This is a genomic window from Pseudomonas sp. EA_5y_Pfl2_R50 (genome assembly GCF_963970475.1).
GTDB lineage: Bacteria > Pseudomonadota > Gammaproteobacteria > Pseudomonadales > Pseudomonadaceae > Aquipseudomonas.
In genome coordinates, this window is record NZ_CAXAPT010000004.1 from 57,672 (window position 1) to 115,342 (window position 57,671).

Genomic DNA, 57,671 nt, shown 5'->3' on the forward strand with positions numbered 1-57,671 from the left:
TGTCAATGATCCGTTGGCCCACCAGATCATTGACAACCGAGTGGTTCATCCAGCCATGCCAGTAAAGGGGTTCTCTATAACTGCTTTGCGGCATGAGATTGACCAGTTGTCCGTCCTCCAGAAACGGCGCAGCGATGTCCGCAGGCATCAGTGTGTAGCCGAGGCCGGCCAGTACAGCATCCTGAACCATGGGTAATGACGGCAGATAGTGACAAGGAAAACGCTCGATCGAGACACCGAGCAGCTCACGAAGGAATGCGGTATGGCGCGTGTCGTTGCGCCCCCGGGTGATTGCTGGCGCGTCGAGCAAGGAATGCGCGCCCATGCCTCGGGCCAGGTAGCGGCGCTTATAGGCAGGTGTACTGACGCAGTGGTATTCCATTGCCCCCAATGGATGGACTTCAAAGCCATCAAGCGCATTGGCAACGACCGATACACATCCTTGCACGTCACCGCGTTTGAGGATATTCAAACTAGAGCATCGATCATCTGAGATGATTTCTACGCAAACCTGCTCAGCGCGCATCAGTTCTATCAGTAACGGCGAGAACCATGTATTGAGTGAATCGGGATGTACGCCAATAGCAACTTTTGAACTCATACTGCTTTTGCGAGAAAGCAACTTAAGAACATCATGTTCAAGTGAGCGCAAGGCCGAGACGTGCTGTAGTAAAGCCTGGCCTGCCGGCGTCGGGTGAATGGGCCGTTCTCGAATAATTAAAATGGTTGAAAGAGAGTTTTCCAGCGACTTGATCCGTTGCGAAATAGCGCCACCGGTAATGTTAAGGGCCGATGCTGCACGCTCAAAACTCTTGTATTCTATGACGCAGGCAAATGCTTCCAGCTGTTGGCGATCCAGCATGTCAACCTCCCTGTGAACCAGCGTTAAAAATATTAACAACGCGTGGTCATGAACATCCGTGTACTCATGGCAGTATTGCCATCACATACGTTTCACACTGGCAGTGATCCGAAAGGCCGGACCGATTGACGCAGGAAGACTAATGCAGGGAACGCTGCCCCGGTTGAATCAAGATCGCAAGCTGCCAAATATAATTGACTGTCGTGTTTGTATTCTTTTTTCGATACAAATCCCGCCACTTGCCCTTACAGTCTCATAGTTCTAATGGCTATATTGTTATTCGACATAAAAATAGCCCCTTTGCCCCCTTCAAACAAGCCCCCAAATCTAACGAAATGCAGCGTCCCCTGTCGAAGCAAATGCTTGAGTGGGGCAAAAATCACCTGTCAGTTCGAACAGCGCCTGCGCTGCTTGTCGTTGACAAACTCCCCTCGGGCTTCTTTTGTTTTAGCGAGTAAGCGGATATGACATCCATGATGACGGGGGAGGCCTCATGCCACGACTCAGAGTTCTCAGAGATCGTGAAGCTCCTTTTATTGAGGCAAGCTAATACTCGTAGGCCAGATAACCGCCTGCGCAACGATCACCCGTTCTCCGTTGAACGTGACGGCTGGAGCGCCATGTAGCACATAACCCATTTTCAAGGCATCGCTGACCCGATGGCAGAATGAAGCATCGTCGGGTCCCGTCAGGACTCTATAAACTGGAAGCCCTTCAGGCGGTAGATTCATAAGTCAGTCTCCTCAGCTCAACAGTTCATCGAGGGCTGAACGGAACAACGTTTGCGGATATTGTCATCGAAACGCAGATGAATATCGCTGACATCAGCCGGCAAGGGGAGCGGTGTATCACCACTGACTACCACCAGGATTTGGCTCTGAGTCACTATGCCAACCTTCGCCGGTCGCGACCAGTCGCACGGTCAATGCGTCAGAGGTTTTGCCGTCCTGCACCACTTCGGCAGTCTACTCGCCGTTGTTCAAGGCGAATACCGGCAATGCGTAGTGGTTGATGCCGTTGTTCAATGTCACCGGCACACGTTGTTCGGCGCCGGAGTGGTGGATCACCCGTTTAGCCTTGACCGGTTTCTCGGCCTCACTGAAGGCGAACACATGGAGGTCCGGTTTATCGTCGTTATGGCGCTTGAACTCAAGCTCTCCAGCGCCCAGTAGCGCTTAAATCCTTGGATTTACTGGATTTCAGGCACAAAAAAAGACGTCCGTGGACGTCTTTAGATGATGAAGTGGTGGAGCCGGGGGGATTTGAACCCCCGTCCGCCAGTACTCCGCTGTCGGTACTACATGCGTAGCCGTGTCTATTAAGTTAACCCTCAGCGACCCGACGGGCAGGGTGCTTTGGGCGAGTTGTGTAAGTTTTAGCCGCTTCGTCCACAACGTACTGCACGGCGATTCTGTTCTATATGACAATCATTTTGGGTTTACAGACATCCCCTGATGATTGCTGGACCCGAAGGTACCAGGAGCATTGTCAGCTGCAATTAAGCAGCGAGAGCAACACCGTATTGGTCGTCATTGGCAACTATAAGTAGTTGCAACAGTGGATTTACGACTTCTGTTACCAAGTCGGCATGCACCTAAAGTTTCGCAACCGGCGTCGAATCCTAAACGGCCCCGAACTCATTGCTCAGTACATCTGTTTGAGCAACAAGCCTGTGCAGTGTACGCCAATCGACCGGCAAGGCCAACCCGAAGGTTGGCTGCAGCTTCGATCAGTTGTTGGTGCCGGTGGACTTGCGCAGTTCGACGATGGTCTGCGAGGTTTCCGCGACGCAATCATCGATCTTGCCTTCGGCCTTGAGCGCTTGAGCCTTGCTGACACTGGTCTCGGCGCGCTGGCTCAGTTCCGGGTTCGCTGACAGCTGGCCCTTGGCATTGTTGATGGTCTGGATATTCGCATCGCACAGGTCGGCAGGCTTGTCGGCGGCGAACGAAGTGGAAGCCATCATCGATGCAGTAACGAACAGACCTAACAGTACAGAACGTTTCATGTGTATCTCCTTGAACCGAATGGGTCGAGACTTCGCTGGCCGTCAGGACGGGCAACCGAATGGATTAAAAACCCCGATCAGTCGGGGTTAATCTGTGGACTACGGTCGCGCGCAAGGGTTCTATTTTTCTTCAGCCGGCCTTTGCCCGGGTCACTCGATCCACCAGATAAACCAGCCCGTGATAGTCGATTCCGCCATGTTGCGTCAGGCCGATCTCACAGGTGCGGCTGGTGGAAATGCCCTCGCTGCAATGCTGCACCGCGTCCTTGAGCGTGCGCAGCGAGTGGCTGTTCAGCTCCGGCGTGGTGAAACCTTTGTCGCCGGCGAAGCCGCAGCAATGAATACCTTCCGGAATCACCACGGTCTTGCTGCACCTGCGCGCCAGATCAATCAACGCCTGGCTTTCGCCCAGGTGCTGAGTGCTGCAGGTCACATGCACGGCTATCGGAGCGTCCTGTGGCGTGAAGTCGAGTCGATCAAGAAGATGCATACGAATGAAGCGCACCGGGTCGTACAGATCGAGGCGAACATCGCTGACATCCTGCACCAGTCGCAATGTGCAGGGGCTGGTGTCGCAGTAGATCGGATCAAGCCCTCCGCGACTGGCGTGCAGCAACGCGCTGATCAACTCCTGGCGCTTGTGTTCGGCGTGTTCGGCATAGCCTTTGGAGGCGAAGGGCTGACCGCAGCAGAGGTTGTCCAGATTGTCCGGAAAGACCACTTGGTAACCGGCCTTTTCGAGCAACCCTCGGGTTTTTTCGTACAGCGACATCTGCTCTTTATCACCCGCCGCCGGAGCCATGACCCGCGATACGCACGCCGCCAGATACACCACGCGCGGACGCTCATCGGACACGCTCGGGCTGAAGCGAATGGCCTTCTCCGGCTGCGGCATGGCATTCGTCCACAACGGTACCTGGCCTTTGGACAGACGCGTAATGGTTGCCGAAAGCTTCGCCAGGCGCGGTGCGCCGAGCATCATCCGCGCGCCGTTGGCCACATGCAGGGTGAAGCGTGCGCCTTGCAGGGTCTTGGCGAAATTTCCTTCGATCCAGTCGGCGGTTTTCTGATGCGTCGCGTCTCGGCCCCGCAGCTTTTTCACCAGTTCACCGGTATTGATGCCTACCGGGCAACGTTGTGCGCACAGACCGGTGGCGGCGCAGGTGTCGATGCCTTGGTAGGCATAGGCTTTTTCCAGCTCGGAGGTGTCGATGCCAGCGCGTTTTTTCGCTTGAATATCGCGCCAGATCACGATGCGCTGGCGTGGGCTCAAAGTCAGTCCTTTCGACGGGCAGACCGGTTCACAGAAGCCGCACTCGATGCACTTATCCACAATCTCATCCGCCGCCGGCAGCGGTTTCAGATGCTTGAGGTGAATCTGCGGGTCGTCGCTGAGCACCACGTCCGGGTTGAGAATGCCGTTCGGATCGAGCAGGCGTTTGAGCTGCCACATCAGTTGATAGGCATCGCTGCCCCATTCCAGCTCCACGAACGGCGCCATGTTACGCCCGGTGCCGTGTTCGGCTTTCAGCGAGCCACCGAACTCTACCGCCACCAGTTGCGCGACGTCGTCCATGAACGCTTGATAGCGGGCGACTTCCTCCGGGTTGTTGAAGCCTTGGGTGAAGACAAAGTGCAGATTGCCTTCCAGCGCGTGTCCGAAAAGGATCGCTTCTTCGTAGGCATGTTTGTCGAACAACTCAATCAGGCGATTCACGCCGATGGCCAGTTGTTCGACCGGGAAGGTCACGTCTTCGATGATCACCGTGGTGCCGGTTTTACGCACAGCCCCTACCGCCGGGAAGGTGTCCTTGCGGATTGCCCAGAGTCGAGCGTTTTCAAGCGGGTCTTCGGTGAAGTCGACCTGTTGCTCCACTGGAAAGCCGTTGAGCGACGCCATGATTTGCGCCAGTTGTTCCTGCAGCAACGTGGAGGACGCGGCGCGGGATTCGATGAGCAGCGCGCAAGCATTGTTCGACAGTTGTTGTACGAAAGCGGGCATCCCCGGTTTGTCCTGTACCGAGCGCAGACTGCGGCGATCCAGCAATTCCACCGCTGACACCGGTTGGCTTTTCAGAACGGTGACCGCGTTGCAGCAGGTTTCCACATCCGGGAATACGATCAGCGCCGAAGCCTTGTTCGGGTGATCGATCACCGTGTCGTAAGTCACCGCGCTGATAAAGCCGAGCGTGCCTTCGGAGCCCACCAGCAAGTGGCTCAAGATATCCACAGGCTCATCGAAATCCACCAAGGCGTTGAGTGACAGCCCAGTGGTATTTTTCAGACGATATTTGTGGCGGATTCTTGCAGCCAGTTCGGCATTGGCGCGGGTCTCACGGCCTAAGGTTGCCAGGCGTTCAAGCAAGTCGCCGTGACTGCGGTGAAACGCAGCGACGCTGGCAGCGTCTTCCGTATCGAGGCGCGTGCCATCGGCCAGCACCAGACGAATTCCGGCCAGAGTGTGATAGGTGTTTTGCGCGGTGCCGCAGCACATACCGCTGGCATTGTTGGCGACGATGCCGCCAATCTTGCAAGCGTTGATCGACGCCGGGTCAGGGCCGATTTTGCGCCCGAACGGTGCCAGCCATGCGTTGGCTTGCGCGCCGATCACGCCCGGTTGCAGGCGAATCTGCGTGCCTTGGCCGCGAATTTCGCGCGCGTTCCAGTTATCCCCAAGCACCAGCAAAACCGAATCGCTGATGGCCTGGCCGGACAGGCTGGTGCCGGCCGCGCGGAATGTCACCGGGACGTGATCGCGCTGGGCCAGTTTCAGCAGCGCGACCACTTCGTCTTCAGATTCGACGCGGATCACCAGTTTCGGAATCAGCCGATAAAAACTGGCATCGGTGCCAAACGCCAGGGTCGACAAGGGATCGTCGAAGCGGCGCTCGGCTGGAATCAGTTGTTGCGCATCACGCAGGAAACTCACCGGAAGCGTCATTGGTCCTCCAGGATCAGAACCACCAGGTCTTTGGGGCCGTGGGCGCCGTAAGCCAGCACTTGTTCGATGTCTGCGGTTTTCGAGGGGCCGGACACCAACAACGCGTTAGTCGGCATGCCCTGCGCCCATTCGAACTCTTCCTGCACTTGATAGAAGTTGTCGCGGATTTCGCTGGCCTTGAGCAGGGCGAAATGCACCGGCGGCACCAGGCTCATCAGCCGTGGTTCCTCACGGGTAGGCCAGAGGATCAGGCTGCCGGTGGCGGCAATCGCGCCGAGGGTGCCGGTGAGGCTGGCCGGAGTGTCGTTGAATAGCTCGGCTTTCCATTCTTCCATCGGACGGTCGTAGGACTTCAGCGTCGGCAGGTCAGGATTGTTCGCCCAGTGTTGTGTGATTTTCTGCCCGTGGGCTGTCGTCGGCGCGATCAACAGGCTCGGCAGCTGACGGTCGCGCAACAATTGTGCGAGTAGTACCGGCCATTCTTCGCCCGAGGTCAGGTGGATTTCGGTGTGCACCGCTTCCATCAGTTTGCGCAGTTGCGGGATGCGCTGTTCGGCGCTGTAGGTGTAAGGCTGCGTCACCAGATCGACATCGAAGTTGTCGGCAATCGGTGTGGTGCCGGTCAGACTTTTCCGCAGTTTGCCGAGGATATTTTGCTTGGCACTCATCAGCGGTCTCCCTTTTTGGCCAGATGCTCGCGGGCCATGTCGTGCAGTGAGCGGGCGGCGGGTTTCGGCGCACTGTGGTTTTGTGTCCACGGGCCAACGTTGCCTGGCGTCAGGGCACGCAGGCGCGTGGCGAAGAAAGCGAACAATCGATACAAGGTTGGAGAGCTGTTGAGCTTCGCCCAAGCGTTCCAGATGAAGCGCTCCTTGCGCGAATACTTGCTGCCCTGACCGCGCATCACTTGATGCGGGCTGTCCGGGGCTTTGACGTTTTCTTCGCGCAGACGGCGCAGAATCGCCGGGATAGGGATTTTTACCGGGCATACTTCACCGCAGGCGCCGCACAGCGATGACGCGCTCGGGTGATCCGGGACTTTCGCCAGGCCGACCATGTGTGGGGTGATGATTTTGCCGATGGGGCCCGGGTAAACCTCGCCATAAGTGTGGCCGCCGACGCGGGTGTAGACCGGGCAGTGGTTCATGCAGGCGCCGCAGCGGATGCAATTGAGGGTCTGGCGCAATTCGCTGTCGGCAAACGCCTGACTGCGACCGTTGTCGAGCAGCACCAGATGCACTTCCTGCGGGCCGTCGAGTTCATGTTCCTTGCGCGGGCCGGAGATCATGTTGACGTAAGTGGTGATCGGGATGCCCAGCGCCGAGCGCGTCAGCAGTGACAGCAGCGGCACCACGTCGCGCAGGTTCTCCACGACTTTTTCGATACCGGTGACGGCGATGTGCACCGGCGGCACGGTGGTGGTCATGCGGCCGTTGCCTTCGTTTTCCACCAGCAGCAGGGTGCCGGTTTCGGCCACGGCGAAGTTGACACCGGAGACGCCGATGTCCGCTTCGAAGAATTTCTGCCGCAGGACTCTGCGACCGATCTGAATGAGTTGGTCAACGTCCTTGGTGTATTCCACGCCAAGTTTGTCGTGGAACAAGGACGCGACCTGACCGGCATTCTTGTGGATCGCCGGCATAATGATGTGTGAAGGCTTCTCGTGGTCGAGCTGGACGATGTATTCCCCCATGTCGGACTCCAGACATTCAATGTCTTGAGCCTCGAGGAAATGGTTCATCTCCATCTCTTCGCTGACCATCGATTTGCCCTTGATCACTTGCCGCGCCTCGTGAGCGCGGATGATCGACAGGACGATGCCATTGGCCTCGTCCACCGTTTCCGCCCAGTGCACTGTCACACCGTTGCGGGTCAGGTTCTGTTCCAGTTGCTCGAGCAGGTCGGGCAACTTGGAGAGCGCACGGGCCTTGATCGAATTGCCCAGTGCGCGCAAATGTTCTCTTTCATGGGCATCGCTGAAAGCCGCTGCCCGCTTGACCATCAGTGAATCCATCGCCGTGCGGAAGTTGTTCCGCAACTGCTGATCACCCAAGGCGTAGTGCGCGCGGGTGCGGAAATCTTCTTCTACGGCAACCGTAGGAATAATCGCGGAGGTGCTCATTGCGCACCTCCGGTTCGTTGCCACAGAAAACTGGCGAGATGTTGCCCGCGCAGCGCTTCTTTTTGTTTCTCCAATGCGCCGTTGATGTTCATCAAACAGCCACAGTCGGCACTCAATACCTGATGCGCGCCGGAGTCCTTTAACGCTTTGGTCTTGTCAGCCACCATCGCGCCGGAAATGTCTGGCATACGGACGCTGAATGTCCCACCGAAGCCACAGCATTCGCTCTCATGGTCATGATTGACCCGTTCCACGTTGCTCAACTGCGCCAGCAACTCGCGACCGTGCAGGTGGGTGTTCATTTCGCGACGTGCCGAACACGACGTGTGCAGCGCGACTTTGACCGGTTCGCCGCTGTCCTCGAGCTGCACCTTGCAGACGAACAGCAGAAACTCGGCCAGTTCATAAGTGCGGGCCGCGAGCGCCTGAACCTGTTGCAACGTTTCCGGCTCGTCCTTGAACAAATCGGCGTAATGCTCGCGCAACATGCCGGCACAGGAGCCCGACGGCACCACCACCGGATAATCCCCGGCAAACAGCGCCAGTTGCGAGCGCGCTACCGTCCGTGCCTGCTCGGTGTAACCCGAGGTGTAGGCCGGTTGGCCGCAGCAGCTCTGACCTTGCGGATACTCGACCCGGATGCCTTCGCGTTCCAGCAAGTGAATCGCGTCCATCCCGGCTTCGGGGTAGAACAGGTCGACCACACACGTGCCGAACAGGTAGACCCGCGACGGTTTCTCGCTGGGGTATTGCCGAGGTTCGGGCAGTGGCGGTGCCACGCGGGTCGCGTTCGGCACGGCGTTGTAAAAAAGCTCGCTCATCAGGCGTGTCTCCGGGTGGGCCCGGTTATCCGTCTGTGGCGGCTGCTGAATATAAAGAGCGTTGCTTTCAGCAGCCTTACAGACCGGGTTGTGAGTTGCTGACGCCGGTATCACCCACCGGCGTCGGTTTTTTCCGTGTTGCGTGCAGGTTTAGTGCACCAGCATGCCGGTGAGCCAGTAGGCCTGAGCCAAGGTGATCAGACCGACGATCGTTGCAAAGAATAGGCTGTGCTTGAGGGTGAAGCGGAACAGATCCGATTCCTTGCCAACCAGCCCGGTCGCGGCGCAGGCCACGGCAATCGATTGTGGCGAGATCATCTTGCCGGTCACGCCGCCGCTGGTGTTCGCCGCTACCAGCAAGGTGTCGTTGACACCGATCTGGTGCGCAGTGGTCGCCTGCAGCGAACTGAACAGGGCGTTGGACGAGGTATCGGAACCGGTCAGGAACACGCCGAGCCAGCCAAGGAACGGCGAGAAGAACGGGAACGCCGCACCCGTACCGGCCAATACCAGAGCCATGGTCGAAGACATGCCGGAGTAGTTGGTGACGAAGGCGAAGGCCAGCACCATGCCAATCGACAGGATCGGCCAGCGCAGTTCGTAGAAGGTCTCTTTCAAAGTGGTCAGACCAGTTTTGAGGTTGATCTTCAGCACCAGCATCGAGATCAGTGCGGAGAAGAAAATCGCCGTACCGGTCGCGGAAATCGGATCAAGCTTGAACACGGCAGGGATAGCCGTTGGGGTTGCCACAATCGGTGCGGTCTTGATCACCAGTTGATCCAGGTGCGGAATCGCGAAGTTGAACACCCAGCTGTACATCGAGCCGCCGGCGGCGAACATCGCTTTGAAAGGTTTCAGCGTCCAGATGGTCACCAGCACCGTGAGAATGAGGAACGGCGACCAGGCTTTGAAAATTTCCCCGAGGCTGTAAGGCGAAGCCACGGTTGTGCGCTTTTGGCCGAAACCGCCGACGCTGGCTGTCACCACCGACGCAGAAACGGCACCGGCAATGTGTTGGCCGGCGGCGCGTTTTGGCTGCCAGACTTTCAGGAACAGGGTCAGGGAAATCAGGCTGGCCAAGGCCGAGGTGATGTCCGGCAGTTCCGGGCCGATGAAGTTCGAGGTGAAGTACTGGGTGATGGCAAAGCTCAGACCCGCCACCAGTGCAGCCGGCCAGGTTTCCCGCACACCGCGCAGGCCGTCCATCATGAACACCAGCCAGAACGGCACGAACAGTGACAGCAGCGGCAGTTGACGGCCGGTCATGGCGCCGATTTTGAACGCGTCGATGCCGGTGACCTGGCCTGCGACGATGATCGGAATTCCCAATGCGCCAAAGGCTACCGGTGCGGTGTTGGCGATCAGGCACAGGCCTGCGGCGTACAGCGGATTGAAGCCCAGTCCTACAAGCAGCGCGGCGGTAATCGCCACCGGTGCGCCGAACCCGGCGGCACCTTCCAGGAAGGCACCGAAGCAGAAGCCGATCAGCAGCACTTGCAGGCGCTGGTCGTCAGTGATCGATAGCACCGAACTGCGGATGACTTCGAACTGACCACTCTTCACCGTCAGTTTGTAGAGGAATACCGCTGCCACAATGATCCAGGCAATCGGCCACAGACCGTAGGCGAAACCATAACCGGCGGCGGCGAAGGCCATGTCGACCGGCATCTGGAACGCGAAGATCGCCACGGCAATCGACAGGGCGAGTGTGATGCTCCCGGCCACATGGCCTTTGAGGCGGAACACCGCCAGCGCGAGGAAAAAGAACACGATGGGGATGACGGCCGCGAGTGCGGACACGCCGAGACTGCCGAGCGGGCTGTAGAGCTGTTGCCAGGTTTGCATATGGGGTGGCCCCTAATTGTTGTTGGTCAGGCACTGTCAGCGTTCTTGGATAATTGGTAAGACCAATTTACAATCGCTGTTGGCTAGGGTAAAAGCCTTGGTATCGGTGTGTCAATTTGCCGCGCTAAAACTTTTGTCGAGCAAGCGGTGCAGATCGCATCTGATCCGGTGCGGGCAGGTGTCGTCAGGTAGGTGTCGCCAAGGCGCCGATAGGCCAGAATAGAGAGCCCGGCGAGCGGTCGGGATCGTGGAGAAATGAGTTATGGGGTTTGATCAGATTCGGCAGCGCCGTTTGTCTGACGATATCGTCGAGCGCCTTGAGGGGATGATCCTTGAGGGCACGCTGAAGTCCGGTGAGCGGTTGCCGGCGGAGCGCACGCTGGCCGAACAATTTGGCGTGTCACGGCCGTCGTTGCGTGAGGCAATTCAGAAACTGGCGGCGAAAGGCCTGCTGGTCAGCCGGCAGGGCGGCGGCAATTATGTGGTCGAGAGCCTGGGCTCAACGTTCAGTGATCCACTGTTGCACTTGCTCGAAAGTAACCCCGAGGCACAGCGTGATTTGCTGGAATTTCGGCACACTCTGGAGGCTTCGTGCGCCTATTACGCAGCATTGCGCGCGACGGATGTTGATCGCGAGCGGCTGACGGCGGCGTTTGAAGAATTGCAGGATTGCTATTCGCGTCATGACGATGTCAGTCGGGTGGAGGAGGGCGCGGCGGATGCGAAATTCCATCTGGCGATTGCCGAAGCCAGTCACAACGCGGTGTTGCTGCACACCATTCGTGGTTTGTTCGATCTGCTTAAGCGCAACGTCGTGACCAACATTGGCGGTATGTACAAGCAGCGCACGGAAACCCGGGACATGCTGATCACTCAGCACCGGGAATTGTATCTGGCGATTATCGAAGGTCGCGCAGAGCAGGCACGGGAAGTGTCCAGCCGACACATTTTGTATGTGCAGGAAGTGCTGGAAGAGGTGCGACAGGAGGTTCAGCGCATGGCCCGGGCGGAGCGGCGCAAGGGGATGTGATCAGTTATTTCTGTGTTGATGCTGCAATAGCGTTCGCGAGCAGGTGGACATGTCGCACCTGCTCGCGAATGTGCTCTAGGGCAGAAGACGTCAGTCTTCCTTGCCCTTGTTGCGCACAGCGCGCTGCAGTTCACGACCGGCATCGCGCTCGCGCTCGGTGTCACGCTTGTCGTATTCCTTCTTGCCCTTGCCCAGAGCAATCTCGCACTTGACCATGTGCTTGCTCCAGTACCAGGACAGGCAGACACAGGCGTAACCCTTTTGCTGCACAGCGGCGGCGAGTTTATCCAGCTCGCGGCGGTTGAGCAGCAGTTTGCGTGTGCGCACCGGGTCGGCGATGACGTGGGTACTAGCGGTCATCAGAGGCGTGATGTGGCTGCCGAGCAACCATGCTTCGCCATCCTTGAGCAGGACATAGCTGTCGACCAGCTGTAGCTTGCTTGCCCGCAGACTTTTTACTTCCCAGCCGGCCAGGACCAGACCAGCCTCGAACTTATGCTCGATGAAGTAATCGTGTCGCGCCTTTTTGTTCTGCGCGATGGTCCCTGTTGGGTGTTTCTTCTGTTTAGCCATAGGGGCGGCATTATATGGAGTTGTTCGGCTGTCGGCTACGGTGATGCTGCGTGCTTGAGCAGGTTGAGTGAATCCCGGACAATGCGGCCTCTTTTTCTAACGCTTGGGCGTGATAAACGATGTCGACAGACAAGGTTTCTGTCCACGGCAGTTGGGCTAGCCGCTGGGTTTTCATATTCGCCGCGACCGGTTCGGCCGTGGGCTTGGGCAGCATCTGGAAGTTCCCCTATATGGTCGGGGTCTACGGTGGCGGCGCCTTTGTGCTGATGTTTCTGGCCTGTATCGCTCTGATCGGCATTCCGGTGATGCTCGCCGAAACCCTGATCGGCCGGCGTGCACGGCAGAGCCCGGCGAATGCCTTGAAGGTGCTGGCGCTCGAGGCGGGGCACTCGCCCAAGTGGTCGTGGGGCGCATTTGCCGGAATGATCACGGCGCTGCTGATCCTGTCTTTCTATAGCGTCGTCGGCGGCTGGTCGCTGGATTACATCATCGATATGGGGCGCGGTGATTTCCAGGGGGCGACGGCTGATCAGGTCGGCGCTTACTTCGGCAAAGTCATCTCCGACCCTTGGCGCCTGACACTTTGGCACACGATTTTTATGCTGCTGTCGGCCATCGTGATCGCCAAAGGCGTGGTCGCCGGGCTTGAGCGTAGCCTGCGGATCATGATGCCGCTGCTGTTCGTGATGATTCTGGTGCTGCTGGGTTACAGCATGACCACCGGGCATTTCATGGAAGGCGTGCACTTCATGTTCGACTTCCACCCGGAGAAAGTCCTCGACGGCTTGTTGCCTGCGATGGGGCACGCGTTCTTCTCGCTGAGCGTGGGCGTCGGCTCGATCATGATCTACGGCGCTTACATGCCGAAGAGTTCGTCGTTGTCGGGCACGGTTGTCGGTGTGGCACTGCTCGATACCTTTGTTTCGCTGATCGCCGGTCTCGCGTTGTTCCCTATTGTGTTCGCCGGAGGCCTGAACCCTAGCGAAGGACCTGGCCTGATGTTCGTCAGCCTGCCATTTGCGTTTGGTAACGTGGCTTTCGGTCAGTTGATGGGCGTGGTGTTCTTTGTTCTGGTAGCAATTGCGGCATGGAGTTCGGCGATTTCCCTGCTGGAACCGATGGTTGCCTATCTGGTTGAACGCACTAAAGTCAGGCGCGCCTGGGTGACTTTCTGGCTTGCTTTCACCTGCTGGTTCGTCGGTCTGGGCACGGTGTTCTCCTTCAATATCTGGAAGGAAGCCAAATTTTTCGTGAACGAAGGCGGGATGTTCCATCTCTACCAATGGGGGGCGAAGAGCGGCCTGGACTTCTTCGGCGTGATCGACTTCTTCACTTCGCGGATCATGTTGCCGCTTGGCGGCCTGTGCTTCGTGCTGTTTGCCGGTTGGGTGATGGGGCGTGAGGCGGTGCGTGACGAATTGGCGATCCGTAATCCCATGCTGTTTGCCCTGTCGCTATTCTTGATGCGCTACGTGGCGCCTATCGGCATTCTTGTGGTGTTTGCCACCCAGCTCTGGAAGTAACACTTACATGACGACACATATTCAACGATCAGCGCTGCTGCCATACCCGGCACAGTTTCTCTACGACCTGGTCAACGACGTGGCGCGTTATCCGGAATTCCTGCCTTGGTGTTCGGCCGCAGAAGTGCTGGAGAGCTCGTCGGAGCATATGCGTGCCAGAGTCGGCGTGGCCAAGGGCGGTCTCAGTCAGCACTTCGTCACACGCAATACCTTGGTGCCCGGCCAGTCCATCGAAATGAATCTGGAGGAAGGCCCCTTCAACCAGTTGCACGGCGTCTGGGTATTCAAGGCGTTGAACGAGAAGGCTTGCAAGATCAGCCTGGATCTATCGTTCGACTATTCGGGGCCGCTGGTGCGAGCTACGTTGGGACCGTTGTTCAACCAGGCGGCCAATACGCTGGTGGATGCGTTCTGCCAACGTGCCAAGCAAATGCATGGTTGAGCCGGTGATCGAGATAGAGGTCGTTTACGCGGCCGTTGATCGCCAGATTTTGCGCGTTGTCCGTGTGACGTCGGGGGCGACGGTTCGGGCGGCGGTGATTGCGTCGGGTATTGCTAGCGAGTTTCCCGAACTGAATCTGGCCGAGTTTCCGCTGGGCATCTTCGGCAAAGTGGTTGCTGACCCGGATGCGCGGGTGATTCAGGTGGGGGATCGCATCGAGATTTACCGGCCATTACTTGCCGATCCGAAAGAAGTTCGGCGTTTGCGGGCAGCGAAGGCCGCTGAGGCCAAGGCGCGAAACCCGTAAAAAGCCAGATGCCAGAGAATAAAAAACCCGGAATTTCCGGGTTTTTTATTGCATCGCAAATTATTGCGGCGTGGTGTCCAGCGGCTCCGGCGTCGGAACCGGAACGGTTTCTACACCATCCACGTCCTTCTGGATCTGATCCAGCAAGGAGCCTGGCTTGACCGGTTTTTCCGGCGCTGGCTTCTCGGTGTTTTCAACAGGAGCGGTCACGCTAGTGCCACTGTCCTTACCGAGAATGGCTTCATCACGGCTTACGCCCGGCATGAAGTCACCGGACAAGCTGACAAGCTGGTCGTTTGAGTTGAAGATAACGCTGACGCGTTCCTGTTGGCGTTCACCACCACCCGGTTGCAGGCTATACAGGTAATCCCAGCGATCGGCATGGAACGTGTCGGTCAGCAGGGGGTTGCCCATGATAAACCGTACTTGCGGCCGGGTCATTCCCGGGCGTAACTGGTCTATCATATCCTGCGTGACGACATTGCCCTGCTGGATGTCGATTTTGTAAACCCCGGGGAATGAACAACCGGCGAGTGCGAGCAGTCCCACAAAGGTGAAACTGGTTAGCAAGAGCTTGGTGTTTTGCATCGGTGGGCGACTTCCACTATCTTGGCTGGGACAACGTAAACGCCGATCATACCCGCATTAAGAGAAGCTGCGAAGCAGCATCGCGAGAAAGCTGACCATGGTTGAAAATAGCGAACTACGCAAAGCCGGCCTCAAAGTGACCCTGCCACGGGTCAAGATCCTGCAAATGCTCGACTCCACCGAGCAGCGCCACATGAGTGCCGAGGACGTCTACAAGGCGTTGATGGAAGCTGGTGAGGATGTCGGTCTGGCCACGGTTTACCGTGTTCTGACCCAGTTCGAAGCGGCTGGCCTAGTGGTCCGTCACAACTTCGACGGCGGCCACGCGGTCTTCGAATTGGCCGATGGCGGTCACCACGACCATATGGTCGATGTGGAGACCGGCGAGGTTGTCGAATTCGTCAGCCCGGAAATCGAAAAGCTCCAGAAGGCAATCGCCGATGAGCACGGTGTCGAGTTGGTGGATCACAACCTGGTGCTGTACATCCGCAAGAAAAAGTAAGCATGTCGCGCGAACTTCAGGTTTGCGAAACGAACGAAGGCGACCTCAGGGTCGCCTTCGTGCTTTCTGCTTTGCTTAAGCCTTTGCCGTAACGACCATCTTTTTGGCGTGTGCCAGGGATTCCTTGGTGAGGTCGATACCGCCGAGCATCCGCGCAACTTCCTCAATGCGCTCGTTCTTGCTCAGCCTGGACACGGCGGTGTGCGTTGCCTGTTCGCCGCGTACCTTGTGGACGAACAGATGCTGGTGCCCCTGCGCAGCCACTTGCGGCAAGTGTGTCACGGTCAGAACCTGCCCGCGTTCACCGAGACGGCGCAGCAATTGGCCGACGATTTCAGCCGTCGGGCCGCCAATACCCACGTCCACTTCGTCGAACACCAGTGTCGGTACCCGAGAGGTTTGCGCGGTGATTACCTGAATCGCCAGGCTGATCCGCGACAGTTCACCGCCGGAGGCGACTTTCGCCAGCGCCTTCAGGGGCTGACCCGGGTTGGCGCTGACCAGCAATTCAACTTGCTCCAGTCCGTTAGGCAGAAGCTCGTCGCTGCCATTGGCGCGCAACTCAATGGTGAAACGACCTCCGGGCATGCCCAGGCGCTGAATCTCCTGTTCGACCGCGCTGGCGAGGCTGCCGGCCGCCTGGTGGCGCAAATCGCTCAGCTCCCGAGCCTTTTCCTGATAGTGGCGTGCATAAGAGGCCAGTTCTTCGCCCAGGCGTTCGATGGATTCGTCATTGGCATTGAGTGTTTCGATCTCATCCAGCAACTTCTGCTGCATTTCCCCGACTTCCGTTGGTTGAATACGGTGTTTGCGCGCCAAGGTATAGATGGCGTCGAGGCGCTCTTCGAGATATTGCAGGCGCGCCGGATCGGCGTCGAAGTTGTCGAGGAAGCGGTTGAGTTCGCCGACAGCCTCTTCTACCTGGATCTGCGCGCTGGTCAGCAGGCTGCTGGCTTCACCCAGTGCGCCGACCGAGGTATTCACGCTCGAAAGACGATTGAGGCTGGCGGTCAGCGCGTTCAGGACATTGCCGGAATCGCTTTCGCTGCATTGCTCCACCACTTGCCGACAAATGCCAAGCAGGGTTTCGGCGTTGGTCAGATTTTTGTGTTCCTGCTCCAGTTGCTCCAGTTCGTTATCACCGAGACCGAGGTTTTCGAGTTCCTCGAGCTGGTAGCTCAGCAGTTGATGGCGGGCGCGTTGTTCGTCGCCGGAGTTGGAGAGACGCTCCAGTTCCTGGCGAGTCTGCCGCCAGCGCTGAGCCGCGAGCTGAACCTGTCGGGCAAGATCGGTGGCGCCGGCATATTCGTCGAGCAGGCGGCGATGGGTGTCGGTTTTCAGCAAGGACTGGTGTTCGTGCTGGCTGTGAATATCGATCAGCAGTTCGCCGAGGGACTTGAGGTCGCCAAGCGGGCAGGGCGTGCCGTTGATATAGCCACGTGAACGTCCTTCGGAGGTAATGACCCGACGCAGGATGCACGGGCCGTCGATGTCCAGATCGCGCTCGGCCAGCCAGGCGCTGGCTTCGGGGATATCGACCAGATCGAAGGTCGCGAGGATATCGGCCTTGTCGGCGCCGGGACGCACCACACCGCTGTCGGCGCGATCACCGAGAGTAAGGCCAAGCGCATCGAGCATGATCGACTTGCCGGCGCCGGTTTCACCCGTGATCACGCTCATCCCGCGATCAAGTTCGAGATCGAGATGTTCAACGATGGCGTAGTTATGTACGGACAGGTGCACCAGCATAAAGGCCGCTCCCAAGCTAAAGGTCTGGTTATTTATACAGTGTTTTGTTTCGCGCTGACAATGCCCTTTCTTAGCTCGATTTGCTTGAACCGACAATCTGCTTAGCGCATCGAGGAATGAGGATTCGACACTTTTTTGTAGGGTTAATGTTTGAAGGCCCTTGAAGCCTGATTTTGCGGCCCCATATATCGGGGCAGAAGCGCGAGTCAGGCTCGCGGACGAAATTGAAAGGAGAATTCTATGGCTGACGAACAGACAGTAGATACGCAAAACCCAGAAGCCAATCAGGCGCCCGAAGGTTCGGGTGATGACCTGGCGACCCGTGTGCAAGTGCTCGAAGAGCAATTGGCCGCCGCGCAGGATCAATCTCTGCGTGTAGCTGCCGATCTGCAGAACGTCCGTCGCCGTGCCGAACAGGACGTTGAAAAGGCGCACAAGTTTGCCCTGGAAAAATTCGCCAGCGACCTGTTGCCGATTGTCGACAGTCTGGAGCGCGGCCTTGAGCTGTCGAACCCGGACGACGAAAGCATTCGTCCGATGCGCGAAGGCATCGAGCTGACCCTGAAGATGTTCCACGACACCCTCAAGCGTTATCAGCTTGAAGCGATCGATCCGCATGGCGAACCGTTCAACGCCGTTCACCATCAGGCGATGGCCATGCAGGAAAGCGCTGACGTCGAGCCGAACAGTGTTCTGAAGGTTTTCCAGAAGGGTTACCAGCTCAATGGTCGCTTGCTGCGTCCGGCAATGGTCGTGGTCAGCAAGGCACCTGCGCCGGTTTCGCCTTCGATTGACGAGCAGGCTTGAAATCCGCCGCAAGGCCCCCATTTATAAGTCAAGCGTTTAAGTATTACCGCAGTTAGCCACCACTGCTGCGGCAACAAAATCCAAAGTTTCGGGAGAGTTAACATGGGCAAAATTATCGGTATCGACCTGGGGACCACCAACTCCTGCGTCTCCGTGCTGGAAAACGGCAAAGCAAAAGTTATCGAAAACGCTGAAGGCGCGCGTACCACGCCGTCGATCATCGCTTACGCCAACGATGGCGAAATTCTGGTAGGTCAGTCGGCCAAGCGTCAGGCTGTGACCAATCCGCACAACACTCTGTACGCGGTAAAGCGTCTGATCGGTCGTCGTTTCGACGAAGAAGTTGTGCAGAAAGATATCCAGATGGTCCCTTACAAGATCGTCAAGGCCGAAAACAACGACGCTTGGGTTGAAGTGAACGGCCAGAAAATGGCCCCGCCACAGATCTCGGCTGAAATTCTGAAGAAAATGAAGAAGACCGCCGAAGACTACCTCGGCGAGCCAGTGACCGAAGCGGTGATCACCGTTCCGGCCTACTTCAACGACAGCCAGCGTCAGGCGACCAAAGACGCCGGCCGCATCGCGGGTCTGGACGTAAAACGTATCATCAACGAACCAACCGCAGCTGCTCTGGCTTACGGTATGGACAAGGCCAAGGGCGATCACACCGTGATCGTTTATGACCTGGGTGGCGGTACTTTCGACGTTTCCGTGATCGAGATCGCTGAAGTTGATGGCGAGCACCAGTTCGAAGTACTGGCCACCAACGGTGACACGTTCCTCGGCGGTGAAGACTTCGACATTCGTCTGATCGACTACCTCGTTGACGAATTCAAGAAAGAAAGCGGCATGAACCTCAAAGGTGATCCGCTGGCCATGCAGCGCCTGAAAGAGGCTGCCGAGAAAGCCAAGATCGAGCTGTCTTCCGCTCAGTCGACCGACGTCAACCTGCCGTACATCACTGCAGACGCCACCGGTCCTAAGCACCTGAACGTGAAAATCTCGCGTGCCAAGCTCGAAGCACTGGTTGAAGACCTGGTTCAGCGCACCATCGAACCTTGCCGCATCGCCATGAAAGACGCGGGTCTGGACGTTGGCGCGATCAACGACGTGATCCTGGTTGGCGGTCAGACCCGTATGCCGCTGGTACAGAAGCTGGTTACCGATTTCTTCGGTAAAGAAGCTCGTAAAGACGTGAACCCGGACGAAGCGGTGGCCATGGGTGCCGCGATTCAGGGCGCTGTTCTGGCCGGTGACGTGAAGGACGTTTTGCTGCTCGACGTCAGCCCGCTGACCCTGGGTATCGAAACCATGGGTGGCGTGATGACCGCGCTGATCGAGAAAAACACCACGATTCCTACCAAGAAATCGCAAGTGTTCTCGACTGCCGACGACAACCAGGGTGCTGTGACCATTCACGTTCTGCAGGGCGAGCGTAAGCAAGCCGCTCAGAACAAGTCCCTGGGCAAGTTCGACCTGGCTGACATTCCACCTGCTCCACGTGGCGTGCCGCAGATCGAAGTGACCTTCGACATCGACGCTAACGGCATCCTGCACGTTGGTGCGAAAGACAAGGCGACCGGCAAGACTCAGTCGATCGTGATCAAGGCCAACTCCGGTCTGTCCGACGAAGAAATCGAGCGCATGGTGCGTGATGCCGAGGCAAATGCCGAGGAAGACCGCAAGTTCGAAGAGCTGGCCGCTGCCCGCAACCAGGGCGACGCACTGGTTCACTCGACTCGCAAAATGATCGCTGACGCGGGCGACAAGGTCACCGCCGAAGAGAAAGCTGCGATTGAAGCTGCTGTGGTTGCTCTGGAAGCCGCTGTAAAAGGCGACGACAAGGCTGCCATCGAAGCCAAAGTTGAAGAGCTGTCGAAAGTCTCGGCGCCGGTTGCCCAGAAGATGTACGCCGAACAGGCTCAGCCTGCTGAAGGCGCGGCACCGCACGACGAGAAAGCTGAAAAGGCTGACGATGTTGTCGAGGCCGAGTTCGAAGAAGTCAAAGACCACAAGTAAGTTGTTGGTCGGCCGGTTGACTGCCTTTAGGCGGTGGCTGGTAGGATGTCGCCGCGCGGGAGCTAGCTCCCGCGTTGGCGTATCTGGAATACGCGAATTTTTACAGCGTGCGACAACGTTCGGATGCTGGCGGTATGGCTGAAGATGCTCCTGCTTTTCATGCCGAAAGTACCGCAAGAAACAAAGACCAGGATCGTTGAATTGACGTGAGTTGGGTCCGGGCCTGTATTGGGGCTCAACGAGTTTGGCCATCCTCAGGAGGGGTTTGCCGAACGTCCTCAAGAGTGCAGAAGACTTATGGCAAAGCGTGACTTTTACGAAGTGTTGGGTGTTGAGCGTGGCGCAAGCGATGCAGACCTGAAGAAGGCCTATCGTCGTTTGGCGATGAAGCATCACCCGGACCGTAATCCCGGTGACAAAGCATCGGAAGACATGTTCAAAGAGGCCAACGAGGCCTATGAAGTCCTGTCCGATTCCAGCAAGCGCGCAGCTTACGACCAATACGGTCATGCTGGCGTCGACCCAAGCATGGGGGGCGGCGGTGCCGGTTTCGGCGGTCAGAACTTCTCTGACATCTTTGGTGATGTTTTCAGTGATTTCTTCGGTGGTGGTCGCGGCGGTTCCCGTGGCGGCGCTCAGCGCGGCAGCGACTTGCGCTACACCCTGGAGCTGAACCTGGAAGAGGCAGTGCGTGGCACGACGGTGAATATCCGCGTTCCGACGCTGGTCAACTGCAAGCCTTGCGACGGGTCCGGTGCCAAGAAAGGATCGTCACCTTCGACGTGCCCGACTTGCGGTGGCATCGGTCAGGTGCGCATGCAGCAGGGCTTCTTCTCGGTGCAGCAGACCTGCCCGCGCTGCCATGGCCAGGGCAAGATCATTTCCGATCCGTGCGATTCCTGCCACGGCGACGGTCGTGTCGAAGAGTACAAGACCCTGTCGGTCAAAGTGCCGGCAGGCGTGGATACCGGTGATCGTATTCGTCTGTCCGGCGAGGGCGAGGCGGGTACGCAAGGTGGTCCGACCGGCGATCTGTACGTGGTCATCAATGTCCGCGAACACGACATCTTCCAGCGTGACGGCAAGCATCTGTTCTGCGAAGTGCCGATCAGCTTCGTCGACGCAGCCTTGGGCGGCGAGTTGGAAATTCCGACCCTCGACGGTCGCGTCAAACTGAAAATCCCTGAAGGCACCCAGACCGGCAAGCAGTTCCGCGTGCGTGGCAAAGGGGTTGCGCCGGTGCGTGGCGGTGGTGCGGGCGACCTGATGTGCCGCGTCGCAGTCGAGACGCCGGTCAATCTGAATCGTCGTCAGCGCGAACTGCTGGAAGAGTTCCGCAGCTCGCTGGCAGACGACAACAGCCATTCGCCGAAAACCACCGGTTGGTTCGACGGTGTGAAGCGCTTCTTCGGCGATCTGTAAGGAGTCGGCATGCGACGTATAGCTGTGATGGGCGCTGCTGGGCGCATGGGCAAGATTCTGGTCGAGGCCGTGCAGCAGCGCGCGCCGCTGACCGGTTTGACCGCTGCTGTGGTTCGTCCCGGCAGCACGCTGATCGGCGTCGATGCCGGTGAACTGGCATCGCTGGGGCGTATCGGCGTGCCTCTGTCCGGGCATATTGAGGCGGTAGCTGAAGAGTTCGATGTGTTGATCGACTTCACCCTGCCGGAAGTGATGCTGAAAAACCTCGCTTTCTGCCGCAAGGCTGGCAAGGCCATGGTCATCGGCACCACGGGCCTGGACGCAGCGCAGAAGCAGTTGCTGGTCGAGGCGGGCAAGGACATTCCAATCGTGTTCGCGGCCAACTTCAGCGTCGGCGTCAATCTGTCGCTGAAGTTGCTCGATATGGCGGCCCGCGTATTGGGTGATGATGCGGACATCGAAATCATCGAAGCCCATCACCGTCACAAGATCGATGCGCCGTCGGGTACGGCGCTGCGCATGGGTGAAGTTATCGCCAGTGCGTTGGATCGTGATCTGCAGCAGGTTGCGGTCTACGGTCGCGAAGGTCACACCGGCGCTCGCGAGCGTGAAACCATCGGTTTTGCCACCGTGCGCGGTGGTGATGTGGTGGGTGATCACACCGTGCTGTTCGCCTGCGAAGGTGAGCGGCTGGAGATCACGCACAAAGCGTCGAGCCGCATGACGTTCGCCAAGGGCGCGGTGCGTGCTGCGCTGTGGCTGGATGGTCGTGAGCCGGGTCTGTACGACATGCAGGATGTGCTCGACTTGCGTTGAGTCATCGTTTGAATCCAGCGCGAACGCCCTGTTTGCGCTGGTTTTTCTCTGCTGAGCGACTTCCTGTCGCATTCTCCAGCCTTTTAGGCTCTTTAGCGGTGGACCAAAAAAGCCTTTTTCTGTAAGCTACAGCTTTAGTGTGTCCACTAAAAGCGCGCAGAATAATTCAGTGAAGAAGCGGGGTGACGTGTCCATACGTCACTCCGCTTTTTTACAACCTGCGATCGCCCTTTCATGCGTTATTTACGGGAGGTCTTCTTGACTAAGCCAGCCATACTTGCCCTTGCTGATGGCAGCATTTTTCGCGGCGAAGCCATTGGTGCCGACGGTCAAACCGTTGGTGAGGTGGTGTTCAACACCGCAATGACCGGCTATCAGGAAATCCTTACCGATCCTTCCTACGCCCAACAGATCGTTACCCTGACTTACCCGCACATCGGCAACACCGGCACCACGCCGGAAGATGCCGAGTCCGACCGCGTATGGTCCGCTGGCCTGGTCATCCGTGATCTGCCGCTGGTAGCGAGCAACTGGCGTAACACGATGTCCCTGTCCGACTACCTGAAAGCCAACAACGTTGTGGCAATCGCCGGTATCGACACCCGTCGCCTGACCCGCATCCTGCGTGAAAAGGGCGCACAGAACGGCTGCATCATGGCCGGCGACAACATCTCCGAAGAAGCGGCCATCGCCGCGGCGCAAGGCTTCCCGGGCCTGAAAGGCATGGACCTGGCGAAAGTCGTCAGCACCAAGACCCAATACGAATGGCGCTCGACTGTCTGGGATCTGAAGACCGACAGCCACGCGACCATCGATGCTTCCGAGCTGCCTTTCCACGTGGTTGCCTACGACTACGGCGTCAAGGTCAACATCCTGCGCATGCTGGTCGAGCGCGGCTGCCGCGTTACTGTGGTGCCTGCCCAGACGCCAGCTGCCGATGTGCTGGCACTGAAGCCGGACGGCGTGTTCCTGTCCAACGGCCCTGGTGATCCGGAGCCATGCGACTACGCGATCAAGGCAATCAAGGAAGTGCTGGAAACCGAAATTCCGGTGTTCGGCATCTGCCTTGGTCACCAGTTGCTGGCACTGGCATCCGGCGCCAAGACCCTGAAAATGGGCCATGGCCACCACGGTGCCAACCACCCGGTGCAGGATCTGGACACTGGCGTTGTGATGATCACCAGCCAGAACCACGGTTTTGCGGTGGACGAAGAAACCCTGCCAGCCAACGTTCGTGCGATCCACAAATCGCTGTTCGACGGCACCCTGCAAGGCATCGAGCGTACCGACAAGAGCGCGTTCAGCTTCCAGGGTCACCCTGAAGCGAGCCCGGGGCCGAACGACGTTGCGCCACTGTTCGACCGCTTCATCAACGAGATGGCCAAGCGACGCTAAGCGTTCGCCTTGAGACTGTAGAGAGAAGCCCTCGAGGGAGGCCCCGGCAACCGGCGGCCCCTTCGAGACTTCAGAAATCGATCAAGACGGCTTGCCGACTGACCTGCGGATTTGAGTGACAAACCCATGCCAAAACGTACAGACATTAAAAGCATCCTGATTCTCGGCGCTGGCCCGATCGTTATCGGCCAGGCCTGCGAATTCGACTACTCCGGCGCCCAGGCCTGTAAAGCCCTGCGCGAAGAGGGCTACCGCGTCATCCTGGTGAACTCCAACCCGGCCACCATCATGACCGACCCGGACATGGCCGACGCCACCTACATCGAGCCGATCAAATGGCAGACCGTTGCCAAGATCATCGAAAAAGAGCGTCCGGACGCGGTGCTGCCAACCATGGGCGGCCAGACCGCCCTGAACTGTGCATTGGATCTGGAGCGCGAAGGCGTTCTGGAGAAGTTCGGCGTAGAAATGATCGGCGCCAACGCCGACACCATCGACAAGGCTGAAGACCGTTCGCGTTTCGACAAGGCGATGAAGTCCATCGGCCTGGCGTGCCCGCGCTCCGGTATCGCCCATAGCATGGAAGAAGCCAACGCGGTTCTCGAAACCCTGGGTTTCCCGTGCATCATCCGTCCGTCCTTCACCATGGGCGGCACCGGTGGCGGTATCGCCTACAACCGTGAAGAGTTCGAAGAAATCTGCGCCCGTGGTCTGGACCTGTCGCCGACCAAAGAGCTGCTGATCGACGAATCGCTGATCGGCTGGAAAGAATATGAAATGGAAGTTGTCCGCGACAAGAAGGACAACTGCATCATCGTTTGCTCGATTGAAAACTTTGATCCGATGGGCGTGCATACCGGTGACTCGATCACCGTGGCTCCAGCACAGACCCTGACCGACAAGGAATATCAGATCCTGCGTAACGCCTCGCTGGCGGTATTGCGCGAGATCGGCGTCGAGACCGGCGGTTCCAACGTTCAATTCGGTATCTGCCCGAACACTGGCCGCATGGTCGTGATCGAAATGAACCCGCGTGTATCGCGTTCCTCGGCTCTGGCTTCGAAAGCCACCGGTTTCCCGATTGCTAAAGTCGCGGCCAAACTGGCTGTGGGCTACACCCTAGACGAACTGTCGAACGACATCACCGGCGGCAAGACCCCGGCGTCCTTCGAGCCATCCATCGACTACGTCGTCACCAAGCTGCCACGTTTTGCCTTCGAGAAATTCGCCAAGGCAGATGCGCGACTGACCACTCAAATGAAGTCGGTCGGTGAAGTCATGGCCATCGGCCGTACTTTCCAGGAATCCCTGCAGAAAGCCCTGCGCGGTCTGGAAGTGGGCGTATGCGGTCTGGACGAGAAGCTCGACCTGAGCAACCCGGAAAGCATGAGCGTGCTCAAGCGCGAACTGACCGTGCCGGGCGCCGAGCGTATCTGGTACGTCGCGGACGCTTTCCGCGCCGGCATGACGGTCGAAGAAATCTTCGGCATGAACATGATCGATCCATGGTTCCTGGTGCAGATCGAAGATCTGATCAAGGACGAAGAGAAGGTCAAGACCCTCGGTCTGTCCGCTATCGACCGCGACCTGATGTTCAAGCTCAAGCGCAAAGGTTTCTCCGACCAGCGTCTGGCCAAGCTGTTGGGCGTGACCGAGAAGAATCTGCGCACGCACCGTCAAAAGCTCGAAGTATTCCCGGTCTACAAGCGCGTTGACACCTGCGCCGCTGAGTTCGCCACCGACACCGCCTACCTCTACTCGACCTACGAGGAAGAGTGCGAAGCTGCGCCGTCCGGTCGCGACAAGATCATGATTCTGGGCGGCGGTCCGAACCGTATTGGCCAAGGCATCGAGTTCGACTACTGCTGCGTTCACGCGGCCCTCGCACTGCGCGAAGACGGCTACGAAACCATCATGGTCAACTGCAACCCGGAAACTGTTTCGACTGACTACGACACGTCCGACCGTCTGTACTTCGAGCCTGTAACCCTGGAAGACGTACTGGAAATCTGCCGCGTCGAGAAGCCGAAAGGCGTGATCGTCCAGTACGGCGGCCAGACTCCACTGAAACTGGCTCGCGCTCTGGAAGCGGCTGGCGTGCCGATCATCGGCACCAGCCCTGACGCCATCGACCGTGCCGAAGACCGTGAGCGCTTCCAGCAAATGGTTGAGCGCCTGAACTTGCGTCAGCCGCCAAACGCCACCGTGCGCAGCGAAGACGAAGCTGTTCGCGCTGCAGCCAAAATCGGTTATCCGCTGGTGGTGCGCCCGTCCTACGTACTGGGCGGCCGTGCAATGGAAATCGTATACAAGGAAGACGAACTCAAGCGTTACCTGCGTGATGCGGTGCAAGTGTCGAACGACAGCCCGGTGCTGCTCGACCACTTCCTCAACTGCGCCATCGAAATGGACGTGGATGCGGTTTGCGACGGCAAAGACGTAGTGATCGGCGCGATCATGCAGCACATCGAACAGGCGGGCGTTCACTCCGGTGACTCCGCGTGCTCGCTGCCGCCTTACTCGCTGCCGGCGCACATCCAGGACGAAATGCGCGAACAGGTCAAGAAAATGGCCCTGGAGCTGGGCGTTGTCGGCCTGATGAACGTGCAGTTGGCTTTGCAAGGCGAAGATATCTACGTCATCGAAGTCAACCCGCGCGCCTCGCGTACCGTACCGTTCGTATCGAAGTGCATCGGTGTCTCCCTGGCCATGATCGCTGCCCGCGTGATGGCCGGTAAGACCCTGAAAGAAATCGGCTTCACCAAGGAAATCATCCCGAACTTCTACAGCGTGAAAGAGGCGGTGTTCCCGTTCGCCAAATTCCCTGGCGTTGACCCGATCCTCGGCCCAGAGATGAAGTCCACCGGTGAAGTGATGGGCGTCGGCGACACCTTCGGTGAAGCATTCGCCAAGGCCCAGATGGGTGCCAGCGAAGTGCTGCCGACTGGCGGTACCGCGTTCATCAGCGTGCGTGATGACGACAAGCCACTGGTTGCAGGCGTGGCCCGTGATCTGATCAACTTGGGCTTCGAAGTGGTTGCCACCGCTGGCACTGCCAAGCTGATCGAAGCCGCTGGCCTGAAAGTGCGCCGTGTGAACAAGGTGACCGAGGGTCGCCCGCACGTGGTCGACATGATCAAGAATGACGAAGTCACGTTGATCATCAACACCACTGAAGGTCGTCAGTCGATCGCTGATTCGTACTCCATTCGTCGCAATGCCTTGCAGCACAAGATTTACTGCACCACCACCATTGCTGCTGGCGAAGCTATCTGTGAAGCGCTGAAGTTCGGTCCGGAAAAGACCGTGCGCCGCTTGCAGGATCTACACGCAGGATTGAAGGCATGATCAAATATCCAATGACCGTCCAGGGCGCCAAAGCCCTGGAAGAAGAACACGCTCACCTGACCAAGGTCGTCCGTCCCAAGCTCAGCCAGGACATTGGTACGGCCCGCGAGTTGGGTGACTTGAAAGAAAACGCTGAATACCATGCCGCGCGCGAACAGCAGGGCATGGTCGAAGCGCGGATTCGTGACATCGAAGGCCGGATTCAGAATCAGGTCATCATTGATGTCACTACGATTCCGCACACCGGCAAAGTAATCTTCGGTACCACTGTTGAAATCGCCAACGTCGAGACTGACGAAAGCGTCACTTACCACATCGTGGGTGAGGATGAGGCTGACTTCAAACTCGGCAAGATTTCGGTTGGCTCCCCTTTGGCCCGTGCCTTGATCGGCAAGGAAGAGGGCGATGTGGTCGCCGTGAAAACGCCAGGCGGCGTTATCGAGTACGAGATTGTCGAAGTCCGTCACATCTGAAAAGGGGCGCCCGCTGCATGCGGGCGCCATGCTTTGGCAGCTGACCCAGATGCTTTGGGTTGGCGGTCTATGGCTGATTCATCTCGGTTTGCAGCCGGCGCTGGGAAAGATTGGCCTGGCTCCGCTGCTGATCGATGAGGTCGCCAGTGCATTTGAAGTGCTGGTGGTTGGTTTTTCCGCCGCATGCGTGATTTTTCAGGCTTTGGTGCTGGTACAGGCCGAGGGCCTTGCCAGTCTATGGCGGGACTTTCGCGGGCAGGTGCTGTTGATGGCGTTGTATGCGTGTGCGATGTTTGTCGCAGTGCGTGTCGGCTGGCCGGAGGCGCAGCGTTGGCAGGTGTTCAGCTTTCTGATTCTGGGCTTTTCCGGGTTGGTGCTGGTGTTGCAACCGGTGCCGGGATGGAGTGTCAGGGTGCGCGAGGCACACCCTTGACCTCTGTCATCATTTGAAACGATGAACGTTCGACAGCTGCTTGTTGACGCTGAAGTTCTTGCGATAGACCAGTGCCATCTTGCCGATGACCTGAACCAGATCCGCTTTGCCGACTTTGCACAGTTCGGCAATGTGCGCCAGGCGCGATTCGCGATCAAGAATGTTGAGCTTGATTTTGATCAGCTCGTGATCCGCCAAAGCGCGTTCAAGTTCGGCTAAAACACCTTCAGTCAAACCGTTGTCAGCCACCGTCAGAACTGGTTTCAGGTGGTGGCCAATGGATTTGTACTGTTTCTTCTGCTCTGGAGTGAGCGGCATAATCTGACCCTTTCGTCTGGATTCTGTAAAATGGCGGCCATTTTACCCGAGGGTTCGTGGATCCGCCCAATTAATCACGACCCTAATCATCGAGGTGCCCAATGGCGCGTTCCAAGACAAGCCTTGGTTGGCTGAAAAGACATGTCAACGATCCCTATGTGAAGCAAGCGCAGAAGGATGGCTACCGCTCGCGTGCGAGTTACAAGCTTCTGGAAGTCCAGGAGAAATACAAGCTGATCCGTCCGGGCATGAGCGTCGTCGACCTGGGCGCAGCGCCCGGCGGCTGGTCGCAGGTCACCAGTCGGCTGATCGGTGGTCAGGGGCGTCTGATCGCCTCGGATATCCTGGAAATGGACAGTATCCCGGACGTGACTTTCATTCAGGGTGACTTCACCGAGGATGCAGTGCTGGCGCAGATCCTGGAAGCCGTGGGTAATTCGCAGGTGGACCTTGTGATTTCCGATATGGCCCCCAATATGAGTGGTACGCCTGAAGTGGATATGCCCAAAGCCATGTTCCTTTGCGAACTGGCGCTTGATCTGGCGGAGCGGATACTCAAACCAGGTGGTAATTTTGTGATCAAGATTTTTCAGGGCGAAGGCTTTGATGTGTACCTGAAGGATGCTCGAAAGAAGTTCGACAAGATCCAGATGATCAAGCCGGACTCCTCTCGTGGCAGCTCCCGCGAGCAATACATGCTGGCTTGGGGCTATCGCGGTCGTAGTGAGTAAAACGAGTTTTTTGTGCGGGGTGATAGGTTTTTAGTATTTCGCCCCGGGCGCATTAGCGAATATTGTGTAGAAAGTGTTTCACAAAGGGTTACAGACGGCGCCTGCCAGAGTTGTAGGTTATGTAGTAAGTTAGGCCGGTGAATATCATGCGAAGCGCGCGCCAGTAGCGGAGCTTGCTTCAGAGGGTAGTTAATTGAACGATATGGCAAAGAATCTGATCCTGTGGTTGATCATTGCGGCTGTCCTGGTGACGGTGATGAACAACTTCTCCAGCCCTAACGAGCCGCAGACCCTCAACTATTCCGACTTCATCCAGCAGGTCAAGGATGGCAAGGTCGAGCGCGTAGCCGTTGATGGTTATGTGATTACCGGCAAGCGCAACGATGGCGACAGCTTCAAGACCATCCGTCCGGCAATCCAGGACAATGGTCTGATCGGCGATCTGGTCGACAACCACGTTGTGGTTGAAGGCAAGCAGCCTGAGCAGCAAAGCATCTGGACCCAGTTGCTGGTAGCCAGCTTTCCGATCCTGGTGATCATCGCGGTGTTCATGTTCTTCATGCGCCAGATGCAGGGCGGTGCTGGCGGCAAAGGCGGGCCGATGAGCTTTGGCAAGAGCAAGGCACGGCTGCTCTCCGAAGATCAGGTGAAAACCACTCTGGCTGACGTTGCCGGTTGCGACGAAGCTAAAGAAGAGGTCGGTGAACTGGTCGAGTTCCTGCGTGATCCGGGCAAGTTCCAGCGTCTGGGTGGCCGCATTCCTCGCGGCGTGCTGATGGTTGGTCCTCCGGGTACCGGTAAGACCTTGCTGGCCAAGGCGATTGCTGGTGAAGCCAAGGTGCCGTTCTTCACCATCTCCGGTTCTGACTTCGTCGAGATGTTCGTCGGTGTCGGTGCCAGTCGTGTTCGTGACATGTTTGAGCAGGCCAAGAAACACGCGCCATGCATCATCTTCATCGACGAAATTGACGCCGTCGGTCGCCACCGTGGCGCCGGCATGGGCGGCGGTCACGACGAGCGCGAACAGACTCTCAACCAGTTGCTGGTAGAGATGGACGGCTTCGAGATGAACGACGGCATCATCGTGATTGCTGCGACGAACCGTCCTGATGTACTTGACCCCGCGCTGCTGCGTCCGGGCCGTTTTGACCGTCAGGTTGTCGTTGGTCTGCCGGACATCCGTGGTCGTGAGCAGATTCTCAAGGTTCACATGCGCAAGGTACCAATGGGCGACGACGTTGCTCCGGCTGTTATCGCGCGCGGTACCCCTGGCTTCTCCGGTGCCGACCTCGCCAACCTGGTCAACGAAGCCTCGCTGTTCGCTGCGCGTAGCGGCAAGCGCATCGTTGAAATGAAAGAGTTCGAGCTGGCCAAAGACAAGATCATGATGGGCGCTGAGCGCAAATCGATGGTCATGTCCGAGAAAGAAAAGCAGAACACCGCTTATCACGAAGCTGGTCACGCCATCGTGGGCCGCGTGGTGCCTGAGCATGATCCGGTCTACAAAGTGTCGATCATCCCGCGCGGTCGTGCGCTGGGTGTGACCATGTTCCTGCCGGAAGAAGATCGCTACAGCCTGTCCAAGCGCGCCCTGATCAGTCAGATCTGCTCGCTTTACGGTGGCCGTATCGCTGAAGAAATGACCTTGGGCTTCGATGGAGTGACCACCGGGGCTTCCAACGACATCATGCGTGCCAGTCAGATTGCGCGGAACATGGTGACCAAGTGGGGGCTGTCGGAAAAACTCGGGCCGCTGATGTATGCCGAAGAAGAGGGTGAAGTGTTCCTCGGTCGTGGCGGTGGTGGTCAGGCTGCCAGCTTCTCGGGTGAAACAGCCAAGCTGATTGACTCCGAAGTGCGCAGCATCATCGACCAGTGCTACGGCACCGCCAAGCAGATCCTCACGGACAACCGTGACAAGCTTGATGCCATGGCCGATGCACTGATGAAGTACGAAACCATTGATGCTGAGCAGATTGACGACATCATGGCAGGCCGCACGCCTCGCGAGCCTCGCGATTGGTCGGGTGGCACTGGTACGCCTCCGCCGCCAGTTGTTCGTGATGAGCGTCCGGAAACACCGATTGGCGGTCCGGCTGCTGACGTTTAAGGTTTGAAATGACTTCTGTACAGTCCCTGACCCGGTTGCCTTGCGGCAACCGGGTTCTTGATTTGGCCCGGACGCATGTCATGGGCATTCTCAATGTCACTCCCGATTCCTTCTCCGATGGCGGCCGATACAGCCAGCTCGATGCGGCGTTGCGTCATGCTGAAGCGATGGTCGCGGCTGGCGCGACGCTGATAGATGTCGGTGGTGAGTCGACGCGCCCTGGCGCGCGTGCGGTTTCTCCGCTGGAGGAGCTTGAGCGTGTGGCGCCTATCGTGGAGCTGATCAATCGCGAACTTGATGTGATCATCTCGGTCGATACCTCGACTCCCGCGGTCATGCGCGAAACTGCGCGACTGGGCGCGGGGCTGATCAATGATGTGCGCGCGCTGCGGCGTGATGGTGCACTGGATGCGGCGGCCGCTACGGGATTGCCTGTCTGCCTCATGCATATGCTCGGCGAACCGGGCGATATGCAGAATGATCCGCGATATCAGGATGTCACCCGCGAAGTGGCGGAATTTCTGGTGGAGCGCATGGCGCAGTGTGCGTCGGCCGGTATTCCGGCAGAGCGAATCATTCTTGATCCCGGCTTTGGTTTCGCAAAAACCCTTCAGCACAATCTAAGCTTGTTCAAGCATATGGAGGCCTTGCATGCGCTGGGTCGCCCGCTATTGGTGGGTGTTTCGCGCAAAAGCATGATCGGCAATGCCTTGAATCGTCCGGTCGGTGAGCGATTGTTTGGCGGTTTAGCGCTCGCTGCGCTGGCATCCACGAAGGGCGCGCGTATATTGCGCGTCCATGATGTGGCGGAAACGGTTGATGTTGTGCGCATGATCGCGGCCGTTGAATCAGCCGAATAAGAATGATGGAGCACTTATGAGCAAAAAATATTTTGGCACTGACGGCATTCGCGGTCGTGTGGGCGTATACCCGATTACTCCTGACTTCATGCTCAAGCTCGGCTGGGCTGCGGGCATGGCATTTCGCAAAATGGGTGCCTGCAAGGTTCTGGTCGGCAAGGACACGCGCATTTCAGGGTACATGTTCGAATCCGCTCTTGAGGCTGGTCTGACGTCGGCGGGTGCCGATGTGATGTTGCTGGGGCCGATGCCGACTCCGGCAATCGCCTATCTGTCACGTACCTTCCAGGCCGAGGCGGGTATCGTGATCAGTGCCTCGCACAACCCGCATGATGACAACGGCATCAAGTTTTTTTCGGGCAAGGGCACCAAGCTGCCAGACGAATTGGAGCTGATGATCGAAGAGCTGCTCGATGCGCCGATGACGGTGGTCGAGTCGAGCAAGATCGGCAAAGTGTCGCGGATCAATGATGCCTCCGGTCGTTACATCGAGTTCTGCAAGAGCAGCGTGCCGACCGGTACCAATTTCTCTGGCCTGAAAATCGTCATCGACTGCGCTCACGGCGCCACTTACAAGGTAGCGCCAAGTGTGTTTCGCGAGTTGGGCGCTGAAGTGGTCGTGCTGTCGGCTCAGCCTAATGGCCTGAACATCAATGACAATTGCGGCTCGACCCATATGGGGCAGTTGCAGGCTGCGGTGCTGGCCGAGCACGCCGATCTGGGTATCGCCTTCGATGGTGACGGTGATCGGGTGCTGATGGTCGACCACACCGGTGCCATCGTTGATGGTGATGAACTGCTGTTCATCATTGCGCGCGATCTGCATGAGCGCGGCAAATTACACGGCGGGGTGGTTGGCACTCTAATGAGCAATCTGGGTCTCGAGCTGGCACTGGCGGAGCTGTCGATCCCGTTTATTCGGGCGAACGTCGGTGACCGTTATGTGATTGCCGAGTTGCTGGAGCGCAACTGGCTGGTGGGTGGTGAGAATTCGGGGCATATCGTTTGCTTCAACCACACTACGACCGGTGATGCCATCATCGCCGCATTGCAGGTACTGATGGCGCTCAAGACGCGTAATGAAGGATTGGCGCAAACGCGTCAGGCGTTGCGTAAGTGTCCGCAGGTGCTGATCAACGTGCGTTTTGGTGGTGGCGAAAGCCCGCTGGAACATCCTGCCGTCAAGGAAGCCAGTGCGCGTGTTACTCAGGCAATGGCGGGGCGCGGTCGTGTGCTTCTGCGCAAGTCCGGCACAGAGCCTCTGGTGCGCGTAATGGTCGAAGGCGAGGACGAAACCCAGGTTCGCAACTATGCCGATGAGCTGGCAAAACTGGTTACTGAAGTTTCTGCCTGATACGGCTTGCAAGCCATGATTGTGTTGGGTAACATCTGCGCCCACTTTGACCGACGAGGTACAGCATGCGTCGCCCTATGGTAGCTGGTAACTGGAAGATGCACGGTACCCGCGCCAGCGTCGCTGAGCTGATCAACGGCCTACGTCATCTGGCCTTGCCAAGCGGTGTTGATGTCGCGGTATTCCCGCCTTGCTTGTATATCAATCAGGTGATTGATGGCTTGAAAGGTAAAACGATTTCGGTCGGTGCGCAGAATTCTGCGGTGGAATCCATGCAAGGTGCGTTGACCGGTGAGATTGCACCGAGTCAGTTGGTGGATGCAGGTTGTTCCCTTGTGCTTGTCGGGCACTCCGAACGCCGCCAGATAATGGGGGAGCGAGACGGGGTGCTGAATCGCAAGTTCGCAGCGGCACAGGCATGTGGCTTGATTCCGGTGTTGTGTATAGGGGAAACCCTCGAGCAGCGCGAAGCCGGGAAAACTCTTGAGGTTGTCGGGCGTCAGCTGGGCAGCATCATCGAGGAGCTGGGTGTTGGCGCCTTTGCAAAGGCAGTCATTGCTTACGAGCCGGTCTGGGCTATTGGTACCGGACTGACTGCAACGCCGCAGCAAGCTCAGGATGTGCATAAAGCCATTCGCGAGCAGCTGGCGGCAGAGAATTCTGAAGTCGCACGAGGTGTGCGGCTTCTATACGGCGGCAGCGTGAAGGCGGCCAATGCGGTCGAACTGTTCGGCATGCCGGATATCGATGGGGGGCTCATTGGTGGAGCTTCCCTGAATGCAGATGAGTTCGGTGCGATCTGTCGCGCCGCGGGAAACTGAAAAAATGCTGGAAACAGTCGTAGTCGTTTTTCATCTGCTGGGTGCATTGGGCGTAGTTGCTCTGGTTTTGCTGCAGCAGGGTAAAGGTGCGGACGCTGGCGCGTCTTTCGGAGCAGGTGCTTCAAATACTGTGTTCGGAAGCCAAGGTTCCTCTACCTTTCTTAGTAAATTTACTGCTATACTTGCCGCCGGTTTCTTCATAACCAGCTTGGGGTTAGGATACTTTGCTAAAGAGAAAGCTCATCAGCTGACTCAAGCAGGTTTGCCAGATCCAGCAGTGTTGGAAGTACCTAAGCAGCAGCAACCGGCTTCTGATGATGTCCCGGTGCTTCAAGAGCAAAAGTCGGCTACTCCAGCGACTGATGTACCTCCAGCTCAAGAGCAGAAGTAAGAAGGGTTTCAAACGTAGTTTTGCCGAGGTGGTGGAATTGGTAGACACGCAACCTTGAGGTGGTTGTGCCCATAGGGTGTAGGGGTTCGAGTCCCCTTCTCGGTACCAATTAGTCAGGAAAGCCCGCTGTTGCGGGCTTTCTTGCAGGTGGAAGGTTACATTGACCCTGGTAGGGGTTCGGTCGTATACTTCCGCCCCAGCTTTGTCGCGGGGTGGAGCAGTCTGGTAGCTCGTCGGGCTCATAACCCGAAGGTCGTCGGTTCGAATCCGGCCCCCGCAACCAGTTCAAGGAGCCCCTTTTAAGGGGCTTTTTGTTAGCTGGACACTTCAATGCCGCTGTTCGACGGCATTTCAAGGATGGGCGTTATGCCCATTTTTTATTTTGCAAAGCATGCACATATCATGCACTAGGGGGTTCAGGTGTCGAGCAAGCTAGAAGAGTTGCAGGCCTTGCTGGCCCCGGTGGTCGTGGCCCTGGGCTATGAATGCTGGGGTATCGAGTTTTCGGCTCAGGGTCGTCACTCGATGTTGCGCGTTTATATCGATAAAGAGGGTGGCGTGCTGGTGGACGATTGCGCCATTGTCAGCCGTCAGATCAGCGGTGTGCTGGATGTTGAAGATCCAATTTCCGTTGAATACACCCTCGAAGTTTCCTCGCCTGGCATGGAGCGCCCGCTGTTCACTCTTGAGCAGTTTGCAAAGTTTGCCGGTGAACAAGTGAAGATCAAGCTGCGCTCGCCTTTTGAAGGGCGACGCAACTTTCAGGGCCTTCTGCGCGGTGTAGAAGAGCAGGATGTCGTGGTGCAGGTAGATGACCATGAGTTCCTGTTGCCGATCGATTTGATCGACAAGGCCAACATTATTCCCAGTTTTGACTGAGACGCGGATCCCGCGGATCCAATGGCTTGCGAAAGGCGAGGCGTACGATGAGCAAAGAAGTACTGCTGGTTGTTGAGTCGGTATCCAATGAAAAGGGCGTACCGGCAAGCGTAATTTTTGAAGCGCTGGAGCTGGCTCTGGCCACTGCTACCAAAAAGCGTTTTGAGGACGAAGTAGACCTGCGTGTGGAAATTAACCGCCACACCGGTTCTTACGAGACATTCCGTCGCTGGACGGTCGTCGAAGAGAATGATCTCGACGATCCGGCCATCGAAACCTGGCCAACCAAGGTTGCCGAGACGCATCCTGGCGCCAAGGTCGGCGACGTCGTCGAAGAAAAAATCGAATCCATCGAGTTCGGCCGCATTGCTGCGCAGACTGCCAAGCAGGTCATCGTGCAGAAAGTACGCGAAGCCGAGCGCGCTCAAGTGGTCGACGCCTATCGCGAGCGCCTGGGAGAAATCATCTCCGGCACCGTGAAGAAAGTCACCCGCGACAACGTGATCGTCGATCTGGGTAACAATGCTGAAGCGTTGCTGGCCCGTGAAGACATCATTTCTCGCGAAACCTTCCGTGTCGGCGTGCGTCTGCGTGCGCTGCTCAAGGAAATCCGCACCGAGAACCGCGGCCCGCAGCTGATCCTGTCGCGAACCGCGCCGGAAATGCTGATCGAGCTGTTCCGCATCGAAGTGCCGGAAATTGCCGAAGGCCTGATCGAAGTCATGGCTGCGTCCCGTGATCCGGGTTCGCGTGCCAAGATCGCGGTTCGCTCCAAGGACAAACGCATCGACCCGCAGGGCGCTTGCATCGGTATGCGCGGTTCGCGTGTCCAGGCAGTGTCGGGCGAGTTGGGTGGCGAGCGTGTAGATATCGTTCTGTGGGACGACAACCCGGCTCAGTTCGTGATCAATGCCATGTCCCCGGCCGAAGTTGCGGCAATTATTGTTGACGAAGATGCCCATGCAATGGACATCGCCGTTGGCGCAGACAATCTTGCTCAGGCCATCGGTCGCGGTGGTCAGAACGTGCGTCTGGCCAGCCAATTGACTGGCTGGACCCTGAACGTGATGACCGAATCGGACATCCAGGCTAAGCAACAAGCAGAAACCGGCGACATCCTGCGCAACTTCATCGACGAGCTGGAAGTAGACGAAGATCTGGCACAGGTGCTGGTAGATGAAGGCTTCACCAGCCTGGAAGAGATTGCCTACGTACCGTTGGAAGAAATGCTCAACATCGACGGCTTTGACGAAGATACCGTCAACGAGCTTCGCGCTCGTGCCAAGGATCGTTTGTTGACCAAAGCCATCGCTACTGAGGAAAAGCTGGCAGACGCCCATCCGGCCGAAGACCTGCTCTCGCTTGAGGGTATGGACAAGGATTTGGCGATGGAACTGGCGGTGCGCGGCGTAATTACCCGCGAAGACCTGGCCGAGCAGTCTATTGACGACCTGCTCGACATCGACGGCATTGACGATGATCGTGCCGGCAAGTTGATCATGGCCGCCCGAGCCCACTGGTTCGAGTAATTAGGCGCGGCCTGAGGAGAGAAGTGCATGACGCAAGTCACGGTGAAACAACTGGCCGATGAGGTCAAAACACCGGTAGAGCGCCTGTTGCAGCAGATGCGTGAGGCAGGTCTGCCGCACACCGCCGCCGAAGAAAATGTGACTGACAGTGAGAAGCAATCCCTGCTGACTCACTTGAAAAGCAGCCACAAGGCGAAAGTGGAAGAACCACGCAAGATCACGCTGCAGCGTAAAACCACCAGCACCCTGCGTGTGGCTGGAAGCAAAAGCATCAGCGTTGAAGTTCGCAAGAAGAAAGTATTCGTACAGCGCAGCCCGGAAGAAATCGAAGCCGAGCGCAAGCGTGAGATGGATGAGCGTCGCGCAGTAGAAAATGCTGCCCGTCAGAAGGCTGAAGAAGAAGCCAAGCAACGCGCCGAAGAAGAAGCGCGTCGCCAGCCTGCTGCTGCGCAAACTGCTACCAGCGACGCCGTTGCGCCGGCTGCAGCTGCCGAACCTGTGCGCGAAAGCGCGCCGGTGGTTGCCGCTGCTCCAGCTCCATCTGCAGACGTTCGCAACAAGCAGAACGAACAGCGCCGTCCGGACAAGCCACGTGCTGACGACAACAATCGTCGCGGTGGCGGTGATGGCGAGCGCAAAAACGCTCCGCATCGCGCATCGGTCAAAGAAAAAGCGCCGGCTCCACGTGTGGCGCCACGCACTACTGACGAAGAAAGCGATGGCTTCCGTCGTGGTGGTCGCGGCAAGGCCAAGCTGAAGAAGCGCAACGCCCACGGTTTCCAGAGCCCAACCGGCCCTGTCGTGCGTGATGTGCAGATCGGCGAGACCATCACTGTTGGCGATCTCGCCAATCAGATGTCGGTCAAGGCTGCTGAAATCATCAAGTTCATGTTCAAACTGGGTACTCCAGCGACCATCAACCAGGTGCTCGATCAGGAAACTGCTCAACTGGTAGCCGAAGAACTGGGCCACAAAGTGACCCTGGTCAGCGACACCGCCCTGGAAGACTCCCTGGCCGAGTCCCTGAAGTTTGAAGGCGAGACCTTCTCCCGTGCACCAGTCGTGACCGTAATGGGTCACGTTGACCACGGTAAGACCTCGCTGCTCGACTACATCCGTCGTGCCAAGGTAGCTGCTGGCGAAGCCGGTGGTATCACCCAGCACATCGGTGCGTACCACGTTGAAACCGAACGCGGCATGGTCACTTTCCTCGACACCCCGGGTCACGCTGCGTTTACCGCAATGCGTGCTCGTGGTGCCAAGGCGACCGACATCGTGATCCTGGTGGTTGCAGCGGACGACGGCGTGATGCCGCAGACGATTGAAGCCGTTCAGCACGCAGTCGCGGCTGGCGTTCCACTGGTTGTTGCAGTGAACAAGATCGACAAGCCGGGCGCCGATCTCGATCGCATCCGTAGCGAACTGTCGGTTCACGGCGTGACTTCCGAAGACTGGGGCGGTGATACGCCGTTCGTACCGGTGTCGGCGAAAGTCGGTACTGGCGTGGATGAGTTGCTCGAAGCCGTTCTGCTGCAAGCTGAAGTTCTCGAACTGAAAGCGACTCCATCGGCTCCTGGCCGTGGTGTCGTGGTTGAATCGCGTCTCGACAAAGGTCGTGGCCCGGTTGCAACCGTTCTGGTTCAAGACGGTACTCTGCGCCAGGGCGACATGGTTCTGGTCGGCTCGAACTATGGCCGCGTGCGTGCCATGCTCGACGAGAACGGCAAGCCAATCAAGGAAGCCGGTCCTTCCATCCCTGTCGAGATCCTCGGCCTGGACGGCACCCCGGACGCTGGCGACGAGATGAGCGTAGTGGCTGACGAGAAGAAAGCCCGTGAAGTGGCTCTGTTCCGTCAAGGCAAGTTCCGCGAAGTCAAACTGGCTCGCGCTCATGCCGGCAAGCTGGAAAACATCTTCGAAAACATGGGTCAGGCCGAGAAGAAGACGCTCAACATCGTCCTCAAGTCCGATGTCCGTGGTTCGCTGGAAGCTCTGCAAGGCGCTCTGAACGGCCTGGGCAACGACGAAGTGCAAGTGCGCGTCGTCGGTGGCGGTGTCGGTGGTATCACCGAATCCGACGCTAACCTGGCACTGGCTTCCAACGCTGTACTGTTCGGCTTCAACGTGCGTGCCGATGCTGGCGCTCGCAAGATCGTCGAGCAGGAAGGTCTGGATATGCGTTACTACAACGTGATCTACGACATCATCGAAGACGTCAAGAAAGCCCTGACCGGTATGCTCGGCAGCGACGTTCGCGAGAACATCCTGGGCGTGGCCGAAGTGCGTGACGTGTTCCGTTCGCCGAAGTTTGGCGCGATCGCCGGCTGCATGGTGATCGAAGGTGTTGTGCACCGTAACCGTCCGATCCGTGTACTGCGTGAAGACATCGTTATCTTCGAAGGCGAGCTGGAATCCCTGCGCCGCTTTAAAGATGACGCTTCCGAAGTGCGTGCCGGCATGGAATGCGGTATCGGCGTGAAGAGCTACAACGACGTCAAAGTCGGCGACAAGATCGAAGTCTTCGAGAAGGTTCAGGTTGCTCGCAGCCTCTAACTCGCGCACTTCAGGAGCCGTGATGGCCGGCCGCACTCTACAGTGTGGCGCATCACCCGGACTCTAAACGCAACGCCCGGTCTGGCTTTTGTCAGGCCGGGCGTTTGCCGCTTTCAGACCTTGCGGGTTTCACCGCTGGGCAGTAACAGGTAACAAATCATGGCAAAAGAATACAGCCGTACCCAACGTATCGGCGATCAGATGCAGCGCGAGCTGGCTCAACTGATCCGTCGCGAAGTCAAAGATCCGCGCGTCGGTCTGGTCACCATTACCGCTGTTGAAGTCAGCCGTGACGTGGGTCACGCAAAGATTTTCATCACCGTCATGGGTCAGGACAACGCTGAAGATATCGCGCAAAGTATCAAGGTGCTCAATGCCGCCGCAGGTTTCCTGCGCATGCAACTGGCCCGTGAAATGAAGCTGCGCAGCGTGCCTCAGTTGCATTTCCACTACGACGAATCCGTCGTGCGTGGCGCACACCTGTCGGCCCTGATCGAGCGTGCGGTTGCTGAAGACAATCAGCATCCGGTCGCTGCTGAACCTGAAGACACCAAGGAGTAACTCGGTGGCTCAGGTCAAACGTATCCGTCGTAACGTCAGCGGTATCATCCTGCTCGACAAGCCGCTGGGGTTCACCTCCAACGCCGCGCTGCAGAAGGTTCGCTGGCTGCTCAATGCCGAGAAAGCCGGGCACACCGGCAGTCTCGACCCGCTGGCCACCGGCGTGTTGCCGTTGTGTTTCGGCGAGGCGACCAAGTTTTCGCAATACCTGCTGGATTCCGACAAGGGTTATGAAACCCTGGCGCAGCTCGGCAAGACCACCACCACGGCAGACGCCGAGGGTGAAGTCTTGCAGGAGCGCCCGGTGACCGTTGGTCGCGCCGATGTCGAAGCGGTCCTGCCGAAATTTCGTGGGCAAATCAGTCAGATACCGCCGATGTACTCGGCGCTCAAGCGTGATGGCCAGCCGCTGTACAAGCTGGCCCGTGCAGGCGAAGTAGTGGAGCGCGAACCGCGTTCTGTTACTATTGCGCGCTTGGAATTGCTGGCCTTCGAAGGCGATACTGCGCGTCTTGCGGTGGACTGCAGCAAGGGCACCTATATTCGCACTCTGGTGGAGGATATCGGTGAGCAACTCGGTTGTGGTGCATACGTCGCTGAATTGCGCCGTACCCAGGCCGGGCCTTTCACCCTGGCGCAGACCGTGACCCTCGAAGAGCTCGAAGCGGTACATGCCGAAGGCGGCAACGAAGCGGTTGATCGCTTCCTGATGCCATCGGACAGCGGTCTGCAGGATTGGCCGTTGCTGCACTTCTCGGAAGCGAGCGCGTTCTACTGGCTCAACGGCCAGCCGGTACGTGCCCCGGATGCTCCGAAGTTCGGCATGGTGCGGGTACAGGATCACAATGGTCGCTTCATCGGTATCGGTGAAGTGAGCGAAGACGGGCGCATCGCGCCGCGTCGACTGATTCGGTCAGAATGACCGGAACCGGCCTGTGTAACAGCAGGTCGGCGAGTGTGGCTGTTAACAGGCACGGTCACGACTCATTTATAGATACAGGGATTTGTCCCTGGCCTGTTGAAACTGTTTTTCTGAAACAGTTTCCTGATAAAAGGATTGCCTCATGGCTCTCGACGTTCAAGAAAAAGCTCAAATCGTTGCTGACTACCAGCAAGCTGTTGGTGACACTGGTTCGCCAGAAGTGCAAGTTGCACTGCTGACCGCCAACATCAACAAACTGCAAGGTCACTTCAAGGCCAACGGTAAAGATCACCACTCCCGTCGTGGTCTGATCCGCATGGTAAACCAGCGTCGCAAGCTGCTGGACTACCTGAAAGGCAAGGACGTGAGCCGTTACAGCGCTCTGATCGCTCGCCTGGGTCTGCGTCGCTAATCAGCGATTGCGCTATGAGGTTGGTGGTCTGCAAGGCGTCGGTGGTTTACCACTGGCGCCTTGCAGGCTCCCAGCCTCAAGTTTTATCTGGATACACGTTTTACCTCGGACAAGGGTTGGGCCGATTCCCGACATTGCCCAAGAATTCGCAAGAAACCAGTTCCCCCAAGAGCCACAAAGAAGGTAGGACACCGTGAACCCGGTAATCAAAAAATTCCAGTTCGGTCAGTCGACCGTTACCCTCGAGACAGGCCGTATCGCCCGTCAGGCCTCCGGCGCAGTATTGGTCACCGTTGACGACGACGTCAGCGTATTGGTGACTGTCGTTGGTGCCAAGCAGGCAGATCCAGGCAAGGGCTTCTTCCCTCTGTCCGTTCACTACCAGGAAAAGACTTACGCTGCCGGTAAGATCCCTGGCGGTTTCTTCAAGCGCGAAGGCCGTCCTTCCGAGAAAGAAACCCTGACTTCCCGACTGATCGACCGTCCGATCCGTCCGCTGTTCCCAGAAGGCTTCATGAACGAAGTGCAGGTTGTCTGCACCGTCGTTTCCACCAGCAAGAAGACCGATCCGGACATCGCTGCGATGATCGGTACCTCGGCTGCCCTGGCCATTTCGGGTATTCCGTTTGACGGCCCGATCGGCGCCGCTCGCGTTGCTTTCCACGAAAGCACCGGCTACCTGCTGAACCCGACTTACGAGCAGCAAGCTGCTTCGAGCCTGGACATGGTCGTTGCCGGTACTTCCGACGCCGTACTGATGGTTGAGTCGGAAGCCAAAGAGCTGACCGAAGACCAGATGCTGGGCGCGGTGCTGTTTGCTCACGACGAATTCCAGGTGGTGATCAACGCTGTTAAAGAACTGGCTGCCGAAGCTGCCAAGCCAACCTGGACCTGGGCTCCTGCGCCAGAAGCCACCGAACTGCTGGGCGCTATCCGTGCCGAGTTCGGCGAAGCGATCTCCCAGGCTTACACCATCACCGTCAAGGCCGACCGTTATGCGCGCCTGGGCGAGTTGAAGGATCAGGTTGTTGCCAAGTTGTCCGGTGAAGAAGGCCAGCCATCCGCTGCCGACGTCAAAGCGGCTTTCGGCGAAATCGAATACCGCACCGTTCGCGAAAACATCGTTAACGGCAAGCCACGTATCGACGGTCGCGACACCAAAACCGTTCGTCCGCTGAACATCGAAGTCGGCGTGCTGCCGAAGACTCACGGTTCGGCGCTGTTCACCCGTGGTGAAACCCAGGCTCTGGTAGTCGCGACTCTGGGCACTGCCCGTGACGCCCAACTGCTGGACACCCTGGAAGGCGAGAAAAAAGACCCGTTCATGCTGCACTACAACTTCCCTCCGTTCTCGGTGGGCGAGTGTGGTCGCATGGGGGGTGCTGGTCGCCGTGAGATCGGTCACGGCCGTCTCGCCCGTCGTTCGGTTTCGGCCATGCTGCCGGCCGCTGACGTGTTCCCGTACACCATCCGTGTGGTATCGGAAATCACCGAATCCAACGGTTCGAGCTCGATGGCTTCCGTTTGCGGCGCCTCCCTGGCCCTGATGGACGCTGGTGTGCCGATGAAGGCACCGGTTGCCGGTATCGCCATGGGTCTGGTCAAGGAAGGCGAGAAGTTCGCCGTTCTGACCGACATCCTCGGTGACGAAGATCACCTGGGCGACATGGACTTCAAAGTAGCCGGTACCGCCAAGGGTGTTACCGCGCTGCAGATGGACATCAAGATCAAAGGCATCACCGAAGAGATCATGGAAATCGCTCTGGGCCAAGCCCTGGAAGCGCGCCTGAACATCCTCGGTCAGATGAACCAGATCATCGGCCAGTCGCGTACCGAACTGTCGGCCAACGCTCCGACCATGATCGCGATGAAGATCGACACCGACAAGATCCGTGACGTCATCGGTAAAGGTGGCGCGACCATCCGTGCGATCTGTGAAGAAACCAAGGCTTCGATCGACATCGAAGACGACGGCTCGATCAAGATCTTCGGCGAAACCAAGGATGCAGCAGAAGCGGCGCGTCAGCGCGTTCTGAGCATCACTGCAGAAGCTGAAATCGGCAAGATCTACGTTGGCAAGGTTGAGCGCATCGTCGACTTCGGCGCATTCGTCAACATCCTGCCGGGCAAGGACGGTCTGGTTCACATCTCCATGCTGAGCGACGCTCGCGTTGAGAAAGTGACCGACATCCTGAAAGAAGGCCAGGAAGTGGAAGTGCTGGTACTGGACGTGGACAACCGCGGCCGTATCAAGCTGTCCATCAAAGACGTGGCAGCGGCCAAGGCTTCGGGCGTTTAATCACCCAAAGCGTTAGCGCAATAAAAATGCCCCACCGTGAAAACGGCGGGGCATTTTTTTGTCTGTGGAAAACTATAAAAAATCGCAGCCTGCGGTGAGCCGTACAGGCGCTGCGAACTTTGCGTTTGTGAAAACCGGTGCTAGTTTTATCCCACCGCCCGTGTAGCTCAGCCGGTAGAGCAGCGCACTCGTAACGCGAAGGTCGCAGGTTCGATTCCTGTCTCGGGCACCATCCTCCTTACTTCACCTTGCGGCTCAGATCCTCAACGGTGCGCTTGAGCTGATCCATCGCCCGATCCTGATCGTTGATCTTCTGTTTCAGGCTGGAAATCTCGCTGCTGTTCGAATTGGAGCTCGAACCGCTGTTGCGCTTGAGGTCTTCCACCTGACGGTTGAGGGTTTCAAGCTTACGATCCTGCTCTTTGACCTTGTTTTTCAGCTCATCGATTTCCTTACCGCTGGAGCTCGAGCTGGAGCCGCTGCTGCGTTTGAGTTCATCGATCTGACGTGATTGATCGTTGACGGTGTCGCGCATCTTTTTCAGTTCATCAATGCTGATATCGCTGCGGATCACGACTTCTTTGCCATAGTCGTTGTGAATCAACGAAACCTTGTCGCCGTAAGACGGGCTGCTGGAGCTCAGCTCCACTGCCATTGCGCTTGCCGGAAGAGTCATTACAGCAATCAGGGTGGTGGAGGAGATAACAGCGGACATTTTCGAAAAGCTGCGCATCACTGGTTTTCCTTGTGAACAGCGAAGATGAATGCCGAAGTGGCACATCGCTACGACTCGAAAACGGCATTTATGTTCCGCAGGTCAACTTTTTGTGCGAGAGATGTAAAGACCCGTGTAATTCGTCATGCAAACATCCTATATTCGGTGCCTGCATGAGCATCGCTTAGCAGTTTTCAGATGATCCCGAATGGTTCCGAAGGCCGGACAGTCCGCGTCAGAGAGATCCTTGATGATCCAGATCCATCCTCCATTCTTACGATCAGCGAGAACGCCATGACCGAATTAACTCAAGAGCAACGTCACGCACAAGCGCTGGAAAAGTACAAACTCGACGCGCCGCAGCTGTTGGAAGAGATCAAGGATCTCAGTCCCGACGATCAGAAAGATCAGATTCAGTGGGCGTTCGAAGACGAAGCCGAAGCTCAGGGCCTGCAGCCGTGGGAGTTGACGCTCAAGTACACGAGCACGCCGGAGGAGTTCGAGGCGCAACGCCTCGTGCTGCACAAGGAGGCGGCCGAAGTACTGGGCGTTGAGTGGGAAGAGTACTGCGAGATGAACAATCTCGTCGTTTGACGAGAGCTGCCAGCTCCAGGCCGCAAGCTACAAGTCAAAGCAAAAGCGCTTTGGCTTGCAGCTTGTAGCTCGCCTCTTGTCGCTGCTGTTTAAAGGCTTAAACGCATCGACAGATCGACGGCTTTGACGTCCTTGGTCATCGCACCAATCGAAATGTAATCCACGCCGGTTTCAGCAATCGGTAGCAGCGTGCTCTCGTTGATACCGCCGCTGGCCTCCAGTTTCGCCTTGCCGCCGTTCAGGCGCACGGCTTCGCGCATGTCGTCCAGGCTCAGCTCATCAAGCATGATGATGTCGGCGCCGGCATCCAGCGCTTCCTTCAGCTCTTCAAGGCTTTCCACTTCGATTTCCACCGGTTTACCCGGTGCGATCCTGTGCGCGGCGGCTATCGCCTGCGGAATGCCACCGCTGGCGGCGATGTGGTTTTCCTTGATCAGGAACGCGTCGTACAGACCGATGCGATGGTTGTGGCAGCCACCGCAAGTGACGGCGTACTTCTGCGCCAGGCGCAGGCCAGGCAGCGTCTTGCGGGTGTCCAAAAGTTTGACCTGAGTGGCGCCGACGAAATCGGCCAGATACTGCGCGCGTGTCGCCACGCCGGAAAGCAGTTGCAGAAAGTTCAGCGCACTGCGTTCACCGGTGAGCAGCGAGCGAGCCGGCCCCTCCAGGTGAAACAGCGGTTGATTGGGTTTTACCCGCTCGCCATCGACCACTTGCCAATGCACCGCGACACGCGGATCGAGTTGGCGGAACACCGCATCAACCCACGCAGTGCCGCAAATAACGGCCTCGTCACGGGTAATGATGGTGGCTTTGGCCAGGCGTTCGGCCGGGATCAGTTGTGCGGTGATGTCGCCGCTGCCGATGTCTTCGAGCAACGCACGGCGCACGTTGGCTTCGATTTCGGCGGTCAAATCGGCGAGACGTAGATTCGGCATAACGGGCTCCACAAACAAAGTGATTCGATTATAGGGGCATGGGACAAGCCAACCCAAGGCGAGAACGTGCGCGGTTGGCTGCATCCGGTCGAATTTCTTTGAGTCATCCCCCTTCGACCCAGGTCAGAGGAGGGGGAGGCGGCGCATAGGGGAAACCCTGACGGCTATAGCGCCGGAGACAACTTTTGCAAGATAATCCGCCTTGCATTTGACGTCATAGCTTTGACGATCTTGAGGTTGCCGCTTTAAAGCTGTGGGAGCGGGCTTGCTCGCGAAGAGGGAGTGTCAGTGAGCACTTCTGTATTTGACGTACCGCTTTTGCAAGCAAGCCCGCTCCCACAGGGGAATTGTGTTGAAAGTGACCGAAGAATCACCGTTCCAGGAGGCTTGGATGCACAACGACGGGAAAGTAGTGCCCTTGCTCAAGGCTGCTACCGATCAGGCGAATCACTCGCCGCTCGCCCGCCTGCCTGTGATTCTGCTTCAGGTTCGCGACAAGGCTGCCCAGCAACTGCGCCACGGTTTGCAGGAACTGTTCGATAACGCTGACGACACCCTGTTTGAAATGGCCGATCGGGCGCGTAACGACGTCGAGCAGAACATCTTTTTCGAAGCCATGCGCGACCTGCGCCTCAAGCGCAAACACATCGAGCGCGGTTTTCTCGAGCAATTCTTCGAGGCCTTTGTTGGCCTGACCCAGCACGAAGCAGGCCCTCAAGTGCTGCCGCATGCGCTGGTGTTCGAAGAGTCGGCGCCACGCTCCGATGACATGGAGCGCAGTGTGGCGGTCGAGACGATGGTCAGCCGCGTGCTCAAGCGCGATGGCTTTGCCCTCGATCAACTGACCACCCGCCTCAGCGCGCTGCTCGGCCATCAGCTCGACGATCTGCAAAACCCCCTTGCTCCGACTTCGCTCTGCGAATATTTCCTGCAGGCCGGGCGCAATCTGGGCGTGGAGATCAAGGTCAAACTGATCCTGCTCAAATTGTTCGAACGCTACGTGCTGGCTGACACTGAGCAGTTGTATGGCGAAGCCAACCAACTGCTGCAGGCCACGGGCGTATTGCCGGACCTGAAACCGGCGCCGGCACGACGCGCCATTGATCGCGCGGTCGCCAGCGAGCACAGCGAAGACAACGATGACCTGCCACAAGCCGACGAAGGCGTGCAGGAAGTGTTCGCCGCTTTGCAGCAATTGCTTTCTCACGTGCGTGGTAGCGTCGCGCCTACGCTCGAATCCGCCGTTGCCGCCCAGCCGATCACCACGCGTGACCTGCTGCGCCTGCTTTCGCACCTGCAGCAGTACGTGCCGGCGTTGGCCACGCAGGATGATTTCGATCTGCGCAATCAGCTCGAGCAGTTGCTCACCCGAGTGAGCGTCAAGAGTGGCAAATCGCGTGTGGTCGGTGACGCCGACGAAGACGTAATCAATCTGATTGCCATGGTTTTCGAGTGCATCCTGGAAGACCGGAATGTGCCGGATTCGCTCAAGGCCCTGATCGCCCGCTTGCAGATTCCGATGCTCAAGGTTGCCGTGCTCGACAAGAGCTTCTTCAGTCGCAGCAATCACCCGGCGCGCCGTCTGCTCAATGAAATCGCCGACGCTGCGATGGGATGGGGTGATCGCGACGGCGAGGCGCGCGACAGTTTGTACCTGCGGGTCGAACAGGTTGTGCAACGCTTGCTGACGGAGTTCGTCGATGACCCGGCGATTTTCTCCGAGCTGTTGGCGGACTTCCTCACGTTCACCAGCGATGAGCGCCGCCGCAGCGAATTGCTCGAACAGCGTTTGCGTGATGCCGAAGAGGGCCGGGCGAAAACCGAACTGGCCCGGCGTCGGGTCGAGCAGGCGTTGAACCAGGCATTACTGGGCAAAGTCCTGCCGCCGTCGGTGGTGACGTTCGTACAGAACGCCTGGAGCCAGGTGCTGTTGTTGACGCGCCTCAAACATGGCGATCAGTCCGCCGAGTGGCAGGCCGATGTGCAAACCATGGAGCAACTGATCTGGAGCGTGCAGCGACATGACGACGCCGAGTCCAGCCTGCGCTTGCTGGCGCTGGTGCCGGGGCTGCTCAAATCACTGCGCGATGGCCTGTCCAGCTCGGCGTTCGACCCGTTTGCCACGAGCGAATTTTTCAGTGAACTGGAAGCGCTGCATGTGCAGATGCTGGAGCGCTCATCTGCCACGGATCAGGCCGCGACGCTGGTCAAGGTGTCGCAGAGCATCGTTTTGCAAACCGCCGACGAGGGCGCGCTGGACATGACCGCGGTGCGTTTGCCCCACGATGATGCGGGTCTGCGTCAGGTGGATCAGTTGCGTCTGGGCAGTTGGGTGGTGTTTCAGGAAGACGAGGAACACACCCTGCGCTGCAAGCTCGCGGCGATCATCGAGGCCACTGGCAAGTATGTGTTTGTCGACCGCACGGGCATGAAAGTCCTGGAACGCAGCCGCACCGGGCTGGCCCTGGAATTGCGCCGTGGCACCGTGCGTACCCTGGACGACACGTTGCTGTTCGACCGTGCGCTGGAGTCGGTGCTGGGCAATCTGCGGCGACTCAATCGCGGCAAGTGATCGCGCGTCGGGGGCCGATCACGGCATACTGGGCGCCAACACAGTCGGCGTTGAAGGAATCGGTATGCAGTTGGATCCCGCTAGCGGGTGGTGTCACGGGGTGCAGGTCTGCCCATCGCCCAACTTCAATGAACGTCCTGCGGGCGAAGTTTCCCTGTTGGTGATTCACAACATCAGCCTGCCGCCGGCGCAGTTCGCCACCGGCAAGGTGCAGGAATTTTTCCAGAATCGTCTGGATGTCACCGAACATCCCTACTTTGCAGGGATTGCCGACCTGCGCGTCTCGGCGCATTTTCTGATCGAACGTGACGGCAAGGTCACCCAGTTTGTCTCCTGTCTTGAGCGGGCGTGGCATGCTGGCGTGTCGATATTCGAAGGCCGGGAAACCTGTAACGATTTTTCCGTGGGCATCGAGCTTGAAGGCACCGATGATCTGCCGTTCAGCGATGCGCAGTATCAGGCATTGACGGCGCTGACCCGCCAGTTGCAAACAGTATTTCCGGCTATCACCGGCGCGCGCATTTGCGGGCACAGCGACATAGCTCCCGGGCGTAAGACCGATCCTGGCCCGGCATTCGACTGGGCGCGTTACCGCGCGGCCCTGGCACAAGAGGAAGGACAATGAGTTTTCTGGTGTTACTGCTGGCGGTCTGGATCGAGAAATTCTCGGCCCTGCGCCATCGGGTGCAACGCGATGGCGGATGGAACCGCGAACTGAACAAACTCGAAAGCAGCCAACGGCTGGCGGACAAGCCGTGGCTGGTGCTGACGATTCTGGTGTTGCTGCCGGTGGCGCTGCTCGGATTGCTATTGCTGGTGCTGGAGCCGGTGGCATACGGCCTGCTGGCCTTGCCGGTGCATTTGCTGGTGGTGATTTACAGTCTGGGGCGTGGCGACCTGCTTGGTGGTCTAGGGCCGTTCCGCGATGCCTGGCGCCGTCAGGACCTGCAAGCGGCGGCTCACGTCGCCAAGCGTGATCTGGATATTTGCGCCGACAGCGGCGAGCAATTGCTGGATCGCGTGCAGGGGCATTTGCTGTGGGAGGCTTATCAGAGTTTCTTTGCGGTGATTTTCTGGTACTTCCTGCTCGGGCCGGTGGCGGCATTGGCCTATCGTTTGCTGGCACTCGCCGAAGAACATGGCAAGAACCCGGCGCTGGTTGAACGTGCCGCGCAGTTGCGGCATGCCTTCGACTGGGTGCCGGTGCGTTTGCTGGCGGCAAGTCTGGCGCTGGTCGGCAACTTTGTTGCGGTCAGTCGGGTGATGCTGCATGAACTGCTGAACTGGAACATCAGCGCCGCGCAACTGATCAACAAGGTTGGCCTGGCAGCGGGGGAAATCCCGCCGCCTGCGGTCGGGCCGGACGGCGTCAATACTCTCGATTGCCTGTGGGAACTGCTGTTGCGTGCGGCGGTGCTCTGGTATGCCGGGTTTGCCCTGTGGACTGTTCTGGTTCGCTGATCTATCGGGCTGAGAGAGCAAATCCCTCGGCCCGACGCGCCGTTAACCTTAAGTTACAAAACCTCCCGCCGATTTAAGCTATACAGAGACAGCGCCCGATAGTGGCTATCTGCTTTAGTCCTGCGCCTGCCAATAAAAACAAGAAAAACCAAGGGAGACTTCCAGTGAAGAGCTTGCTCTATCCCGCTGTCTCGCTGATGAATCGTCTGAGCTTCGGCATGAAGTTCAGCCTGATCAGCGTGCTGTTCCTGGTGCCGATGCTGGTGACCAATTTCTATCTGGTGCGCGATTCCTACCGTGAATTCCAGGGCACCCGCGTCGAGTTGCAAAGCCTCGACCTGCTGGGCAGCAGCCTGACCCTGCGCCGGGATCTGGAAACCCTCAACAACCTGGTGCAGATCGACGTCACCCTCGGTCAGTCCGGCAAGGCCGGGAATGTCGAGTCGCAGATCGCCAGCCTCGAACAGTCCATTCTGACCCGCCTGCAGGGCCTCAAGGCGATGGCCGACGATCCTGAACAGATCGAAGCGTTCGACGGCAAGCGTGATGAAATGGTCGCCGCATTCAAGGCTCAGCAAGCGGAAAAATCCCTGCAAAGCAAAAGCGGGCTGATCGCCAAGTTGCTGGCCAATGCGCAGATTTTCAGTCAGCTCATCGCCAGTCAGTCGGGCCTGAGCCGTGACAATCAGAGCGATATTCGTCAGCTCAGCGAGCTGATCACCCACATCACGCCCATGGTCACCCAGACCCTCGGCGAAGGGCGCGCGATGGGCTCGTTCTCGTTGGGGCAGGGGTTTCTCAACAGCGCATCAAGCACCCGTTTTGATGAGTTGCTGGCGCAGATCGAAAAACTTCAGGGCGAGTACGGCTTGAAACTGCAGGATGCTCTCGGTTCCAGCAAAGCCGCACGGGAAACGCTCAGTGCTCAGGCCGAGAGCAGCAACGCGTCGCTCAAGCAGGCCAGCGAACTGTTCGAGCAGCAAGTGGTGATGGCCGAAACCCTCGATGCACCGTGGCAGGGGTTTTACGATCAGGTCAGCGGGCTGATGGACAAGACCTATCAGCTCAACGAAGCCACCCTGAAATTCCTCGATATCCAACTGCAGCAGCGTCTGGGCGCGAACCGCACGCACATGGTGTTGCAGGCCTCGGCACTGTCGGTGGTGTTTGTGCTGATTTTCTATCTGTACGGCGGCTTCTACGCCTCGACCCGCACCACGCTGAAACGCCTCGGCGCGATGATGGACAAGGTCGCGGCGGGGGACATGACGGTCAATTTCAAGGCCAGCAGTCGTGATGAACTGGGTGAGTTGGGCGAGGTGTTCAACGGCACGGTGAAGAAGATTCATGACTTGATCGAGCGCGTCGGGCACACGGTCGGCGAAGTCGAGCGCCAGGCCGGGCAGGTGGAAAACGTCTCTGCGCAAAGCAATCAGGCGGTCGCCGGGCAGCGCACGCAGATCGAGCAAGTGGCGACGGCGATGAACCAGATGTCGGCAACTTCGCTGGAAGTTGCCCGCAGCGCCGCAGCGGCGGTGAGCAGCGCGCACAGCGTGAACGACGAAACCATCAGCGGTCGCGGTCTGGTCGAATCGCAGCAGGGCAGCATTGCCGCGCTGGCCAGCGAGATCGATCAATCGGTGCGGGTGATCAATCAGCTCGCCAGCGACAGTCAGTCGATCAGCCGCGTGCTCGAAGTGATCAAGAGCATTGCCGAACAGACTAATCTGCTGGCGCTCAACGCCGCCATCGAAGCGGCCCGTGCCGGTGAGCAGGGTCGCGGTTTCGCCGTGGTCGCCGATGAAGTGCGCACCCTGGCCAAACGTACCCAGCAATCGACCGAAGAGATCGAGCAGATGATCGCCAGGCTGCACGGCGGTGTTGGTGCGGCGGTGAAAGCCATGGGGGTCAGCCATCAGATGGCCAATGGCACCGTCGGGCAATCGGAGAAGGTCCAGCAGGCGCTGGAAAACATCCTTGGAGCGGTGGGCATGATCGTCGACCAGAACCAGCAGATCGCCGCTGCCGTTGAGCAGCAGACGGCGGTGGCCCATGACATCGATCAGAACATCGTCGAGATCAACCGCGCCGGCGAACGCACGGCACAGGGCGCCCACCAGACCGAAGATGCCAGCCGGGCGTTGTCTGCCCAAGTAGTAGAACTCAAACAGCTGATCAGCGCCTTCCGCGTCTGAAACAAGCCGGATCAAAATGTGGGCGCGAGCCTGCTCGCGAATGCAGTCTGTCAGTGACATCGCTGTCACCTGACACACCGCTTTCGCGAGCAGGCTCGCTCCCACAGGGGTTCTTTTTTACCAGCCGAAGACTTCGCAGCAGTTGGCGGTGCTGGCGGCCGCCAATTGTTGCGGGGTTACCTTCATTAGCTCCGCCAACGCCGCACAGATCGCCGGCAAGTGCGCCGGTGTATTGCGCACGCCGGGAAACATCGCCGGCGCCATGTCCGGTGAATCGGTTTCCAGCACGAGAGACTCCAGCGGCAACTGCGCCAGAACCCGATGCATGCGCAACGCCTGGGGCCACGTCGGTGCACCGCCCAACCCCAATCTGAAACCGAGTTTGATGTATTCCCGTGCCTCTTCACCGCTGCCGGCAAACGCATGGATGATCCCGGCGCGTTTGAGCTTGAAGCGTTTGAGGGTAGCGATCACCGCCGCATGGCTGCGGCGCACGTGGATCAACGCCGGCAACTCGAAGTCCGCCGCCAACTGCAACTGCGCTTCGAACAAGGCTTGTTGGCGCTCGCGGTCGAGGGTTTCGATGAAGTAATCCAGACCGATCTCGCCCACCGCGCACAATTGCCGGTGGCCGCGCAACCGGCTCAGCCAATCGCCGAGTGTCGACAAATCGTCCGGGCGATGCTGTTCGAGATACACCGGGTGCAGACCGAACGCCGCATACAAATCCGCATCGCTCTGCACCAGATCCCAGACCCGTTGCCAGTTACCCTCGTAGACGCCCAACACGACCATGCGCCGCACCCCGAGGGTGCGGCTCTGGGCGAGCAACGCCGGGCGGTCGGCGTCGAAGTCGGGAAAGTCGAGGTGCGTGTGGCTGTCGATCAGCTCCACGGTTCAGTCTCGCTGAATACGCTGCTTGAAGGTCCGCGCAATGGCCTGCACGCCGGGCTCGTATTGCGACTGCTCGACGGCGGCCAGCGCCAGTTCCAGTGCCTTGTCGGCGATCAACTGGTGCTGCTGCGCCATCGCGTTGACCGGCAGCGGCAGGAAGTCCAGCAACTGCGTGTCGCCGAAAGTGCCGAGGCGCAGCGGGCGCGATTTCAGCGGGAAGTCATGCAGCGCATCGAACACGCCCTGCAGCAGCACGTAGGAAGTGGTCACCAGCGCATCCGGCAAATGCCCCAGACGCTGCAGGAGTTCTTCCATCAACTGCTTGCCGCATTCACGGCTGAAGGATTCGGCGTGTTCGACCAGCACTTCACCTTTGAAGTCGGCCAGCGCCTGTTTGAACCCGGCGGCACGTTCCTGGCTGATGCTCAGTTCCGGGCGGGCGCCGAGCAGGACGATCTGCTTGGGTTGCGGATCGAGCAGGCTCTGGGTCAGGTGCAGGCTGGCTTCGCGGTCGTCACTGATTACCGAGCAGAAGTGCTCGGGTTCCATGACCCGGTCGATGGCGATGATCGGCGTGCCCTTGGCCTGCAACTGCCGATAGCTGTCATCGCCGGCCGGCAGGCAACTGGCGACGATCAGCGCATCGCAACGGCGCGCGCGGAACAGTTGCAGCAACTGCCGCTCGCTGTCCGGCGCATCGTCGGAGCTGGCGATCAGCAATTGATAGCCGCGCGCCCGTGCGCCTTGCTCGAGCAGCTTGGCGATCCGCGCGTAACTGGGGTTTTCCAGATCCGGCAGGATAAACCCCAACGTGCGCGTGTGCCGACTACGCAGCCCGGCCGCTTGCGGGTTGGGCGTGAAGCCGTGCAGGTCGACGACCGCGCGCACGCGCTCGACGGTCGCATTGCTGATGCGTTGCTGTTCTGCCTTGCCGTTGATGACGTAGCTGGCGGTGGTCACGGACACTCCGGCCAACCGCGCGATATCACTGAGTTTCAACCCGGGATTTCCTTGTTTTTTCGAGCTTGCCGCCACATTTTCGCCAATCCTACCCGATTAGGGCAGGCGACTATTGTCGCAGCGCATCCGACAAGTTGGACTTCAAGGATGAGACATTATCGAGTAACGTGCCGATCAATCTAGATTAAACGTTTCAGCAGGCGTATTTTCTACGTTTTAGACGCCTTTGGCCGGTTCTGCCGTGAAACCGCCAAAACTGCCGTTGAAAAGCAAAGCGACAGAGCGCCTAAGCTGCAACCATTCAAAACAATACCTGGCACCCAAATGTGCCAAAAAGGAGATCGCATGCTCGAGCTCACTATAGAGCAGATATCCATGGGCCAGTCGGCTGTGGATAAACCCGCTGCCCTGCAACTGCTTGCCAATCACCTGGTGGCCGATGGTCTGGTTGCCGACGGCTACCTCGCGGGCCTGCAGGCCCGGGAAGCCCAGGGCTCGACCTTTCTCGGTCAAGGTATTGCCATTCCTCACGGAACGCCGGAAACCCGCGATCAGGTGTTCGCCACCGGCGTGCGCCTGATGCAGTTCCCGGAAGGTGTGGATTGGGGCGATGGCCAGATCGTTTATCTGGCGATTGGGATTGCCGCCAAATCCGACGAACATTTGCGTCTGCTGCAACTGCTGACCCGTGCCCTCGGCGAGACCGATCTGGGCCAGGCCCTGCGCCGTGCCGGTTCCCCGCAAGCGCTGCTGAAACTGCTGCAAGGCGCGCCGCAAGAGCTGGCGCTGGACGCGCAGATGATCGGCCTTGGTGTCTCCGCCGATGATTTTGAAGAGCTGGTCTGGCGCGGCGCGCGTTTGCTGCGTCAGGCCGATTGTGTGAGCAACGGGTTTGCCGGTGTGTTGCAGCAGGTCGAAGCGCTGCCGCTGGGCGATGGTCTGTGGTGGCTGCACAGCGAGCAAACCGTGAAGCGTCCGGGGCTGGCGTTCGTCACTCCGGACAAACCGATGCGCTACCTCGGCCAGCCGCTCACGGGTCTGTTCTGTCTGGCCAGTCTTGGCGAAGCGCATCAAGCGTTGCTCGAACGTCTCTGTGCGTTGCTCATCGAAGGTCGCGGCCATGAACTGGGTCGAGCCACCAGCAGTCGCAAAGTTCTCGAAGTCCTTGGCGGTGAATTGCCCGCCGACTGGCCGAGCGCGCGCATTGCGTTGGCCAACGCCCACGGGTTGCACGCGCGTCCGGCGAAGATCCTCGCGCAACTGGCGAAGAGTTTTGACGGCGAGATTCGCGTGCGCATTGTCGACGGTCAGGACAGCGCCGTGTCGGTGAAGAGCCTGAGCAAGCTGCTCAGCCTCGGCGCCCGTCGTGGTCAGGTGCTGGAGCTGATCGCCGAGCCGAGCGTCGCCGCCGATGCCCTGCCGGCCTTGCTCGCTGCCATCGAAGAAGGCCTCGGCGAAGAAGTCGAGCCGCTGCCCGCCGTCACCCCGCAGCGCGAAGTGATTGCCGATATTGCCGAAGTGCTCGTCGCCCCGGCCTCCGGCAGTCTGCTCCAGGCCATCCCTGCCGCGCCCGGCATCGCCATCGGTCCGGCGCATATTCAAGTGCAACAAACCATCGATTACCCGCTGCGTGGCGAGTCCGCCGCCATCGAACGCGAACGCCTCAAGCAAGCGCTCAGCGCTGTGCGCAGCGACATTCAAGGCTTGATTGAGCGCAGCAAAGCCAAAGCCATCCGCGAGATCTTCATCACCCATCAGGAAATGCTCGACGACCCGGAACTCACCGACGAAGTCGACACCCGCCTCAAGCAGGGCGAAAGCGCCGAAGCGGCATGGATGGCGGTGATCGAAGCGGCGGCCAAACAGCAGGAATCGTTGCAGGACGCCTTGCTCGCCGAGCGTGCGGCGGATCTGCGTGACATCGGCCGTCGCGTGCTGGCGCAACTGTGTGGCGTGCAAACCCCGAGCGAACCTGAGCAACCCTACATTCTGGTGATGGACGAAGTCGGCCCCTCCGACGTCGCGCGGCTGGATCCGGCGCGCGTGGCGGGGATTCTCACCGCACGTGGCGGCGCCACCGCGCACAGTGCAATCGTTGCGCGAGCCCTCGGGATTCCCGCGCTGGTCGGCGCTGGCGCGGCGGTTTTGCTGCTGCAACCGGGCACGCCCCTGCTGCTCGACGGCCAGCGTGGTCGTCTGCATGTCGATGCCGATGCTGCGACCCTGCAACGCGCCGCCGAAGAACGCGACACCCGTGAGCAGCGCTTGAAGATTGCCGCTGAACAACGTCATCAGCCGGCGCACACCACATGCGGTCACGCCGTCGAAGTGTTCGCCAACATCGGTGAAAGCGCCGGTGTGATCAGCGCGGTGGAGCAGGGCGCCGAAGGCATTGGCTTGCTGCGCACCGAGCTGATTTTCATGGCCCACCCGCAAGCGCCGGACGAAGCCACGCAAGAAGCCGAATACCGCCGCGTCCTCGACGGTCTCGCCGGGCGGCCACTGGTGGTGCGCACGCTGGACGTCGGCGGCGACAAACCGCTGCCGTATTGGCCGATCGCCAAGGAAGAAAACCCGTTCCTCGGCGTGCGCGGCATTCGCCTGACCTTGCAACGTCCGCAGATCATGGAAGCGCAACTGCGCGCCTTGCTGCGTTCGGCGGACAACCGTCCGCTGCGGATCATGTTCCCGATGGTCGGCAGCGTCGAAGAATGGCGCCAGGCCCGTGACATGACCGAACGTCTGCGCCTGGAAATCCCGGTCGCCGATCTGCAATTGGGGATCATGATCGAAGTGCCGTCGGCTGCCTTGCTCGCGCCAGTGCTGGCCAGGGAAGTCGACTTCTTCAGCGTCGGCACCAACGACCTGACGCAATACACCCTGGCCATCGACCGGGGGCACCCGACCCTGTCGGCACAGGCCGATGGCCTGCATCCGGCGGTGCTGCAACTGATCGACATCACCGTGCGCGCGGCCCATGCCCACGGCAAGTGGGTCGGTGTCTGCGGCGAACTGGCGGCAGATCCGCTGGCGGTGCCGGTGCTGGTCGGCCTCGGTGTCGATGAACTCAGCGTGTCCGGACGCAGCATTGCCGAAGTCAAGGCACGGATTCGCGAGCTCAGTCTGACTCAGGCGCAAACCCTTGCTCAACAAGCCCTGGCCGTGGGCAGCGCCAACGAAGTGCGCGCATTAGTGGAGGCCCTGTAATGGCCAAGATTCTTACCCTGACCCTCAACCCGGCGCTCGACCTCACCGTCGAGCTGCCACGGCTGGAGGCCGGTCAGGTCAATCGCAGCGACGAGATGCACACCCACGCCGCCGGCAAAGGCGTGAACGTTGCGCAAGTGCTGGCCGACCTCGGCCATCAACTGACGGTCAGTGGTTTTCTCGGCGAAGACAACCTGCAAGCGTTCGAAACCCTGTTTGCCAAGCGTGGTTTTATCGATGCGTTTATTCGCGTGCCGGGCGAGACCCGCAGCAACATCAAAGTCGCTGAACAGGACGGCCGCATCACCGACATCAATGGGCCCGGACCGGTGGTCGAGGCCGCCGCGCAGCAAGCGTTGCTTGAGCGTC

The 57,671-nt window shown here is 58.6% G+C and carries 49 protein-coding genes, 3 tRNA genes, 1 other RNA gene and 1 pseudogene (2 of these 54 cut by a window edge); 36 read left to right on the forward strand and 18 right to left on the reverse strand.

What is annotated here, in order from left to right:
* From argP to AACY19_RS08290, 10 genes and pseudogenes are all read right to left on the reverse strand, one after another.
* Positions 1-862: the 5' portion of an HTH-type transcriptional regulator ArgP gene (argP, locus tag AACY19_RS08245; protein ID WP_339449726.1), read on the reverse strand. The gene continues 35 nt to the left of window position 1, outside the view; only the first 862 of its 897 coding nucleotides appear in the window; the start codon lies at positions 860-862; its stop codon lies beyond the left edge, outside the window.
* Between the two features lie 533 nt (positions 863-1,395).
* On the reverse strand, positions 1,396-1,593 hold the full coding sequence (locus AACY19_RS08250; protein ID WP_339449728.1) for a DUF1737 domain-containing protein: 198 nt from the start codon (positions 1,591-1,593) through the stop codon (positions 1,396-1,398).
* A 15-nt stretch (positions 1,594-1,608) separates the two neighbouring features.
* Positions 1,609-2,007, reverse strand: a pseudogene (locus AACY19_RS08255) (hypothetical protein); the annotation flags it as partial.
* 99 nt (positions 2,008-2,106) lie between these two features.
* Positions 2,107-2,495: a transfer-messenger RNA gene (ssrA, locus tag AACY19_RS08260) on the reverse strand.
* 96 nt (positions 2,496-2,591) lie between these two features.
* Entirely contained in the window at positions 2,592-2,870 is a 279-nt protein-coding gene (locus AACY19_RS08265) for a hypothetical protein (protein ID WP_076565773.1), read from the reverse strand.
* Positions 2,871-3,000: 130 nt separating this feature from the next.
* Positions 3,001-5,811, reverse strand: coding sequence for an FAD-binding and (Fe-S)-binding domain-containing protein (locus tag AACY19_RS08270; RefSeq protein WP_339449731.1), 2,811 nt, complete (start codon positions 5,809-5,811; stop codon positions 3,001-3,003).
* The gene (locus AACY19_RS08275; protein WP_339449733.1) at positions 5,808-6,479 is read right to left on the reverse strand and encodes a LutC/YkgG family protein; all 672 of its coding nucleotides are present in this window, start codon (positions 6,477-6,479) and stop codon (positions 5,808-5,810) included. The genes AACY19_RS08270 and AACY19_RS08275 overlap by 4 nt, the downstream gene beginning before the upstream one ends.
* Positions 6,479-7,933, reverse strand: a complete 1,455-nt coding sequence (locus AACY19_RS08280) for a LutB/LldF family L-lactate oxidation iron-sulfur protein (RefSeq protein ID WP_339449735.1) — start codon at positions 7,931-7,933, stop codon at positions 6,479-6,481. The genes AACY19_RS08275 and AACY19_RS08280 overlap by 1 nt, the downstream gene beginning before the upstream one ends.
* Positions 7,930-8,754 carry a (Fe-S)-binding protein gene (locus tag AACY19_RS08285; RefSeq protein ID WP_339449737.1) on the reverse strand — a complete coding sequence of 275 codons (825 nt, stop codon included), beginning with the start codon at positions 8,752-8,754 and terminating at the stop codon, positions 7,930-7,932. Before AACY19_RS08285 ends, AACY19_RS08280 begins: the two co-directional genes overlap by 4 nt.
* Before the next feature lie 150 nt (positions 8,755-8,904).
* Complete coding sequence (locus AACY19_RS08290; protein ID WP_339449739.1) at positions 8,905-10,599, reverse strand: lactate permease LctP family transporter; 1,695 nt, start codon at positions 10,597-10,599, stop codon at positions 8,905-8,907.
* A gap of 262 nt (positions 10,600-10,861) precedes the next feature.
* On the opposite strand from AACY19_RS08290, the gene AACY19_RS08295 reads away from it, so the two are divergent.
* A complete protein-coding gene (locus AACY19_RS08295) occupies positions 10,862-11,629 on the forward strand; it encodes an FCD domain-containing protein (protein ID WP_339449741.1) in 768 nt (255 codons plus the stop codon).
* A gap of 90 nt (positions 11,630-11,719) precedes the next feature.
* Here the strand turns inward: AACY19_RS08295 and smpB are convergent, their stop codons facing one another.
* Positions 11,720-12,202, reverse strand: a complete 483-nt coding sequence (smpB, locus tag AACY19_RS08300; protein WP_007953781.1) for an SsrA-binding protein SmpB — start codon at positions 12,200-12,202, stop codon at positions 11,720-11,722.
* Positions 12,203-12,321: 119 nt separating this feature from the next.
* Between smpB and AACY19_RS08305 the strand changes: the two genes are divergently transcribed.
* The 3 genes from AACY19_RS08305 to AACY19_RS08315 are packed head-to-tail and all read left to right on the forward strand — an operon-like array spanning position 12,322 to position 14,474.
* Complete coding sequence (locus AACY19_RS08305; protein ID WP_339449743.1) at positions 12,322-13,725, forward strand: sodium-dependent transporter; 1,404 nt, start codon at positions 12,322-12,324, stop codon at positions 13,723-13,725.
* 7 nt (positions 13,726-13,732) lie between these two features.
* Complete coding sequence (locus AACY19_RS08310) at positions 13,733-14,167, forward strand: type II toxin-antitoxin system RatA family toxin (RefSeq protein WP_339449745.1); 435 nt, start codon at positions 13,733-13,735, stop codon at positions 14,165-14,167.
* Positions 14,160-14,474, forward strand: a complete 315-nt coding sequence (locus AACY19_RS08315; RefSeq protein WP_339449747.1) for an RnfH family protein — start codon at positions 14,160-14,162, stop codon at positions 14,472-14,474. Before AACY19_RS08310 ends, AACY19_RS08315 begins: the two co-directional genes overlap by 8 nt.
* 60 nt (positions 14,475-14,534) lie before the next feature.
* Here the strand turns inward: AACY19_RS08315 and AACY19_RS08320 are convergent, their stop codons facing one another.
* On the reverse strand, positions 14,535-15,062 hold the full coding sequence (locus AACY19_RS08320; protein ID WP_339449749.1) for an outer membrane protein assembly factor BamE: 528 nt from the start codon (positions 15,060-15,062) through the stop codon (positions 14,535-14,537).
* A 97-nt stretch (positions 15,063-15,159) separates the two neighbouring features.
* Between AACY19_RS08320 and fur the strand changes: the two genes are divergently transcribed.
* A complete protein-coding gene (gene fur, locus AACY19_RS08325; protein ID WP_129388933.1) occupies positions 15,160-15,564 on the forward strand; it encodes a ferric iron uptake transcriptional regulator in 405 nt (134 codons plus the stop codon).
* A 75-nt stretch (positions 15,565-15,639) separates the two neighbouring features.
* Here the strand turns inward: fur and recN are convergent, their stop codons facing one another.
* Positions 15,640-17,313 carry a DNA repair protein RecN gene (gene recN, locus AACY19_RS08330; protein WP_339449753.1) on the reverse strand — a complete coding sequence of 558 codons (1,674 nt, stop codon included), beginning with the start codon at positions 17,311-17,313 and terminating at the stop codon, positions 15,640-15,642.
* A 240-nt stretch (positions 17,314-17,553) separates the two neighbouring features.
* On the opposite strand from recN, the gene grpE reads away from it, so the two are divergent.
* From grpE to AACY19_RS08370, 8 genes are all read left to right on the forward strand, one after another.
* On the forward strand, positions 17,554-18,120 hold the full coding sequence (gene grpE, locus AACY19_RS08335) for a nucleotide exchange factor GrpE (protein ID WP_339449755.1): 567 nt from the start codon (positions 17,554-17,556) through the stop codon (positions 18,118-18,120).
* Between the two features lie 102 nt (positions 18,121-18,222).
* Complete coding sequence (gene dnaK / locus AACY19_RS08340) at positions 18,223-20,139, forward strand: molecular chaperone DnaK (protein ID WP_339449757.1); 1,917 nt, start codon at positions 18,223-18,225, stop codon at positions 20,137-20,139.
* Positions 20,140-20,436: 297 nt separating this feature from the next.
* A complete protein-coding gene (gene dnaJ / locus AACY19_RS08345) occupies positions 20,437-21,561 on the forward strand; it encodes a molecular chaperone DnaJ (protein WP_339449759.1) in 1,125 nt (374 codons plus the stop codon).
* Between the two features lie 9 nt (positions 21,562-21,570).
* Complete coding sequence (gene dapB / locus AACY19_RS08350; RefSeq protein ID WP_339449761.1) at positions 21,571-22,377, forward strand: 4-hydroxy-tetrahydrodipicolinate reductase; 807 nt, start codon at positions 21,571-21,573, stop codon at positions 22,375-22,377.
* Between the two features lie 258 nt (positions 22,378-22,635).
* Positions 22,636-23,772, forward strand: coding sequence for a glutamine-hydrolyzing carbamoyl-phosphate synthase small subunit (gene carA / locus AACY19_RS08355; RefSeq protein ID WP_339449763.1), 1,137 nt, complete (start codon positions 22,636-22,638; stop codon positions 23,770-23,772).
* 126 nt (positions 23,773-23,898) lie between these two features.
* Positions 23,899-27,120, forward strand: a complete 3,222-nt coding sequence (carB, locus tag AACY19_RS08360) for a carbamoyl-phosphate synthase large subunit (protein ID WP_123451557.1) — start codon at positions 23,899-23,901, stop codon at positions 27,118-27,120.
* Entirely contained in the window at positions 27,117-27,593 is a 477-nt protein-coding gene (greA, locus tag AACY19_RS08365; RefSeq protein WP_122843107.1) for a transcription elongation factor GreA, read from the forward strand. The genes carB and greA overlap by 4 nt, the downstream gene beginning before the upstream one ends.
* A gap of 28 nt (positions 27,594-27,621) precedes the next feature.
* Positions 27,622-28,026 (forward strand): MFS transporter, encoded by a 405-nt coding sequence (locus tag AACY19_RS08370; protein WP_339449775.1) that lies wholly within the window; start codon positions 27,622-27,624, stop codon positions 28,024-28,026.
* Positions 28,027-28,035: 9 nt separating this feature from the next.
* Here the strand turns inward: AACY19_RS08370 and AACY19_RS08375 are convergent, their stop codons facing one another.
* Positions 28,036-28,344 (reverse strand): YhbY family RNA-binding protein, encoded by a 309-nt coding sequence (locus AACY19_RS08375; RefSeq protein WP_003221534.1) that lies wholly within the window; start codon positions 28,342-28,344, stop codon positions 28,036-28,038.
* 101 nt (positions 28,345-28,445) lie between these two features.
* On the opposite strand from AACY19_RS08375, the gene rlmE reads away from it, so the two are divergent.
* From rlmE to AACY19_RS08455, 16 genes are all read left to right on the forward strand, one after another.
* On the forward strand, positions 28,446-29,075 hold the full coding sequence (rlmE, locus tag AACY19_RS08380; RefSeq protein WP_008088328.1) for a 23S rRNA (uridine(2552)-2'-O)-methyltransferase RlmE: 630 nt from the start codon (positions 28,446-28,448) through the stop codon (positions 29,073-29,075).
* A gap of 202 nt (positions 29,076-29,277) precedes the next feature.
* Entirely contained in the window at positions 29,278-31,185 is a 1,908-nt protein-coding gene (gene ftsH / locus AACY19_RS08385; protein WP_016986501.1) for an ATP-dependent zinc metalloprotease FtsH, read from the forward strand.
* Between the two features lie 8 nt (positions 31,186-31,193).
* The gene (folP, locus tag AACY19_RS08390) at positions 31,194-32,045 is read left to right on the forward strand and encodes a dihydropteroate synthase (RefSeq protein ID WP_339449778.1); all 852 of its coding nucleotides are present in this window, start codon (positions 31,194-31,196) and stop codon (positions 32,043-32,045) included.
* Between the two features lie 16 nt (positions 32,046-32,061).
* Entirely contained in the window at positions 32,062-33,399 is a 1,338-nt protein-coding gene (gene glmM / locus AACY19_RS08395; RefSeq protein ID WP_339449780.1) for a phosphoglucosamine mutase, read from the forward strand.
* Between the two features lie 65 nt (positions 33,400-33,464).
* Complete coding sequence (gene tpiA / locus AACY19_RS08400; RefSeq protein WP_339449782.1) at positions 33,465-34,220, forward strand: triose-phosphate isomerase; 756 nt, start codon at positions 33,465-33,467, stop codon at positions 34,218-34,220.
* A 4-nt stretch (positions 34,221-34,224) separates the two neighbouring features.
* Positions 34,225-34,611 carry a preprotein translocase subunit SecG gene (secG, locus tag AACY19_RS08405; RefSeq protein ID WP_027610782.1) on the forward strand — a complete coding sequence of 129 codons (387 nt, stop codon included), beginning with the start codon at positions 34,225-34,227 and terminating at the stop codon, positions 34,609-34,611.
* Positions 34,612-34,633: 22 nt separating this feature from the next.
* Positions 34,634-34,719: transfer RNA gene (locus tag AACY19_RS08410), tRNA-Leu, on the forward strand.
* A gap of 98 nt (positions 34,720-34,817) precedes the next feature.
* A tRNA-Met gene (locus AACY19_RS08415) sits at positions 34,818-34,894 on the forward strand.
* A 137-nt stretch (positions 34,895-35,031) separates the two neighbouring features.
* Entirely contained in the window at positions 35,032-35,490 is a 459-nt protein-coding gene (rimP, locus tag AACY19_RS08420) for a ribosome maturation factor RimP (protein WP_339449784.1), read from the forward strand.
* A gap of 47 nt (positions 35,491-35,537) precedes the next feature.
* Positions 35,538-37,019: a transcription termination factor NusA gene (gene nusA, locus AACY19_RS08425; protein ID WP_007915252.1), complete on the forward strand. Its 1,482-nt coding sequence runs from the start codon at positions 35,538-35,540 to the stop codon at positions 37,017-37,019.
* A gap of 27 nt (positions 37,020-37,046) precedes the next feature.
* Entirely contained in the window at positions 37,047-39,572 is a 2,526-nt protein-coding gene (gene infB / locus AACY19_RS08430) for a translation initiation factor IF-2 (RefSeq protein ID WP_339449788.1), read from the forward strand.
* A gap of 159 nt (positions 39,573-39,731) precedes the next feature.
* Positions 39,732-40,133 (forward strand): 30S ribosome-binding factor RbfA, encoded by a 402-nt coding sequence (gene rbfA, locus AACY19_RS08435; RefSeq protein WP_007915259.1) that lies wholly within the window; start codon positions 39,732-39,734, stop codon positions 40,131-40,133.
* A gap of 4 nt (positions 40,134-40,137) precedes the next feature.
* The gene (gene truB / locus AACY19_RS08440; RefSeq protein WP_024011571.1) at positions 40,138-41,055 is read left to right on the forward strand and encodes a tRNA pseudouridine(55) synthase TruB; all 918 of its coding nucleotides are present in this window, start codon (positions 40,138-40,140) and stop codon (positions 41,053-41,055) included.
* Positions 41,056-41,197: 142 nt separating this feature from the next.
* On the forward strand, positions 41,198-41,467 hold the full coding sequence (gene rpsO / locus AACY19_RS08445) for a 30S ribosomal protein S15 (RefSeq protein ID WP_011332409.1): 270 nt from the start codon (positions 41,198-41,200) through the stop codon (positions 41,465-41,467).
* 193 nt (positions 41,468-41,660) lie between these two features.
* Positions 41,661-43,766, forward strand: coding sequence for a polyribonucleotide nucleotidyltransferase (gene pnp, locus AACY19_RS08450; protein WP_339449795.1), 2,106 nt, complete (start codon positions 41,661-41,663; stop codon positions 43,764-43,766).
* Positions 43,767-43,922: 156 nt separating this feature from the next.
* Positions 43,923-43,998: transfer RNA gene (locus tag AACY19_RS08455), tRNA-Thr, on the forward strand.
* A gap of 6 nt (positions 43,999-44,004) precedes the next feature.
* On the opposite strand, the gene AACY19_RS08460 is transcribed toward AACY19_RS08455, so the two are convergent.
* Positions 44,005-44,499 (reverse strand): hypothetical protein, encoded by a 495-nt coding sequence (locus tag AACY19_RS08460; RefSeq protein WP_339449797.1) that lies wholly within the window; start codon positions 44,497-44,499, stop codon positions 44,005-44,007.
* 276 nt (positions 44,500-44,775) lie between these two features.
* On the opposite strand from AACY19_RS08460, the gene AACY19_RS08465 reads away from it, so the two are divergent.
* Complete coding sequence (locus AACY19_RS08465) at positions 44,776-45,075, forward strand: DUF6388 family protein (RefSeq protein ID WP_339449799.1); 300 nt, start codon at positions 44,776-44,778, stop codon at positions 45,073-45,075.
* A gap of 89 nt (positions 45,076-45,164) precedes the next feature.
* Here AACY19_RS08465 and nadC read toward each other — a convergent pair whose 3' ends face one another.
* Positions 45,165-46,013: a carboxylating nicotinate-nucleotide diphosphorylase gene (gene nadC / locus AACY19_RS08470; RefSeq protein ID WP_339449801.1), complete on the reverse strand. Its 849-nt coding sequence runs from the start codon at positions 46,011-46,013 to the stop codon at positions 45,165-45,167.
* A gap of 391 nt (positions 46,014-46,404) precedes the next feature.
* On the opposite strand from nadC, the gene AACY19_RS08475 reads away from it, so the two are divergent.
* From AACY19_RS08475 to AACY19_RS08490, 4 genes are all read left to right on the forward strand, one after another.
* Positions 46,405-48,585 (forward strand): DUF1631 domain-containing protein, encoded by a 2,181-nt coding sequence (locus AACY19_RS08475; RefSeq protein WP_339449803.1) that lies wholly within the window; start codon positions 46,405-46,407, stop codon positions 48,583-48,585.
* Between the two features lie 64 nt (positions 48,586-48,649).
* On the forward strand, positions 48,650-49,210 hold the full coding sequence (gene ampD / locus AACY19_RS08480; protein WP_339449805.1) for a 1,6-anhydro-N-acetylmuramyl-L-alanine amidase AmpD: 561 nt from the start codon (positions 48,650-48,652) through the stop codon (positions 49,208-49,210).
* Complete coding sequence (gene ampE / locus AACY19_RS08485) at positions 49,207-50,046, forward strand: regulatory signaling modulator protein AmpE (RefSeq protein WP_339449807.1); 840 nt, start codon at positions 49,207-49,209, stop codon at positions 50,044-50,046. Before ampD ends, ampE begins: the two co-directional genes overlap by 4 nt.
* A 164-nt stretch (positions 50,047-50,210) precedes the next feature.
* Positions 50,211-52,241 carry a methyl-accepting chemotaxis protein gene (locus AACY19_RS08490; protein ID WP_339449809.1) on the forward strand — a complete coding sequence of 677 codons (2,031 nt, stop codon included), beginning with the start codon at positions 50,211-50,213 and terminating at the stop codon, positions 52,239-52,241.
* Between the two features lie 117 nt (positions 52,242-52,358).
* On the opposite strand, the gene AACY19_RS08495 is transcribed toward AACY19_RS08490, so the two are convergent.
* Together AACY19_RS08495 and cra are read right to left on the reverse strand one after the other, a co-directional pair.
* Positions 52,359-53,135, reverse strand: a complete 777-nt coding sequence (locus tag AACY19_RS08495) for a TatD family hydrolase (RefSeq protein ID WP_339449811.1) — start codon at positions 53,133-53,135, stop codon at positions 52,359-52,361.
* Between the two features lie 3 nt (positions 53,136-53,138).
* The gene (gene cra, locus AACY19_RS08500; RefSeq protein WP_339449814.1) at positions 53,139-54,134 is read right to left on the reverse strand and encodes a catabolite repressor/activator; all 996 of its coding nucleotides are present in this window, start codon (positions 54,132-54,134) and stop codon (positions 53,139-53,141) included.
* 306 nt (positions 54,135-54,440) lie between these two features.
* On the opposite strand from cra, the gene ptsP reads away from it, so the two are divergent.
* Complete coding sequence (gene ptsP / locus AACY19_RS08505) at positions 54,441-57,302, forward strand: phosphoenolpyruvate--protein phosphotransferase (protein WP_339449816.1); 2,862 nt, start codon at positions 54,441-54,443, stop codon at positions 57,300-57,302.
* Positions 57,302-57,671, forward strand: partial view of a 1-phosphofructokinase gene (gene pfkB, locus AACY19_RS08510; protein ID WP_339449818.1) — the start only. It continues 572 nt past the right edge of the window; the window shows 370 of its 942 coding nt (coding positions 1-370); it begins with the start codon at positions 57,302-57,304; the stop codon falls past the right edge of the window. Before ptsP ends, pfkB begins: the two co-directional genes overlap by 1 nt.

Bases quoted from the DNA above. Each gene is read 5' to 3' on its own strand.
- AACY19_RS08320 (WP_339449749.1), bottom strand. From the start codon at position 15,062: ATGCAAAACACCAAGCTCTTGCTAACCAGTTTCACCTTTGTGGGACTG.
- AACY19_RS08285 (WP_339449737.1), bottom strand. From the start codon at position 8,754: ATGAGCGAGCTTTTTTACAACGCCGTGCCGAACGCGACCCGCGTGGCA.
- AACY19_RS08275 (WP_339449733.1), bottom strand. From the start codon at position 6,479: ATGAGTGCCAAGCAAAATATCCTCGGCAAACTGCGGAAAAGTCTGACC.
- smpB (WP_007953781.1), bottom strand. From the start codon at position 12,202: ATGGCTAAACAGAAGAAACACCCAACAGGGACCATCGCGCAGAACAAA.
- fur (WP_129388933.1), top strand. From the start codon at position 15,160: ATGGTTGAAAATAGCGAACTACGCAAAGCCGGCCTCAAAGTGACCCTG.
- AACY19_RS08475 (WP_339449803.1), top strand. From the start codon at position 46,405: ATGCACAACGACGGGAAAGTAGTGCCCTTGCTCAAGGCTGCTACCGAT.
- ptsP (WP_339449816.1), top strand. From the start codon at position 54,441: ATGCTCGAGCTCACTATAGAGCAGATATCCATGGGCCAGTCGGCTGTG.
- dnaJ (WP_339449759.1), top strand. From the start codon at position 20,437: ATGGCAAAGCGTGACTTTTACGAAGTGTTGGGTGTTGAGCGTGGCGCA.
- rlmE (WP_008088328.1), top strand. From the start codon at position 28,446: ATGGCGCGTTCCAAGACAAGCCTTGGTTGGCTGAAAAGACATGTCAAC.
- secG (WP_027610782.1), top strand. From the start codon at position 34,225: ATGCTGGAAACAGTCGTAGTCGTTTTTCATCTGCTGGGTGCATTGGGC.
- AACY19_RS08305 (WP_339449743.1), top strand. From the start codon at position 12,322: ATGTCGACAGACAAGGTTTCTGTCCACGGCAGTTGGGCTAGCCGCTGG.
- grpE (WP_339449755.1), top strand. From the start codon at position 17,554: ATGGCTGACGAACAGACAGTAGATACGCAAAACCCAGAAGCCAATCAG.
- dapB (WP_339449761.1), top strand. From the start codon at position 21,571: ATGCGACGTATAGCTGTGATGGGCGCTGCTGGGCGCATGGGCAAGATT.
- infB (WP_339449788.1), top strand. From the start codon at position 37,047: ATGACGCAAGTCACGGTGAAACAACTGGCCGATGAGGTCAAAACACCG.
- AACY19_RS08370 (WP_339449775.1), top strand. From the start codon at position 27,622: ATGCTTTGGCAGCTGACCCAGATGCTTTGGGTTGGCGGTCTATGGCTG.
- AACY19_RS08375 (WP_003221534.1), bottom strand. From the start codon at position 28,344: ATGCCGCTCACTCCAGAGCAGAAGAAACAGTACAAATCCATTGGCCAC.
- ampE (WP_339449807.1), top strand. From the start codon at position 49,207: ATGAGTTTTCTGGTGTTACTGCTGGCGGTCTGGATCGAGAAATTCTCG.
- AACY19_RS08270 (WP_339449731.1), bottom strand. From the start codon at position 5,811: ATGACGCTTCCGGTGAGTTTCCTGCGTGATGCGCAACAACTGATTCCA.
- dnaK (WP_339449757.1), top strand. From the start codon at position 18,223: ATGGGCAAAATTATCGGTATCGACCTGGGGACCACCAACTCCTGCGTC.
- AACY19_RS08465 (WP_339449799.1), top strand. From the start codon at position 44,776: ATGACCGAATTAACTCAAGAGCAACGTCACGCACAAGCGCTGGAAAAG.
- recN (WP_339449753.1), bottom strand. From the start codon at position 17,313: ATGCTGGTGCACCTGTCCGTACATAACTACGCCATCGTTGAACATCTC.
- glmM (WP_339449780.1), top strand. From the start codon at position 32,062: ATGAGCAAAAAATATTTTGGCACTGACGGCATTCGCGGTCGTGTGGGC.
- AACY19_RS08315 (WP_339449747.1), top strand. From the start codon at position 14,160: ATGGTTGAGCCGGTGATCGAGATAGAGGTCGTTTACGCGGCCGTTGAT.
- AACY19_RS08310 (WP_339449745.1), top strand. From the start codon at position 13,733: ATGACGACACATATTCAACGATCAGCGCTGCTGCCATACCCGGCACAG.
- AACY19_RS08460 (WP_339449797.1), bottom strand. From the start codon at position 44,499: ATGCGCAGCTTTTCGAAAATGTCCGCTGTTATCTCCTCCACCACCCTG.
- AACY19_RS08250 (WP_339449728.1), bottom strand. From the start codon at position 1,593: ATGAATCTACCGCCTGAAGGGCTTCCAGTTTATAGAGTCCTGACGGGA.
- AACY19_RS08265 (WP_076565773.1), bottom strand. From the start codon at position 2,870: ATGAAACGTTCTGTACTGTTAGGTCTGTTCGTTACTGCATCGATGATG.
- nadC (WP_339449801.1), bottom strand. From the start codon at position 46,013: ATGCCGAATCTACGTCTCGCCGATTTGACCGCCGAAATCGAAGCCAAC.
- ftsH (WP_016986501.1), top strand. From the start codon at position 29,278: ATGGCAAAGAATCTGATCCTGTGGTTGATCATTGCGGCTGTCCTGGTG.
- AACY19_RS08280 (WP_339449735.1), bottom strand. From the start codon at position 7,933: ATGAGCACCTCCGCGATTATTCCTACGGTTGCCGTAGAAGAAGATTTC.
- nusA (WP_007915252.1), top strand. From the start codon at position 35,538: ATGAGCAAAGAAGTACTGCTGGTTGTTGAGTCGGTATCCAATGAAAAG.
- tpiA (WP_339449782.1), top strand. From the start codon at position 33,465: ATGCGTCGCCCTATGGTAGCTGGTAACTGGAAGATGCACGGTACCCGC.
- ampD (WP_339449805.1), top strand. From the start codon at position 48,650: ATGCAGTTGGATCCCGCTAGCGGGTGGTGTCACGGGGTGCAGGTCTGC.
- rbfA (WP_007915259.1), top strand. From the start codon at position 39,732: ATGGCAAAAGAATACAGCCGTACCCAACGTATCGGCGATCAGATGCAG.
- carB (WP_123451557.1), top strand. From the start codon at position 23,899: ATGCCAAAACGTACAGACATTAAAAGCATCCTGATTCTCGGCGCTGGC.
- folP (WP_339449778.1), top strand. From the start codon at position 31,194: ATGACTTCTGTACAGTCCCTGACCCGGTTGCCTTGCGGCAACCGGGTT.
- AACY19_RS08295 (WP_339449741.1), top strand. From the start codon at position 10,862: ATGGGGTTTGATCAGATTCGGCAGCGCCGTTTGTCTGACGATATCGTC.
- greA (WP_122843107.1), top strand. From the start codon at position 27,117: ATGATCAAATATCCAATGACCGTCCAGGGCGCCAAAGCCCTGGAAGAA.
- AACY19_RS08290 (WP_339449739.1), bottom strand. From the start codon at position 10,599: ATGCAAACCTGGCAACAGCTCTACAGCCCGCTCGGCAGTCTCGGCGTG.
- rpsO (WP_011332409.1), top strand. From the start codon at position 41,198: ATGGCTCTCGACGTTCAAGAAAAAGCTCAAATCGTTGCTGACTACCAG.